This is a genomic window from Vibrio sp. 10N.247.311.47 (genome assembly GCF_041467535.1).
GTDB lineage: Bacteria > Pseudomonadota > Gammaproteobacteria > Enterobacterales > Vibrionaceae > Vibrio > Vibrio crassostreae_C.
The window spans coordinates 1-42,838 of the sequence record NZ_JBFSUR010000041.1 but is presented as its reverse complement, the minus strand read 5'-3'; the positions used below and the strand labels follow the sequence as shown (position 1 = coordinate 42,838).

General features: G+C 43.7%; 45 protein-coding genes and 2 pseudogenes. 24 read left to right on the top strand and 23 right to left on the bottom strand.

Annotated elements, in window-relative coordinates:
• Positions 1-573 precede the first annotated feature (573 nt).
• A complete protein-coding gene (locus AB6E51_RS21210) occupies positions 574-2,349 on the top strand; it encodes an ATP-binding protein (RefSeq protein ID WP_372140154.1) in 1,776 nt (591 codons plus the stop codon).
• Positions 2,350-2,634: 285 nt separating this feature from the next.
• A protein-coding gene (locus AB6E51_RS21205) for an IS3 family transposase (protein WP_372140152.1) occupies positions 2,635-3,812 on the top strand; the annotation gives its coding sequence in 2 pieces (ribosomal slippage) (positions 2,635-2,893 and positions 2,893-3,812; 1,179 coding nt in all).
• A 137-nt stretch (positions 3,813-3,949) separates the two neighbouring features.
• On the opposite strand, the gene AB6E51_RS21200 is transcribed toward AB6E51_RS21205, so the two are convergent.
• The gene (locus AB6E51_RS21200; RefSeq protein WP_048666177.1) at positions 3,950-4,219 is read right to left on the bottom strand and encodes a hypothetical protein; all 270 of its coding nucleotides are present in this window, start codon (positions 4,217-4,219) and stop codon (positions 3,950-3,952) included.
• Positions 4,220-4,403: 184 nt separating this feature from the next.
• Complete coding sequence (locus tag AB6E51_RS21195; RefSeq protein ID WP_048666176.1) at positions 4,404-4,958, bottom strand: recombinase family protein; 555 nt, start codon at positions 4,956-4,958, stop codon at positions 4,404-4,406.
• A gap of 215 nt (positions 4,959-5,173) precedes the next feature.
• Here AB6E51_RS21195 and AB6E51_RS21190 point away from each other — a divergent pair, with 215 nt between their 5' ends.
• The 3 genes from AB6E51_RS21190 to AB6E51_RS21180 all read left to right on the top strand — a co-directional run bounded on the left by AB6E51_RS21190 (position 5,174) and on the right by AB6E51_RS21180 (position 6,879).
• A complete protein-coding gene (locus AB6E51_RS21190) occupies positions 5,174-5,434 on the top strand; it encodes a type II toxin-antitoxin system Phd/YefM family antitoxin (protein WP_069592148.1) in 261 nt (86 codons plus the stop codon).
• Complete coding sequence (locus AB6E51_RS21185; RefSeq protein ID WP_076648928.1) at positions 5,434-5,736, top strand: type II toxin-antitoxin system RelE/ParE family toxin; 303 nt, start codon at positions 5,434-5,436, stop codon at positions 5,734-5,736. Before AB6E51_RS21190 ends, AB6E51_RS21185 begins: the two co-directional genes overlap by 1 nt.
• Positions 5,737-6,390: 654 nt before the next feature.
• Complete coding sequence (locus tag AB6E51_RS21180; RefSeq protein ID WP_102308711.1) at positions 6,391-6,879, top strand: Hsp20 family protein; 489 nt, start codon at positions 6,391-6,393, stop codon at positions 6,877-6,879.
• 229 nt (positions 6,880-7,108) lie between these two features.
• On the opposite strand, the pseudogene AB6E51_RS21175 reads toward AB6E51_RS21180, so the two are convergent.
• From AB6E51_RS21175 to AB6E51_RS21140, 8 genes and pseudogenes are all read right to left on the bottom strand, one after another.
• A pseudogene (locus AB6E51_RS21175) lies at positions 7,109-7,782 on the bottom strand (IS6 family transposase).
• 261 nt (positions 7,783-8,043) lie between these two features.
• On the bottom strand, positions 8,044-8,250 hold the full coding sequence (locus AB6E51_RS21170) for a hypothetical protein (protein ID WP_372140149.1): 207 nt from the start codon (positions 8,248-8,250) through the stop codon (positions 8,044-8,046).
• 167 nt (positions 8,251-8,417) lie between these two features.
• Entirely contained in the window at positions 8,418-8,630 is a 213-nt protein-coding gene (locus AB6E51_RS21165; protein ID WP_076678506.1) for a cold-shock protein, read from the bottom strand.
• Between the two features lie 532 nt (positions 8,631-9,162).
• On the bottom strand, positions 9,163-9,372 hold the full coding sequence (locus AB6E51_RS21160) for a hypothetical protein (RefSeq protein WP_372140147.1): 210 nt from the start codon (positions 9,370-9,372) through the stop codon (positions 9,163-9,165).
• 313 nt (positions 9,373-9,685) lie between these two features.
• Positions 9,686-9,898, bottom strand: a complete 213-nt coding sequence (locus AB6E51_RS21155; protein ID WP_076649063.1) for a cold-shock protein — start codon at positions 9,896-9,898, stop codon at positions 9,686-9,688.
• Positions 9,899-10,494: 596 nt separating this feature from the next.
• Entirely contained in the window at positions 10,495-11,172 is a 678-nt protein-coding gene (locus AB6E51_RS21150; RefSeq protein ID WP_305373759.1) for a hypothetical protein, read from the bottom strand.
• A gap of 234 nt (positions 11,173-11,406) precedes the next feature.
• Positions 11,407-11,907, bottom strand: coding sequence for a hypothetical protein (locus AB6E51_RS21145; protein ID WP_102308708.1), 501 nt, complete (start codon positions 11,905-11,907; stop codon positions 11,407-11,409).
• Positions 11,908-12,005: 98 nt separating this feature from the next.
• Entirely contained in the window at positions 12,006-13,754 is a 1,749-nt protein-coding gene (locus tag AB6E51_RS21140; RefSeq protein WP_372140145.1) for a hypothetical protein, read from the bottom strand.
• A gap of 736 nt (positions 13,755-14,490) precedes the next feature.
• Here AB6E51_RS21140 and AB6E51_RS21135 point away from each other — a divergent pair.
• The 4 genes from AB6E51_RS21135 to AB6E51_RS21120 all read left to right on the top strand — a co-directional run bounded on the left by AB6E51_RS21135 (position 14,491) and on the right by AB6E51_RS21120 (position 17,136).
• Positions 14,491-15,303: a hypothetical protein gene (locus AB6E51_RS21135; RefSeq protein WP_102397711.1), complete on the top strand. Its 813-nt coding sequence runs from the start codon at positions 14,491-14,493 to the stop codon at positions 15,301-15,303.
• 162 nt (positions 15,304-15,465) lie between these two features.
• Positions 15,466-15,921, top strand: a complete 456-nt coding sequence (locus tag AB6E51_RS21130; protein WP_372140143.1) for a hypothetical protein — start codon at positions 15,466-15,468, stop codon at positions 15,919-15,921.
• Complete coding sequence (locus tag AB6E51_RS21125) at positions 15,911-16,360, top strand: hypothetical protein (protein WP_372140141.1); 450 nt, start codon at positions 15,911-15,913, stop codon at positions 16,358-16,360. The genes AB6E51_RS21130 and AB6E51_RS21125 overlap by 11 nt, the downstream gene beginning before the upstream one ends.
• 407 nt (positions 16,361-16,767) lie before the next feature.
• Entirely contained in the window at positions 16,768-17,136 is a 369-nt protein-coding gene (locus AB6E51_RS21120) for a phage protein (protein ID WP_102363314.1), read from the top strand.
• 209 nt (positions 17,137-17,345) lie between these two features.
• Here AB6E51_RS21120 and AB6E51_RS21115 read toward each other — a convergent pair whose 3' ends face one another.
• From AB6E51_RS21115 to AB6E51_RS21090, 6 genes are all read right to left on the bottom strand, one after another.
• A complete protein-coding gene (locus AB6E51_RS21115) occupies positions 17,346-17,663 on the bottom strand; it encodes a hypothetical protein (protein ID WP_372140139.1) in 318 nt (105 codons plus the stop codon).
• A 21-nt stretch (positions 17,664-17,684) separates the two neighbouring features.
• Positions 17,685-18,008 carry a hypothetical protein gene (locus AB6E51_RS21110; protein ID WP_372140137.1) on the bottom strand — a complete coding sequence of 108 codons (324 nt, stop codon included), beginning with the start codon at positions 18,006-18,008 and terminating at the stop codon, positions 17,685-17,687.
• Between the two features lie 478 nt (positions 18,009-18,486).
• Positions 18,487-18,879: a lysozyme inhibitor LprI family protein gene (locus AB6E51_RS21105; protein ID WP_372140135.1), complete on the bottom strand. Its 393-nt coding sequence runs from the start codon at positions 18,877-18,879 to the stop codon at positions 18,487-18,489.
• 36 nt (positions 18,880-18,915) lie between these two features.
• Positions 18,916-19,074 carry a hypothetical protein gene (locus AB6E51_RS21100; protein WP_372140133.1) on the bottom strand — a complete coding sequence of 53 codons (159 nt, stop codon included), beginning with the start codon at positions 19,072-19,074 and terminating at the stop codon, positions 18,916-18,918.
• Positions 19,075-19,113: 39 nt separating this feature from the next.
• Positions 19,114-19,872: a hypothetical protein gene (locus AB6E51_RS21095; protein WP_372140131.1), complete on the bottom strand. Its 759-nt coding sequence runs from the start codon at positions 19,870-19,872 to the stop codon at positions 19,114-19,116.
• Between the two features lie 186 nt (positions 19,873-20,058).
• Positions 20,059-20,823, bottom strand: coding sequence for a hypothetical protein (locus AB6E51_RS21090; protein ID WP_372140129.1), 765 nt, complete (start codon positions 20,821-20,823; stop codon positions 20,059-20,061).
• A gap of 330 nt (positions 20,824-21,153) precedes the next feature.
• Between AB6E51_RS21090 and AB6E51_RS21085 the strand changes: the two are divergent.
• Positions 21,154-21,722, top strand: a pseudogene (locus tag AB6E51_RS21085) (IS1 family transposase).
• Between the two features lie 776 nt (positions 21,723-22,498).
• Here AB6E51_RS21085 and AB6E51_RS21080 read toward each other — a convergent pair.
• The 6 genes from AB6E51_RS21080 to AB6E51_RS21055 all read right to left on the bottom strand — a co-directional run bounded on the left by AB6E51_RS21080 (position 22,499) and on the right by AB6E51_RS21055 (position 29,867).
• Positions 22,499-22,801 carry a HigA family addiction module antitoxin gene (locus tag AB6E51_RS21080; protein ID WP_016768481.1) on the bottom strand — a complete coding sequence of 101 codons (303 nt, stop codon included), beginning with the start codon at positions 22,799-22,801 and terminating at the stop codon, positions 22,499-22,501.
• Entirely contained in the window at positions 22,801-23,079 is a 279-nt protein-coding gene (locus AB6E51_RS21075) for a type II toxin-antitoxin system RelE/ParE family toxin (protein WP_016790697.1), read from the bottom strand. The genes AB6E51_RS21080 and AB6E51_RS21075 overlap by 1 nt, the downstream gene beginning before the upstream one ends.
• A 454-nt stretch (positions 23,080-23,533) precedes the next feature.
• Positions 23,534-26,236 (bottom strand): DEAD/DEAH box helicase, encoded by a 2,703-nt coding sequence (locus tag AB6E51_RS21070; RefSeq protein WP_372140126.1) that lies wholly within the window; start codon positions 26,234-26,236, stop codon positions 23,534-23,536.
• Between the two features lie 15 nt (positions 26,237-26,251).
• Positions 26,252-27,781, bottom strand: a complete 1,530-nt coding sequence (locus AB6E51_RS21065) for a site-specific DNA-methyltransferase (RefSeq protein ID WP_372140124.1) — start codon at positions 27,779-27,781, stop codon at positions 26,252-26,254.
• Positions 27,782-27,790: 9 nt separating this feature from the next.
• Positions 27,791-28,027: a transcription factor gene (locus AB6E51_RS21060; RefSeq protein WP_108745471.1), complete on the bottom strand. Its 237-nt coding sequence runs from the start codon at positions 28,025-28,027 to the stop codon at positions 27,791-27,793.
• Positions 28,028-29,027: 1,000 nt separating this feature from the next.
• Positions 29,028-29,867: a hypothetical protein gene (locus AB6E51_RS21055; protein WP_372140122.1), complete on the bottom strand. Its 840-nt coding sequence runs from the start codon at positions 29,865-29,867 to the stop codon at positions 29,028-29,030.
• Between the two features lie 677 nt (positions 29,868-30,544).
• Between AB6E51_RS21055 and AB6E51_RS21050 the strand changes: the two genes are divergently transcribed.
• The 14 genes from AB6E51_RS21050 to traN all read left to right on the top strand — a co-directional run bounded on the left by AB6E51_RS21050 (position 30,545) and on the right by traN (position 42,624).
• Positions 30,545-30,748: a TraY domain-containing protein gene (locus AB6E51_RS21050; RefSeq protein ID WP_171763005.1), complete on the top strand. Its 204-nt coding sequence runs from the start codon at positions 30,545-30,547 to the stop codon at positions 30,746-30,748.
• 366 nt (positions 30,749-31,114) lie between these two features.
• Positions 31,115-31,312: a hypothetical protein gene (locus AB6E51_RS21045; RefSeq protein WP_016799707.1), complete on the top strand. Its 198-nt coding sequence runs from the start codon at positions 31,115-31,117 to the stop codon at positions 31,310-31,312.
• A 472-nt stretch (positions 31,313-31,784) separates the two neighbouring features.
• A complete protein-coding gene (gene traA / locus AB6E51_RS21040; RefSeq protein ID WP_016790706.1) occupies positions 31,785-32,078 on the top strand; it encodes a type IV conjugative transfer system pilin TraA in 294 nt (97 codons plus the stop codon).
• An 18-nt stretch (positions 32,079-32,096) separates the two neighbouring features.
• Positions 32,097-32,399 (top strand): type IV conjugative transfer system protein TraL, encoded by a 303-nt coding sequence (gene traL, locus AB6E51_RS21035; protein ID WP_016799709.1) that lies wholly within the window; start codon positions 32,097-32,099, stop codon positions 32,397-32,399.
• A gap of 8 nt (positions 32,400-32,407) precedes the next feature.
• A complete protein-coding gene (gene traE, locus AB6E51_RS21030) occupies positions 32,408-32,977 on the top strand; it encodes a type IV conjugative transfer system protein TraE (RefSeq protein ID WP_016786999.1) in 570 nt (189 codons plus the stop codon).
• Positions 32,974-33,717 (top strand): type-F conjugative transfer system secretin TraK, encoded by a 744-nt coding sequence (gene traK / locus AB6E51_RS21025; protein ID WP_016799711.1) that lies wholly within the window; start codon positions 32,974-32,976, stop codon positions 33,715-33,717. Before traE ends, traK begins: the two co-directional genes overlap by 4 nt.
• Positions 33,707-35,176, top strand: coding sequence for a TrbI/VirB10 family protein (locus tag AB6E51_RS21020; protein ID WP_016799712.1), 1,470 nt, complete (start codon positions 33,707-33,709; stop codon positions 35,174-35,176). The genes traK and AB6E51_RS21020 overlap by 11 nt, the downstream gene beginning before the upstream one ends.
• 9 nt (positions 35,177-35,185) lie before the next feature.
• A complete protein-coding gene (gene traV, locus AB6E51_RS21015) occupies positions 35,186-35,551 on the top strand; it encodes a type IV conjugative transfer system lipoprotein TraV (protein ID WP_016790712.1) in 366 nt (121 codons plus the stop codon).
• A gap of 2 nt (positions 35,552-35,553) precedes the next feature.
• The gene (traC, locus tag AB6E51_RS21010; RefSeq protein ID WP_016799713.1) at positions 35,554-38,136 is read left to right on the top strand and encodes a type IV secretion system protein TraC; all 2,583 of its coding nucleotides are present in this window, start codon (positions 35,554-35,556) and stop codon (positions 38,134-38,136) included.
• On the top strand, positions 38,126-38,461 hold the full coding sequence (locus AB6E51_RS21005) for a TrbI F-type domain-containing protein (RefSeq protein WP_016790714.1): 336 nt from the start codon (positions 38,126-38,128) through the stop codon (positions 38,459-38,461). The genes traC and AB6E51_RS21005 overlap by 11 nt, the downstream gene beginning before the upstream one ends.
• An 8-nt stretch (positions 38,462-38,469) precedes the next feature.
• Positions 38,470-39,135 (top strand): type-F conjugative transfer system protein TraW, encoded by a 666-nt coding sequence (gene traW, locus AB6E51_RS21000; RefSeq protein WP_372140118.1) that lies wholly within the window; start codon positions 38,470-38,472, stop codon positions 39,133-39,135.
• Positions 39,132-40,145, top strand: coding sequence for a conjugal transfer pilus assembly protein TraU (traU, locus tag AB6E51_RS20995; RefSeq protein ID WP_016787188.1), 1,014 nt, complete (start codon positions 39,132-39,134; stop codon positions 40,143-40,145). The genes traW and traU overlap by 4 nt, the downstream gene beginning before the upstream one ends.
• An 89-nt stretch (positions 40,146-40,234) precedes the next feature.
• Positions 40,235-40,930 carry a type-F conjugative transfer system pilin assembly protein TrbC gene (gene trbC / locus AB6E51_RS20990; protein ID WP_371706888.1) on the top strand — a complete coding sequence of 232 codons (696 nt, stop codon included), beginning with the start codon at positions 40,235-40,237 and terminating at the stop codon, positions 40,928-40,930.
• The gene (gene traN / locus AB6E51_RS20985; RefSeq protein WP_372140116.1) at positions 40,927-42,624 is read left to right on the top strand and encodes a type-F conjugative transfer system mating-pair stabilization protein TraN; all 1,698 of its coding nucleotides are present in this window, start codon (positions 40,927-40,929) and stop codon (positions 42,622-42,624) included. Before trbC ends, traN begins: the two co-directional genes overlap by 4 nt.
• Here traN and AB6E51_RS20980 read toward each other — a convergent pair.
• Positions 42,610-42,838, bottom strand: a 229-nt coding sequence (locus tag AB6E51_RS20980) for a hypothetical protein (RefSeq protein WP_372140114.1), incomplete at its 5' end; no start/stop codon positions are given. The two genes, traN and AB6E51_RS20980, sit on opposite strands and share 15 nt — an antisense overlap.

Sequence of the window (42,838 nt, the reverse complement as noted above, 5' to 3'; positions counted from 1 at the left end):
AAAGAAGTCCCCACTAAGCGGTAGGGATAACAACCAAGGTAACACACTCACCAGATTTTTGTTGATTATTATTCATACGCTTTCTAAGTCTATCACTTTCAGGCTTCACCTATACTAACGTGATTGATTAGATAGCTAGTACTCATTGTTCAACGTTGCCGTATCAAACTCGCAGATTTACGGTTTCAAGATACTTTTTCTAATATCAGTTAAGTGAATTAGAGTTTTGAACCTAACACGTTTTTGTCCAGAGACGTGTTATGCCGCCATGCTTTGGGACAGAAGCGCCTTACTCCAACAACTTTAAGCGTTTCATACCCATATCATTTTCTTTCCGTTGACTTTAGTCACAAAAATTGAATTGTTACTGAGGCTTTGCTCTTCTAAACTTTATGCATATGGAAAAAGAGAGGTGCCGGAAGGTGAATAAGACAAGCGTATTTGTATGGATAGCATTAATTGTTTGGCTATTTATGGTTGCTTGCTTTTTTGATTATATTGAAAAAGAAAGCTATATACCTGTTATCCATGAATTCCATCTGGAGGACTCAAGTGAATAATGAACACTCAACAATGTTCAACGTTCTGGAAACTTTAATTGCGATAGCATTGGGCATAACTCTCAGTTTATTCTTTTCATTTAAAACTCAAAACTCTCTTCTAGAGGCTATTGAAAGCTCGCACGTTGCCCATTCAGCAAGCCTTGTCCATATGAGAAGCTATGTTCATCTAACTCAGCCAGAAGACGTTGACTACAAGATAAATAAACTACTTTCTGAAGTACAAGAGCTAACTTACGAGTTAAACACTTTAAAGGAAGCTAGCAATGACGTTAACGTTAGATTTCCTCAAATGCTTTGGTTAGGCAATTCACTTCCTTCTGTAGTTGATGAGTACGTAAAAACTGCTGATAGACAATTGGCATTACTTGAGAAAATACTTAAAGCAAAACAACAAACTGTATCAGAATCTTTATTAAACGAATTAGAGAAACAAGTTTTTTCAGAAGAGATGGATGAAGCAGCGGAACATGTTCACGAACGTTTGATGGACAACATATTCTTAACCAGCGAAGCAACCGTTTATACCTTGATACTATTGATTATTTTAGTCTTCTCTGTCGTGTTCCTTTACCTTAACCACTACATTATAGAATTGAAAAAAACCAAGTTAGCGTTACAAGGGGCTGTAAATAAGGCGGAGGAAGCCAGCTTAGCTAAGTCTATGTTTTTAGCAACAATGAGTCATGAGATAAGAACCCCAATGAATGGTGTTATAGGAATGACGCAGTTACTCATCTCTGACAATAAAGATTCAACTATTCAGACACACTTAGACACGCTTTTAGAGTCAGGTGAACACCTAATGGCAGTCATAAACGAAATTCTTGATTTTTCAAATCTAGAACAAGGAAATCTAGTTTTTGTTGAGGAAGAGTTCGAACTAAACAAGCTATTGATACCAATAAAAAACTCTTTTTATCCGCTGTCTTCTGACAAAAACCTTCAGCTTATATTCGATACCAGTAGTTTGCCTGAAGATCTTGTTTTAGTCGGAGATAAAGCTCGTATACGTCAAATTATTTACAACTTGGCGGGGAATGCCATTAAGTTTACCTCTGATGGGCAGGTTAAAGTTATTTTAAAATATGACAATGAAAAAAGTGAGCTTTTTATTCAAGTCTCTGATACTGGAGTTGGTATACCATCACATCGTTTAAACGGTATTTTTAATGCGTTCGAACAAGCGGATGTTAGAACGATGCACGAATTTGGAGGTACAGGGTTAGGTTTATCCATAGTAAAAAAATTATGTTTATCAATGGGTGGGGATATTACAGTCACAAGTGAGTTAGGTTCAGGAAGTTGCTTTGTAGCAAAAGTGACAAGCCCAAAAGGAACCACCTTCCAAGATAAAAGAAAGATCTCAAACGAAGAAGACTTTTCCGGTAAGTCAGTCCTTATCGTTGAGGATAACCGGATTAATCAACTTGTTGCTAAACGCTTGTGTGAAAAGCTAGGGCTTACTACTTCTATTGTATCTAACGGTAAAGAAGCTGCTGAAAGAGTACGCCAATGTTCTTTTGACGTAATCTTGATGGATCATCAAATGCCACATATGGGAGGCATAGAAGCGACAGAATTAATACGAAATGAGTATGCTTTTCAAGGGGTTATTCTTGGTTGTACCGCTGATGTTACCAAAGAAACAGCGATAGCATTCGTTGATGCTGGTGCCAATGGTGTAATAACAAAGCCCTTACAATTAAACTCTTTGGGAGAGTCAATAGCACACAGCGTAACGCTGGTTTGTAATGTAAATCATGCCCATAATATTGCGTTGGAATAGAAGCTAGTTCATTTGATACCCAAGCTAGTGTTAATTCGTCTGGAATCGAGACCCGCTTTGGGACAAAAGCGACTCAAGCTTTTGTCCCAAAGCTGTTAGATATTGGCCCTACTTTCTCAGTGCTGCTAAAATGCGGTTTTATAAACTTGAAAGCCTGAGCCTTCATCATAACCGATGCGGTAATTTGCAGCTTTGCCGTTGGTTAGGTTAGCCTGTAGTGGTACGGTGAATTTGGTCACTTAGTTAGAGGTGATATCATCACCTCATAAGTTAACAGGTGACATTATGACAAAACGTACAAGACGACTATTTAGCGCAGAGTTTAAGTTAGAAGCGGCGCAGTTAGTCCTAGACCAAAACTATTCCGTGACTGAAGCAGCCCAAGCCATGAGTGTGGGTAAATCCACGATGGATAAATGGGTTCGCCAGTTAAAAGAAGAGCGCCAAGGGAAAGCACCGAAAGCTTCACCTATGACCCCTGAGCAAATAGAAATTCGGGAATTAAAAAAGAAGCTGGCTCGCCTTGAAGAGCATAATGAAATATTAAAAAAAGCCACGGCTCTGTTGATGTCGGACTCACTGAACAATTCTTGATAATCAAGAAACTCAAGCAGAGCTATAGCGTAAAAACATTATGCGAAGTCTTCAATGTTCATCGAAGTAGTTATCACTATTGGCTTAAACGCCCAACGGTAATTAATGCTGAAACAGTAAAATTGCGCAGCTTGGTCAGTGAGGCTCACGCTGCAAGTAATGGCTCTGCGGGAGCGAGAACCATTGCAGATATAGTCACAAATCAGGGCGTAAAGCTGAGTCGTTACCGAGCGAAAAAACTGATGAGAACGCTTGGTTTAGTGAGTTGCCAAGAGCCAAAACATCGTTACCGAAAAGCTTCACAAGAGCATATTGAAGTTCCAAATCACTTATGTCGCCAGTTTGCGGTTACCGCGCCAAATGAAGTTTGGGCTGGTGATGTTACGTATATTTGGACAGGTAATCGGTGGATGTATTTAGCGGTTGTTATCGATCTTTTTGCCCGTAAAGTGATTGGTTGGTCGATGTCGTTATCACCTGATTCTAGACTAACAGGCAAAGCTCTTTCAATGGCTTATGAGTCTCGTGGAAAGCCTAAAGGTGTCATGTTCCACAGCGATCAAGGTAGTCACTATACCAGTCGTAAATACCGCCAATTACTGTGGCGCTTTCAAATAAAGCAGAGTTTATCTCGTCGAGGAAACTGCTGGGATAATGCGCCGATGGAGCGCTTCTTTAGAAGTCTGAAAACGGAATGGGTGCCAACGGTGGGTTATCGTAGCTTTGCTGAGGCTCAACAAGAGATCACTCGCTACATCATTGGATATTACAGCCAACTCAGACCACATCAGTATAACGGTGGTCTAACTCCCAACGAATCAGAACGATTATATTGGGAAAACTCTAAAACCGTGGCCAATTTTAGTTGACCACTACAGCCTGTATCGGATGATTGATTTTGGCCAGCCAATTAGAGACTTTGCTATACCCTAGGTAATATATTAAGTGCTAATTTAGTAAAACCTATAAATCGTTTTTGTCCAAAAATGAGTTTCATAAGCATCGTTTAATCAAGCCAGGTGAGTGCCTTATCAAACCCATCTGGCGTTATATTGATGTACCAATCTAGATCCACTTTTTTGCGCATAACCAGTCCACACTCTTCAAGAGCTTTACATGAAACTCGGAAGTTGTTCGGGTGAATATCTCTCCCAAGCACTTGATTGACGGCCAGGTTGATGACGGTTGACTTACCTTCTTTTACTCCTTTGATGAACGCCTTGGCCAAACATCTTAAGACCTCTTTTTGAACCTGGCTCATTCTTGCTCTTTTCATTCTCTCTGCCTCTTAATCATTGCAACAATAATTAAATTAAAATTCTGAAAATTTATTTATTTCATCAAGGGATAGGTTCGTGCTGGCTGCTATATGCTTGCATGTAGAGTCAGTATGAAGCCGACAGAGCGAAGCAACGTCAGTCAGCTCTTTACTCATTTAAAGAACAGCTTTGTTCGCGATTCTAAAGAGAGATATTTTTTCCTAGAACCTTATAGACCGTAGTCCTACTGCACTCTAACTCTTTACTGATCGCATGCTTGTTCATTCCTTGGCCTGCAAGCTCTTGAATACGTGTATGAAGCGTCTTATTAGGAAATCGGCCAAGATGCCTCCCCTCAGAGCGAGCACGCTCTCTGCCTTCATTACAACGCTGTAATATTCGTTTTCTTTCCATTTCAGCAAACGCCGATATGGTCGTATAAATGACTCTACCTACATCGCTATTGATATCTAAATCCCCCAAATCATGAAACACCAAACCCGCTTTCTTTTGCGCTAGCTGATCGGCAATTTGCAAAGCATCAATGGTATTTCGAGCAATGCGGTCGACTTTGGTCACATGAATAACATCTCCCTCCCTTGCAAAATCCAGCAACAGGTTAAGCTGCTCTCTATCAGAGGATTTACCGCTCGCTTGCTCTTGGTAAATTTTGTCACAACCAATACGTTTAAGCTGTTCAAGTTGAACATCGAGCGTTTGGTCTTGGGTGCTAACACGAGCATAACCAATTTTCATAAAATGGCCTAAAAGTGAACTTAAAGATATTGATACTCAAGTGTACATGTTCACTTTAAATTATAAAGACTAACTGAACAATTATTAGATGATTGTGAGTAATGTCCATAAAGTTACACCTTAATGGACACCACACTAGATTAAACCCAATAGAAGAATCATACAAACTGGTCAAATCGTTCGATTCGTTTATAATGAGCGAAAAGGGGAATATTATGCAATCACTTACTGCGAATACAGCTAAAACCAAATTTGGTGACTTATTAATGAAAGTTCAACGTGAACCTATACAAATTAATAAGAATGGTTCACCCGTTGCGGTGATGATGTCGTGTGAAGAATATGAACAACTTGAAGCATTGAAATTGATGGTGGTGAAATCACGCTTCGAACAAGCAGAAGTCGATGCTCTATCAGATAACCTAGTCGACGGTGACGATTTCATGAATGCACTTAACCAAGATAAGTTTGATTAATGACGCACTATAAGCTTTCTTCTGCAGCTCAATCTGATCTGATTGAGATTCGTCGCTATACATTAGAGCGATGGGGGCAAGCACAGTGGACTACTTACTTTTCAGAACTAAAGCAATCAATGGAATTACTGGCGAACAACAAGTTGCTCGGCATAGAAGTTTCTGAGGTGGGCCAAAACTACTTCCGTTTCCCTTTAAAGCGCCATGTGATTTATTACATCCAGAAACAAGAGCACATAATTATTACAGCCGTTCTTAGTAAGCACATGTCTCCGGCTAAGCACTTTTCACAACTGTCTTAATATAATTAAAACCCTAATGGACATTCACTAAATAGAGATCCTTAATCATTGCAATAATGATTAAGGAGTAAAGCCTACTGAGTAAGAACGAGGCTAAATGATATTTGGAAAAAACGTGCTAGCGCCTTTGCTAGATTAGGAAGCCAACGATAACTACAGCTACGGCAAGGTTAGTTGTGAAGATATAAATCACACTAGCCAAAGGTTAGGCTATGGTGCGGATTAAGTACAATGACGTTAAATAAATCATCACATGGTTATTGATTTTTCAAACATAATCCGCACATAAGCATAGAGTCACATTCATAAATCACCTTCCATTTGATTTGATAGTAATCTCTTGTGACTCAAAAAGGCAGACTGAAAGTCTGCCTTTTTTTCATTTCTAACTAAACCAACCGCTCGCGCCCCCATGCCACCCGCGTAATTCATATCGTGGAATATTGCCCATCAGAAAGTAGAGAGAGTCTCGTCATTATAGATAGGATATAGCAATTTCATATAAAAAAACTAATTCAATGAGAAATTGCTATATAAAAACTATTGAGATAATTGTTCGTAAACACTATAAAAACCTTGAGAAGGTTGTCTTATCAAGAGGCCTTTTTATCACTCTTGTTTTTATTTTGTATTGCTTCTTATGGAGGATATATTATGAGCTCAATTGACCTATCTCCACTATACCGTAGTAGTGTTGGGTTTGACCGTCTAGCATCATTAATTGATCATGCCATGACCAGTGAAACTGCTATCAACGGTTACCCACCATATAACATTGAAGTTCTAAAAGAGAATCGCTATGCCATTACCCTGGCCGTAGCCGGATTTACTCAGGAAGAGCTTGATATTCAAGTAGAAAAGAGCGTGCTAAGTGTACGTGGGCAAAAGCGTGCTGATAAAGAAAATAAATATCTGTATCAGGGTATCGCCAATCGTACATTCGAACGTAAGTTCAACTTAGCTGATTATGTTGAAGTTACGAATGCAGATCTTTCTAACGGGTTGCTAACTATTACTCTGGTGAAAGAGGTACCTGAAGCTATGAAGCCTAAGTCCATCACTATCAATAAAAACTATGATGTATTAGAGCATAAGGCTGAAGATACAAGCACCAAAAATAATAAAGCTGCTAAAGGAGAATGATAGTGTGAAAGCACATTATCATTTTTGAAAGGAAAACGGCTCCCAATTGGGAGCCGTTCTTGTGTCTAAATCTGGGTTCACACTATGCCTGCTTATGTTCAATACTGCATATCTTATCAATAAAGTGCGACCTCTTGTGTTTAGAGGTTCTATCATTTAAGTATCGCAAAATGAGTAAGAATTATATTTTTCGAGAGTTAGAGGCGTGATAGCCCCCCTGAAGATACAATTATACTGCGAGTGCGTAAAATCGTTCAAAGACTGTCTGACCTTCAACATCTATCTGCTCTTGTTTCAACATCGTCCAAACTTCTCGTCCATACAAACTTGCCAAGGCTCCTTTCATAGACTTCCAACCTAGTGCTTGACGCGTTTTCTGCTTCACCCAAAGGTGACTCTGCTCAACGATATTATTCAGATATTTTATGTTATCAATTTCTACCAGTGGGAGCATAAAGTAACCGGTTAACCAGAGCTGAACATTCATAGAGTCAATGGCCGCATAGTTACTCTTACTTCCATCTATGACGACTTTTCTTGGTAAACCATTTTGTGCAATGGCCTTATTAAGAAAGGCTTTAGCAGCAGGCTCATTACGGTTCGGACTAAGATAATAATCGATCACCTTTCCAAATTTATCAATGGCTCGGTAGTAGTAGGCCCACTTACCTTTTACTTTTCATCCATTCGCCACGAGTCAGACATGGGCTTCTTTCTACGCCTCGCTCTGTGCTCTAATGCTGGAGTGAATTTGATTACCTAACGATTAATAGTGGCGTGCTCCACAACAACTCCGCGCTCTAATTGAATCTCTTCAATTTCACGATAACTGAGTTTATAGGCGAAATAATAACGTGCGGTTTCGAGAATAACTTCAGAGGGAAAGTGGCAGCCTTCAAACATTAAGAATCAGTATCATGAATAGAAATCAAGAAAATATTAACTTAAAGACTCAAAGTTTACGACAGAACCAAATATCTTAACCTGGCATCCAGTATTGATGATGCAAGTCAGTAGATACACAGTACATTCTGATTACGATACAGACGTTAAGATATGAGAATTAAATAGTAATTTAAAAGGGATACGGTTTGAATACTTTTAATTAATAATATAGGTTATATTTACTTTTAATACATTCATTGGAGTCTATTTGGTTATAATTTACACGCTGGCATCATTAAGCCAAATCCCGTTCTCTTTATATGCTAATAGTGTTCCAAGAATATTTCTAAGTTCAATTCTATTTGTACTAAATGGTGCACAAGAAGATGCTGATATTTTTGCGCCTTTTAAACCACGCATAAAGACAGTTTCTAATTTTAATGTGTTATTTTTCTCGTTGATATACTTAATATTAAATGTTGGCATAATTATCTTCTAGTTTATTTTATTTTATTTTATTTTATTTTATTAATCGTTTGTCCAAAAAATAAGATCGTGAAAAATATATCTTTTACAGAGGAAAAACATTGATTGGCTATTTTTAGGGGGTAAGAGTCTAGAGGTGGTGTCAAGCACCTCTATTTAAATATCAGTTAAGCAACAACAACATCTGCTGCTTGAAGGCCTTTCTGACCTTGCTCTACATTGAAAAAAACCTTTTGACCTTCAATTAGAGTCTTGAAGCCTTCTGAAACAATGGCGTTGAAGTGTACAAATACGTCATCACCACCATTATCTTGAGTCAAAAAGCCAAAGCCTTTAGTTTCGTTAAACCATTTTACAGAACCAGTTGTTTTATTAGACATAGATTGTCCCTTATATAATAAAATTAATCGCTGAAATTGCGACGCGCTGGGAGCTTGAATTATTTAATGTATCTATGAAGCTAAGGGAAACACTGAGGACAACAACAATAACGAAGGAATTCTGAGGGTTTTACTTTTACAACTGATGTTTCATTTAATAACTCTGAACAGCAGAGCGAGGACATTATTGTATTTTATTTATTATATGTAAAGGATTATTTTAGTGAATATTCATGTAAATATTTTAAGACGCAAAAATAATTAGTCAACTCGATGCTGAATAATTTTTGGACAAAGCTGGTCCAGTGAATTTTCAAGATTAAAAAATAATGGAGAACTATAGGTATAGAAACCTGTTTAGCTTTGTATGTGCGGATCAAAATATATTGCCGGTTCACAATGAAATCAGGGAGCGTTTAGGAAGTTATATATCAAACACACAATCAGCAAAGAGCTAGGACTCAGTCGGACAACAGTGTATCAATTATTAGTAAGATTAATTATGAGCTTATGCTTTCGATGAGGTTGTTAGTTAAGCCAAAACACTAAAATTACCAAGTACGCAATCATGTTGATCAGTAATACTGCCTGTTAAAGTCGCTTCGCAATATGAAAACTTCACATTCATATCATCCACGTTTCCGCTCACTAAAACGTGTCGCCTTAAAACATCACCATTAAGTTGGTGAATAGTCCTATCCCAAGAAAGGTTATCTCTAAATAGATTAAATGTGATCTTCATACTATTCCTATTTCTTATTTATCGTTGTTTTTTTCTTTTGTTGTTGAAACCAAAAAAGTTTACGGCCTGTTGTTCGAGACATGGTTGAACCTTATTTATTTTCGTTAGATATAACGAAGCTAGCAGTATGTTATAAACACTACCATTGGAGTATATTAATAATATTTATAATAAACGAAGTAAATAAGAAACGTAACGACAAATACAAAAAGTATTGGGATAATGTTGGATATTTTCGTGGGGTGTTATAAATAAGTACTTTAATATGAGGAAAGTAGCGCAAGCGGTATTTCCGCTCACGCTTATTTAAATCTTATGCAGCTACAACGTTTGCAGCTTGAAGACCTTTTTGGCCTTGCTCTACTTCGAAAGACACTGCTTGACCTTCGTTAAGAGTTTTGAAACCTTCAGAAGCGATTGCACGGAAGTGAACGAAGACGTCAGCACCGCCGTTGTTTTGAGTTAAAAAGCCAAAACCTTTCTCTTCGTTAAACCACTTTACTACGCCATTTGTTTTGTTAGACATATTGTGTCCCTTATATAAAATAAAAATTAATCGCGAAATGCGATGCGCTGAGAGCTGGAATTATTTAATGTATCTACGAAGCTAAGGGAAACACTGAGGAAAACAACAATAACGAAGGAATTCTGAGGGTTTTACTTTTACAACTGGATGTTTCATTTAATAACTCTGAACAACAGAGCAACGCCATTATTGCCCATTACCTCTCCTTTGTAAAGGTCTAATTTAAGATTAATCGAATAATATCTTTTTCAGCTGCCCTACATAATACGTTTTTTACTATTCGTCCTTCATCAATTCAGAAGGTGAGAGAACCACAATTGATGAAGGCTTTGTATCGTAATTCAGGGGAGAGACAAATTTGACCCGCTTTGTGTGTTTCTTCGTCAATACGACAAGTTTTAGGCATACCTAACCCTGTAAGCTTGTTTAACGCTTTGATCATGGCGTAAGCCTCGCCAACCTGAGCGTTGTTTCCAGAGCTTATTGGAGCTATAAAGCTTCGCGTAAGAAACTGTTGGACAATTGTGAGTTATAGCATTTTCCAAATTGGTAATATGCAAACTGTTGGTTCTGCCGAAAAATGCTTTGTGGTCATGTTAATAAGATATTTTTAAGTTTTTAGCTTCAAAGTAACCAAGCTTTTTTTGCGAATAAATCCAACACTTTATAGGAGAGGTCATACTTTTATTCACCTTGGGAACTCTATGATCTCGGTAACTTGAAGTGCAGAGTAATGTTTCATCGATATTTACATTCTCCATCCACAAACCATCTTTGTTTAAGGGGCGTATGACTTCTTTTACATTAGCTAGAACTGGTGAAAATCGAACAGCTTTATCGATAGGACACTTCCAATATTTTACAGGAGTAAAGTTTCGGTAATTAATGACTTCATGCGTTGCTCTGCCATCTTTACTTACTACGTTTACTTCAAGAAGCCCTTTTACATGAAAGTGATATCCAAGGTGCTGGCGAATAACTTTCACATAAGCTTTGTGTGGCAGGGCTTTTCCACTTTCGCCCCATGTGGTTGGCCCAACTTGCTTGTAATGAGGAACAAACCAATCATTTTGGCTTAAAGGAAGGTTTATATGCTCGGAGTTTGGTCGTCCACTATTCTCAGATATACTATGACGGTCTACGGATAAATAGCCATATTCACCTTCATAGTTTGGAATGTGTTTGTGCCTAACAAAATAATCACAGTTATACGTTTCATTTGCAAATGACGTAACAGGAATTAAAAGTAGAGCTATTAGTAGTGCTTTCCTCATTTTCCAGACCTTAAAAGTTGGCGTTCACCATCCTCAGACGCGTTACTGGAATGGGAGAAAGTAAGTCAAATGACATTTTGATTAGCTGATAGGCCAATCAGATATCACTTTAAATGGGGCATTTCTGAGTTACGCCTTCCTGCCAGCAAACTTTTGGACATAAACATGTTAGGTTTATTGCTCTATAAGGTTTCAGTCTACTTAGGAAAAGTATGTTGAGACCTTAAATGTTTGTCAGTAGTTTATTAGCCCCATTCTATCGGCATTTTGTATAAATATGGTCGCGTCGTCGTCAGACAATAGCTCCAACGGAGTGTACTCAACACCCATATCGATTAACTTACTTTTTTGTCCAACTAAATAAGCCGTACCACGATCAAATCTAGCTTCAAAAAGGCTCTGAATACGAGAGGTGGAAGCTGTTGAAAAGACGGTTCGAAATATTGACAAATCAAAAATTAAATCATCGAGTTCAACCCATGCATGACCATCCCACTGCTCAATTACGTCTGACTTTTTAGTCAATTTTGGTTTAATCGGGTTATGAGCAAATATCGTATAACCAGCAACCGATAAGCTCCCGGTTACAAGTCTAGTTTTAACAGGCAAATGATCATTCATCATTGCAGCTAACAATGCGCTCATATACAAGCAGCTACCATCTACAGGCTTAAAGTTTTGAGTTATGTTTTCAGCCATATAGAGAGCTTCTTGTACTAATCCGTTTCGTGTCATTTTAATTCCAAATAAAATAAGCAGTTAGGTCGCACTTTACGACAAATTTGTCCGACCGCATGCCTTGCCATACCAAAATCCTGAATATTTTCACTTTACTAATTTCCGAACAGTAACTTACCAATCCACCAAATTGATTGGCCAACGTTGGATATTAACTGCTCTCCCTGACGCAAAAATGAGTTGCTGTCGTCAATCCCCGCTAGCTTTAACGCATCCCCAATCTTCGAGCTGGTAGGATGAGCATCACCTACTCGCATATCGTAAGCCCCTGCGATTGGACCAAATATTTTACGAGCTTTTTCAGGCCCTACTTTTTGAGCCAGCACATCTTCTAGTAGCTTATTTGAACCCAATTTGTCCTTATTTGAATGTGTTGAAAGCTTACGAAGCTCGCGTACATCCAATCTATCTGAAAATACACGAACAAGTTCTTTTGCGAGCCGTAGAAGAGATGCCTGATCCTTGCTGGCAAAACGAGATATGTGCTTCAAAACTTCTGACCGGTTAATGTCATGTGTATAAAGCGGAACGCCGAAAGTGTCATGAAATCCGTTTTCAAGCATAGCCATTACCTCAAAGAAAAGCTCCTCCACGGCATGTGTAGATGCCGGTTGAGCCTTCACTTGCGATTCCAACAACTCACTTGATACCTTCCCATCTGGAACGACATTATGTGCCGCCCAGATATGCTGCTCCCATGCAGGAAGGCGAGCAATGTCATAAGCGTAGATGGTAATTAAGTCTGAAGAGTTTATCCCAAAGTGAATCGAATAACCGGAAGTTGATTTGATTCCGCCAGTTTCTGCGGTATACCACTCGAGCAAAAATCCACGCAGCTCAAGAAGCTCGTTAATAATACTGGTACGAAACCAAAGCCATCTTCCAATGTCTTCACTATTTAATTCGGCAGACGGCAAACGAGTACCATCAGTTTCCACTATGAACTGAGGTAGGTTGTTATCTGCGTCCCCTCTTACACGAGTGCTTGCCCCTTGGTGATCTATCCATTCGTCCCGCCAGAACTCCCCCTCCACACGAACACCTTTATAGCCACCTTTTTGTCCTTGGGAGCTTTCATAATCAGTATTTTCGTTGGTTTCCGGTCCCATCACGGGGGCATCATCTTCTTCATCAACGTCAGTTCGCCAAGTGCGAAACACTGCCCAGCTTCCACCAAAAACGTCGTTGATGTCGCGAATCAGTAGCTCATATCGACCGCCATCTCGCTCTTCTTGATGGCCTTCTATGCCTGCATAGTCGCTAGTTTCAAGAGAGGCTACATTTTCAACTCTTTGACGGTAGTAAGAGAGCCGTAACGCTAAGTTCCTAGCCGCCAAGTAATCAAGTAAGTATTCTCTCTTGATTTCTATGAGGCGCTGGTCACCTTTCTCGTCGAGAATCTCACGAGCGACAACCACAAAATTCTCTTCAGGCCTAACCCAATTATCCCCTTCTTTAATGAGACGAAGCGCTGCAACAAGATCCGGGTTCAATATCCATTGCCTTCCTCCGACAACTGGTAAAGGTAACTCCAGGACTAAGTGAACACCTATTGGTTCTTTGTCGTTATATTGATACTCATAAATAGTCGAGTAGAAGCCATCCTCGTAAGCATAAGGGGCAATCGTTCTGCTAAGCCCAATGTCCATCCAGCTTAATTTCTCAGCTATTTCACGGTTTTCTGGCGTGAACGCAACGGACCCACATCCAAAGAACTCGTTGCTATAACCTATGTTTTTAACGTTGCCGTTCTCGTTCTCTACAGAAGCCCGCAAAGGTACCCAAGTCGATTTAGAAAATGTACGACGGGTCTCCTTCTTTTGAAGAATCCAATCTTGATCCATTTGTAATTAGTCTCCCTAAACATAGCGGTTGTTATAGAGTGAATCGACACCGTATCAGTGGACACATGTCCACCCGCATTATTATTCAACTAGCACCATAGTGAATCATTAGGAAAATTTGGTCAAATATGATACTCAGGAATGTTATGAGTAATGACTCTAAGTGGAAATGGGGCAGAAGTGTTTTAGAGTAGTCGCACTAAGGCGCTCTTGTCCCAAAGCATGGCGGCATAACACGTCTCTGGACATAAATGAGCTACAGGCTTTGCTAAATTAGTAAAGTATGAATTATCTCAGGTATGGCTGACCTATCTTTCTGTGATTAAATTTTCATCTTACTAAAACTCGACAGCGTCATCTGACCACCGCTACCTTTCTTATTACTTTGAGCCTTTGTTGTCAAATCTGCCTCGTAAGTAACCTCTTTATTTACCACTGTGAAATACCCATTATTCTGTAGCTAACTTTCAAGCCCTTAGGCTCTGTTTTTGCCTACAGCATGTTATACAATTAGTTGCTTTAGCGAGTTTTGTGGCTGAAGTCCCTGTTTTACGTCTTAAAATCAGCTATTTAACGTAATAGGCATTTAGCGCACCAGCTTTTGGTGCCTGAGTGACATTTTATATTTGCGACGTGAGGTGTAACTTTAGGCTTTAAGTCTTTGGTAGCATGGGGATATATACGATCTGAGATTGTTTAATATAATGTTAGGTTTAATTTTAATTAAGGATCTCTGATGTTCGATAGTGCAAAATTAAAAGTTGAACGAGCTAGTGAACAAATTGATGAAATCTTGGCTATATCAGAAATATCGCCACCTTTCACATATGTACTCGAAACTGACACGATGACAGGGGAGAGGGCTACATTTTCAGAACTAAACCATATCTCATTAAAAAAGTTAGTCATACGTTGTGGTGAGGTTTTTCATAATTTACGCTCGGCACTCGACCACGCATATTGGGAAGCTGTAGTCCCATATATTGAAGATGAGAGTAAGCACGGAGCTATACAATTTCCTTTCGCTAAGGACAGCTCAAAACTAGAACAAGCTATTAAATCTAGATTGGCTCACCAAGTTAGCGAGGAGTTTTTTAATTTAATTCTTAGCTTTAAGCCATGTAATGGTTCAGATGGTAATGAACTGCTCAGCCTTTTACATGAAGTCAATATTTTGGATAAACATAAGTTTCCCACTCCTGTAGGCGACTTTACTCGAATTTCTAGCGTCGATATAAGAACCCAAGTTCCAGACTTCCCTGTTGGGTTAACTGACGTAACGTTTGGTGGGTGTCGTCGTGATGTAGCATGGCGAACAAACTCTATCGACCCAAGGATGTTAGGAGATATCGTTCCACCAACTACTTGCATATTTCACCGGCCGTTAAGTGTTCCAGTAGATATTGTGCTAAGAATGGCAACAATTGATTACTCTGAATCATTAATAACAACTCTTACGAAGATGCGAACAGAAGTACTCAATATTCTTACACTAATGAGCAAGGCAGAACTTTACCCAAGCACACTAAAACCTAACAAAGCCGGTTAAGTAGGTACATGACCGCTTGGGTTGAACATAACACCCGTAGTAGGGAAATGTGCGCAAAACCCCAACTACAGTCGCTAGGTGTCTGGTGGCATATTTAGGAATACGAACTGAGTTCGTTGAATACAATATGATGCACTACATGGTATATCAGAGGGGTTTCAAGTGAATGATGAAGCTATCGTGAATGATAGCCCTCATGTCAAAGGAGAAGAATTTGATACTCCTTTGATTATGGAAGGTGGAATTGAATATGAGCCTGAAAGGTATGTAGCTGAAAAACCGTATGATTTAACACGGTACGAGTTTAGCATTCTAAAGAAGCCATCAGGCTCTGAAATGTGGTTTAATTTGGCGGCAGGTGGAACTGCCGGTATCGTAATCTCAGTAATTGGCAAAACGGTAGCTTCTTTAATTGATAAAAAAGATCCTAGTTTGGCTACATGGGAGATTGTTGCAGTTGTAATAGGAATAGGCATTTCAATTTTGATTAAAAAGATGTTCAAATCTGATGATGAGGTTGAAAAAAATCAGTTATTAGAAGTGGTTGATACTCATTTCACTCAAAACAGAAAGCGTCGCCTGCACTTAACTCAGGGGGGAAACAGTAATGAAAGTTGAATCATTACCTAGTAATTACCGCGCCCCTGAAAAAATGAATGTCGGTTCAAACTCAGTTAACAATGTCACGGTATTAGTCGAATTTAATGGCTTTACGCCCATTTTAATAGGTGACGGCGATATCCCTCATGTTTGGATTTACGTCCCAATGAATCAACAAGGGACAGAGTGGTATCCACTTGTAAAAGATAACTTCTCTACAAATCCTTCGGTCATTGTTATCAAGCGTGACCATGGTGTAAAAGTGACAACACCTGACGGTATTGTCATTGATTGTGAAAAAGATAGTAATGGAACCATCGTTGTTCACAAATTGAATTTAAGGCCCTTTGGTATCAATGTGACAGCAAATAGCGAGTCTATGTCTATCATGAACACAACTTTTTCATCTAGTGGCTTTAACAACATGAGAGCTGTAGTAGGGATAGGTAACGCATAACAATAACGGTTAAGTAGGTTCGTGGCTCTCTGATTGAACATAATACCCGTTCTATGCACTACAACAAAAGGTCAGCTATTAGCTGACTTTTTGTTGAATCTCGCAAAATAGCAGAGATTAGGAAATGTATAGTTAATCACCATTAACGGACTGTGAATGAGCTTTAGCACTAACCCATAAAGGGGCATTTTCGAGCTAGAAAATGCCATGTGTTAAATTTCAGATTGTGACGCTTTTGGACATAAATGAGTTTCAGGGATTTTAATATTAGTGATTCATGAATAACTTTTTATAAGGCAAGTTTGCCAATTAATACGCCTTTGTACAGTGCGCACTTTGTCTGATTATGTTTAATGGTGCATATCTCGTTAATTCAGTGCAACCTCTTGTATTTAGAGGTTTTATCATTGAAGTATCGCGAAATGAGTAAGAATTACATTTTTCGAGAACTGGAATGCCAAATGACCAAGGAAGAGGTCGCCGAATTGTGTTTTAAATCTGTGAGAACAGTCACAGGTTGGGATGAGGGAAATCCAATTCCGCCCGAGTGTAAAAGGCTTATGAGAATGGCAAAAGGTCGGGAACTAAGCATTAGTGAAGATTGGGTACAGTTCAAAATGTTATACGACAGGATGGAGCTGCCGACTGGCCAAGTGGTGAGGCCACAACAAATACTAGCAGGGATTGCTCTTTTGGGGATTCAATCTGAACTAGAGATTAAAACCTCAACACACTTACTTGGCCTTGCAAGAGCGATAGCCAATATCAAGAGATAGGATTAGAAAAGTATGGTTCTTCACGAGACATTCTAAAATGCATGACCGCAAAATATGCGCATTAAAATGTATATTGATAAGGTAGTTGTGACTGCAAACATGATCCTTAATCAAGTTAATTAGTCCTCCTTTCGCATATCAAGGAGAAATAAGCCGAGCCCATTGCGAGTGGATTCGGCTTTTTATTTAAAGCATCTTAATAACGACGCCTAGTGTTCTACTATATCTCCAAAAGCAATGCATGATGTTATACCTAACAAAGCGTTTCGTTCAGTAACATAGTCAAATTGAGGAACATTCATTTCTAACTCAGTAGCAATCTTTTTTGAAGTTTTTCGACATTTGATAAGTACTGCTTTGGTATCAGGAACGAACTGATACTCTTGATACTGAACGGTCAGCGTTCCTTCTTCTACGCTATAGTTAACACCATTCTCGGTCTCATCCATTTGCATTCCGTCATACTGGTGAGAAGTGCAACCATTCAAAGTCAAAAATATGGCAGCAAGAAGTAATTGATTTTTCATAGTTACTCTTAATTGTATTGTTTATATGTTGTCAGATGTAATGCCTTTATAAGACCTAAATCTACAGTCACCCTCTGTCTCATATTCCAAACCTAAACGATCTTTTGGCTCACGCTTGATAGTCACGCCAACCATATCAGAAGCCTTACGAGGGCACTTTCCTTTGGCATTTTTATATATATTTGCAGCTTGTTCTAAGCCAATGACGTCAGTAATCTCTAATTGAACGTCCATCTTCTGTTTTTGTTCTACTCTCTGAGCATTTTTTACAGAGTTATAAATGAATGGACTAGCAACTATAGAAGCGCCAATGACTAAAGAACCAATTATTATAGACTTGTTCATTTTTACTTCGCTTATGTAGAACTCAGAAGTCCTAACTATGAAATTAAGGGATAAGATACTGATAGGTTATCATTTTTTTCGTTTCTAAATTAGTGATATTAATCAATACTCATATTAATCGCATGTTAAAAGAAAAGAAAGGTTCTATTAGCGCTGATAGATTGGTCGAATTTACCCCCGTGATACAACACGGGGATTCACGGCGAACTGCATTGAAGAATTGATAAATTTTAGTAAGGGAAAAGCCCATAAACAGGATGTGAATGAGTAAAAGGTCTAGCTTACAATGGGGCATTTATGAGTTAAGTCGCCCCGCCAGCAAGGATCTGGACATTTATTTGCCAGCGCCTTTGCTAAATTAGCAAGTCATGGACAACATAAGGTATGGCAAAGTTAGTGTGATTAGCTATAGCGATGAGTGATCACACTAACAAAAAGGTTGGTTTAGGTGCGTATTACTTGCACTTACGTTAAGTTATCAGTTTCCAAGTGCTATCAGCTCATCTAAGTCACTTTGCAAATGAGCGATGCGTTCATGTATCAAAGTTTCTAATTCTGATTGATATATTAGCGGGTAAATTGAACCACCTTGGTAGAAACTAGCAACTGCACGTGCTTGAGCTTCGCTATATGCCTCCCAGTCGATTTGGCTTTTCTCGTAGAATTGGATACGGTCGCTATCTATCTTAGATTTCAAAACACCAAACACAGCATTTAACTTGTCTACTGCTCTGGAGTAACTTTCAAGAGCTAGCTGATTCATTTCGATTTGAGTAAAATGTTCGCCTCTTACATTAGTAAGATGTGCAACTGAATCAGAATGAAGTACTTGCACATGATTTTGAACAGAATCGTTTTTTGCAGTAAGCAATTGAGCAAACGCATTTAAACTAGCTATATCAAGTTTTTATTCACTCATCTTTCTGTGGATATCCAGAACTTTCTGGTGTTTATCAAGCTGCTCTACCTCTGGTTTTGACTCGATCTTCCTTTTAATCAAATAAGCAGCACCTGAAATCAACACCCCGAGAGCAATAAAACCTATTTTTTCAATCAATTCTGTCATTTTAAATAATCCACTTTGTAGTTCTTAGCCTTATTGTGGTCAAAACTGCCATTCATTCTTGAGTTCGCTTAGTCTCACAACCTCTGCTTTAAAACGAATTGGGTAGTTTTCTTGGATCTCTTCAACCTGACGCTTCACCTCATGCTCACTGATTTCATTTGAATCAAGCACAAGATACAAATGAAAAACCAACTTTCTAGCATCAAAACCTTGCCATTGTTCATGTAATTGATGAGCCTGTTCAAGTACTTTTTTAACTCTTGATTTGACTCCAGACTTATTGGAAACCAGTTTTGTTTCGATAGCGTGAACATAAGTCCCATCGACAGCAACACCATCAAAGAAGATGTTTCTGCCCGAGGGAGTTCGAAATGTTACGTCGGGTTTAAATGACAATTTGAGTTTCTTAGATAGTGAGGTTAAGACCAGTTTTTCTGCAAAAATGGCTTTTGATATTCGGTCGCTGTCTGAGTTTAGTGTTACGTCAACACCATCTTCGATCAAATCTTCTTTAATTTTGCTTAATTGTTCTTGAGGTTCTGCGTAACCAAATAACTTAAGAAAATTATCTTCATTCTGATAATCAGAAGGTGCGTAGAGTACTTTATGATTTAAGTTCAGCGTCACAAAAAAAGCGCCTACCAATAATGTTGGAAACAACATTAGAAACCAAATATATACGCCCTGATGGGCTACATCCACAAATGGCAAGACTATTGTTCCGCTAATCTCTGCGATTGCAGCAAACATAGCAATAACTGTTAGAGGATTTTTAACATGTGTTATTTTTTCGACCACTGAACCTTCCTTTTACTTTTAAAGCGTTCAACACTCGGGATTTAGTGTTGGCTGCACAACACCTTAATCCTTACTTGTTATGTATCGTTCACACAAAAAAGCCCACGTATAAACGTGGGCTTTGGATCAACATAACTCTATTAAGCTTCTGCTAACTCAGAATCGAGTCGTGCAAAATCTGAAAAACTATTCTTCAGGTCTGTCCGCAAGGATTCTATTTCGGATTTCTTCAACGCTTGGGGCTTTCTTGAGATGTCCTGCTTCACCTTGTGTGAGTTTGTCCACACCAAAGCCAACTTCGCTTTTCCACCATTCATCAAGTTCGTCTCCGTGCTTTTTCTGTATAGCTTTGAGCATCGCTTCTTTGATGTTAAGTGAAGCAGCTCCTTCGTGTCCCGTCAAGGCAACTGCCAATATAACGTGACCACCCTTATTCTCTATGTAACCTCTAAGTGAAGCTAAAGTTCCACCCATCGATAAAGTGTCATCCAAGATAACATAATTACCGCCTTGCTGTACATCCCCATCGAAGAAAGGATATTGAGACAGACGATAAAATGCACCTTTATCTGTTCTTTGTGGCTTATTCGCTTGAACGATATCAGCGCAAAACTCAAGCTTTAGAGTTGCAGCTAAATAATAAGCTAAAGCCGCTGGAATCTTATTGGTGCCAAACTCTTCAATAGCATGAACAGGGAGTATCAAGGCACTACTTTCCTCAACAACAGCTCGTAGTTCTTCAATTTTTTCTAAAGGAACAATATCTTTAACTAGTTGCAATGCTGCGTCATTGCTACCATTTTTCTTTGCATCCTCATACCTTTCATGCTCCTTAGCCGAACCAAGAGGGCAAAAGATGAAAACTGGTGGGAAATTAGCCCATGCAACTCTGGTTTCTTCTTTTTTTAATCGTTCCCGGTATTCCGCAAGAGATACAACTTTACTAGGCATTGGCACTTCTACTAAATCAAATCTTTCAGCATTCTACTAGAATGCACATTTGATGCATATACTCGGATACATAACGCTTTCTTTACGATGACTGTTCGTATTTTATGAGAAAATAATGTCTTCTCTCTTTTTAATCTTCAACGACAAATCAATAAGATAACATCTATCATCAGGGTTAGAACAGTCTGTCGCGTATAATTTAGACAACTACCTTGAAAAACACCGGTTTCAGATAACTTTTAGTAGCCCCCCCCCCTCGTAGAACCTGTAGAGTATTCATTCTAAGTGTTTTTGGGGCAGATCTGAGTTAGCTGGCACTTTTTGAGAAAAGTGCCACGAGTAAAACTTCAGGTTAATTGTCGATTTTTCAGTCAGATCAATGCCGTTCGAAAGCATGGTAAAGGCGCTGCGGGCTATCAACTTTTTCGATGCCTCGATTGTCAGCGTACTTTTCAGCTCGACGATGCTTACGAAGCAAGTAAGCCTGGCGTTATCGCTAAAACATTGAGTTGATATGTGAGGTCGATGAACAATGGTCGTTTGTTAGTAATAAGAAAAATCAACGTTGGCTTTGGTATGCTTGGGAGCCTAGATATAAACGCATAATTGCCCACGCTTTTGGTAGAAGAGACACTGAGGCATTTAATAAACTACAACGTCTTCTATCGAAATTTACCATTCCTTTTTATTGTACAGATGACTACCGTGTTTATTCAGCGAACTAACCGAGAGAAAAACACATCATCGGTAAGCGGTATACGCAAAGGATAGAACGAACCAATCTCACCCTGAGAACTTGCTTAAAGCGACTCGTTCGAAAAACTATCGGTTTCTCCAGAGCAGAAGAAATGCACGATAAGGTCATAGGAACCTTTATCGAACGAGAGTTTTACTATTAATCAACAGATTGGAGTCATAACCCAAAAATCGATAACGCAGGAGTACATTCAAACCTTCCTGAATACTTTGAATTTTACAAAGAGCAACAATATCAATATTTAGTGTTAGGGATCGAAGCAATAGGGTTCATATCTAAGCCAAATCAAGAAGCTAACTTTACAGAGCATGGTTACAAGCTAACTTCGTTTGAGTCTGAAGCTGAAGCTGAACTATTTAAACCACTCTGAAAAAAGAAAAGCGCCTCCCTTAACAGCGGATAAAAATCAGCAAATAACGAATAACAAATTAGGTGTTCATTATTCCTCTTATGTAAAATCCGCGAGTTTGTTGTCAGAAACAGCACTCAGAACGCCTCAAACACTCATAGCAAAGGTTTCGGACACTTGAACAAGGCAATGCTTCCATACTTTCTGGTAAGTTTGTGACGCTTTTAAGTACGCTCCCCGCTTAAATGAACATCTTTTTAATTCAACCAAAAACTATACCGAATCAACGAGAAATCACACCTTAATGAACACTTATTAAAAGAGCCTCTTAACCATTGCAACAATGATTAATGGCTCTAGCAAAAAGGTTGGTTTGTGTTTGGGTGCGCACTAATTCAATTATTGCGAATGAATCAAGTATGGAAAATTCACTTAAGTTCAGTGTCCAGTCTGACTAGAGCGATCATTAGGGGGAGTAGTTAGGATTAAAAAAATGTTTATAACTCTACGAGCCTCTGCAATATCTTCTCTAGCGCAGCTCAGAGCCCAATGATCACTTGCTAATCTGACTAAGCCAAAGCTAGCTGGTCAAAATCTATAGTTTTAACAGCCTTGAGGTTAATAGTCTGCTTTGCTTTCCATAAATCATACTGGTGTTGCATCGCTAACCAACTCTCAGGAGTTCCGCCCAGTACAATCTGTAGCTTTAGTGCCATCTCAGGGCTGATAGAGCTTTGGCCTTTCACGATGCGGTTGAAAGTAGATGGACTTACACCCAAGTTCTTGGCTACGGCTCTAGAACTAAGGTTAAACGGTTCAAGGTACACATCGTGGATTAGTTCGCCCGGATGTGGAGGGTTGTGCATCATCATTAGTGATAGTCCCTATAGTCGAGTATAAAAGCGTTTCCATTTCTAAACTGAAACGTAACGCGCCAGTTGCCGTTAACATCAATAGCCCAAATATCATCTTTCTTTGGGTTTAGCTGATGTAGTCTCCAGCCAGGTTTATTGATATCAGCAATAACAATTGCGGTATTGATTACAGCTAACTGTAACCTTAGCTTTTTGATATGTTTGGCTTGGATACCCGCAGCAGTCCCTTTAACAAAGAACTTTTCCAGACCTGTATGCTTAAATGATTTTATCATGTAGATATCATAGCGTGTTGCGCCTCGCGCTACAACCTTGATAGATACATTTTAGCTCTTTAGCTAGTTTTGCTATACCCGTGCTTGTTAGCAGCTATATGCTTACATGTAGAGTCAGTATCATTAATTTAGAGAAAACTGATTATTTTGAGTATTAGGATCAACAAAACAGGTGAAATCAAAGCGAGTTACAACTTTTTAACATTTAGTAAAATTCAGAAATTAACTTTCAGAATGCTTTAGGGGGTATTTCAGCGAAAGATCCAATGCGCCATAGCCCTCTAAAATGCGAACATATGACAAAGTCGCTTGGTGCTAACCAAGCGACTAACCAAGTCGAAAATGATAAATGGACAAAAATCAGTTTCATCGCTTATTTTGCATTTGCATATTTAGTCACAAAAATTGAGGAGTCCAAGTAAAGGACTCCTCAAATAACTACAGATATCTCAGTTTACTTTGAAATTAACGCTTGAATCTGCTGGCGAACATCGCGGCCTTGCCCGTCTTGTTCAACGGCCATAATGAACAGACATTTCCCATTGCTCAGTTCTGCCCATTTATCACCGATAGCACGTTTTTCCGCTGAGTCGTCATTAGTTACATAAGCTTCACCTTTGTACTCAACAACTAGCATTCGACCATCGCTAAGCTCACATATAAAGTCTGGGTAAAACTTGTTATGAGCCAGTGGCAGCCAGAATGAAGCTTGATCTCGGCGTACCAGGTTACGAATCCAGTGTTTTACCTCCGGCAGGCCATCTATGGCTTTAGCACACTCGTATTCCTCACCTGTAGCTTTCAGATCCTCAATAAGGTTCTGCGGAAAGTAATGTTTCTGGAATTTGTAGCGACCAGAGTAGTATGGTGGACGAGACGGGTAATGGCTCGGCTCGAAGTGGTACATGAATTCATCAGATACGCACGCTGTACTTTCAGCACCGAACAAACAAGCTTGATATCCAACTCGCTGAGCTTGTTTGCGGTACAAGCGGATGAGATCTCGAATAGCACGGGCCAATGGGAACTTATTGCGAACCAAAGCTGTAAGGGTCAAGTTAGGCTTTTGAAGCAAAGTTTTGACTAGGCGACCTAAGAAGCCAACAAGCTGATGTTGCAGCACATCTGGTTGTCGCAACTCCCTGTCCAGCCAGCGGACGAGATCTTGCTCAGTAACATCAATAAAGCCTTGGTTAAAAGCGATGACTTCCTTTTGATCGGCAACCTTGTAAGTGAGAGACTTACCATCCATGTCAATCGCAAAACTATTGCTGGTCTCGTTCATTACAAAGTTGGTTAACTCTGCTGGGTAGTCGAGCAGATTCCAGCTATGTGCGTGCAGGAAAACTTCTGATTCAACTAGCTCCAGCTCGCCCTGTTCCATCATGCACAGATAAGGAAGAGAACCAAATTTTTCACCACGTTCAGATGGTGCCTTCGTAGCTTCAATAGCCTGATTATGCACTCGAATATCACGTTCGAAGGCTTTACGATTTTTACCCGCTTTTACGTGCTTCGTTAGCGCTTTTTGTATGCTTGGTGATACTTCGCCAGTCACTTTGACCACTGCGGTGTCGGTTTGCTCATCCCGAGTCATCGTGATCTGTTTTTTCTCTAACTCGGAAAGCTCTGTTAGGTCTGGTAGATCCTCAACCTCTACAACAATAGAGGGAGGTGGTGTCGGTTTTGCTTTATTTTGCTCCGGCTCACCACCAAATAGCTCCCCTTGACCACCCGTCGGAGCCTGCTCTCGTAAAAATGCAGCGATCTCCATTTCTTCAAAGCCCATAGCGATGAGCTTATCGGTCAGCTCTTGAGCTGCTTTTGCGAACTTCGACGTAGCAAGATGTGCATAAGCACGGTTCAAATCTTCAATGGTTCGACGGCTGGCATACGGCATACGCAGTACACGACCAAGTAGCTGTTCAGCATCTTTACTAGAAGATACTTGCTTCACCGAGCAAAATACGTAGGCAAAGGAGCAATCCCAACCTTCTTTAAGGGCTTCGATAGTAATGATGTATTCAATCGGGCAATTTTGATCGAACAGATTGATCCCATCTAACTCTCGTTGGCTACCTGTTGCTACAGCAATCTTATCTTCATCAATACCTAGCTGATTCATCAGGTGGTCTTTTAGTACCTCGACCGTAACATCACCTTTCTTATTTTCAGCTTGGAACAAAGCGATAGGGCGGATGTAATCCTCATCTTTTTGTGCGTCGGCTTGGAGCTTGTTACGAGTGATCACTGCATCCTGAACAGCATCTTGCCAGTTTTGATGCTCTGTCAAAACAATCGGCAATTTAATCATCTCTTCGGCTTTCAATTCGGCTGCCGAGACATGGAATAGGACGTTACTTCCGTTTGCGTTAGTGGTGTTTGGTGTAGCGGTAAACTCAATGACAGCAGCAGGGCGCACTCGTCGTAAAGTATCAAAGGTTAAGCTGGTACGAGCATTATGAGCTTCATCGACGATCACCACTGGCCGATACAATGCTAATAGGTTGGCAAAAGAGAATTTGATATTGCCGATCTCACGACTACTTAATCCGTTCTCTTGTACCTCAGCCTCAGAAACCGTCTCTAAGAGCGGTAAAGAAGGATGGTTTGCAGAAATCTTGGCAAAGTGAGGCTCAAAGTTTTCGTGATAAGCGTACACCTTGCGGCCAGAGGTGTCGGTAACTCTCAGGTTAGCTAGGGTCGATACCACCACAATGGCCTTGTTGCCTAAATCTTGTGGCCTAATTTGAGTCACTTCATCAATATCGAGCACCAGTACTTGGCGATTAAAAGCGGCATCAAGTTTTTCACGATAAGGATGGCCCGGTGTTTTCAGTGCTTCTACCGTTTGCTCGCGAATAGTGATGCTTGGGACTAGCCACAGTGCAATCGGGGCTTCGGTCTCTAGGTAATGACGTGCGGCGACATCAACAGCGTGCGAACCAAGAACGGTTTTACCACCACCCGTTGGGATACGCATACAAAAATACGGTACTTGCTCGAAACCGTAATCACGATAGGCATGGAGGGGGAGTTCTTGCTCTTCCAATGCTAACTTATACGCATCTTCTACACTGTCACTGCTTAGGCAGTGAGAAAGGAAAGATTGCATCACATCAACGGCACGTTGTTGATAACCTTTTAACTTAAACATTTTGTGGATTCCTTATCAAAGAGTGCCGACGTCATATGGGATCTGCTTGAACGTGATGTTCGCTTGCTTCAAGCGAGCCTCGCCTAAACGACTGGATTCACCGTAGATCACGATGCGCTCGTGCTTGTCGATGTCTGGTAAGTTGTTGAGTACCTTGCTTGTTAGTACATTGCCACCTGCCGGACGACGATCACCTAGTATGCCGTTGTAGAGCAAGTAGTATGCGGTATCGTTATGAACACCCAGCAATGGGGTATCCGTTTTATTACCGAGTGGTGTTTTTGTCTCCAAATACCAGATATGTGATGCCAATGTTGGGAACTTAATATCGCTATTCAGGCAACCATATTCGTCGAATACGGCTTCACCTAGCTTGTAGAAGCGGAAACCTCCACCTCCGGTCCAGCTTAGAGCTTGTGATACTCCTCCTTCTTCACCATCGGTAACCTTTTTTAATCGCGGTACGATATGAGATCGAGCATGATCCCCAATTTCAACCATTAACCAACGTCTATTCATTTTATGTGCAACAGCCCCGGTAGTGCCTGAACCAGCAAATGAGTCCAATATTAAGTCATTTGTGTTTGTTGCAATGTGAATAATTCTATGGAGTAGCTCTTCTGGTTTTGGTGTGTCGAATGTGACATTATCAAGGACTGTATTAACGTGCTTCTTAGCTGTATCTGTAGTTCCTACCTCATCAGCTTTCCATAATGTTTCCGGTGTAACCCCCTTGTCTTCTGACTCTGACAGAAATTTCTTAATTCGGGGAGCATTATTGCCATCTTTTCCAAACCAGATTCGATTATCATCAATTTCCTGGTTCATTTTGGCTTTTGAATAACGCCAACAGTTCCCTTTAGGCGGCTCAACCTCTTTCCCGCCAGGAGTGGTGAGAGTATAGAATTGACTTGCTGTGCCATGACCTGCCTGTGCTAGTGCAGAAATTGACTGCCAGTCACCTCTCGGGTCATTATCTGGGTTTTTGTAACGTTTTCTTATCTCATCCGTCATTGGAAGGGGATTACGGACAGCCTCGAATTTTGGCTTATTTTTGGCATAGACTAGAATGTGATCGTGATTAAACGAAAAAACTCGGCGATTTTCTCTCGTCTTTCGTTTCTCCCATACCATCGATGCAATAAAGTTATTTCTTCCGAAAACCTCATCGCTTATGACTTTGCAATAGTGCATCTCTGAGTCGTCTAGCGTTATCCAGATAGAACCATCCTCAGATAACAATTCTCTTAGCAATTCAAGTCTCGGGTATATCATTGATAACCATTGACTGTGTTCAAGGTTATCATCGTAGTGCTCAAAAGCACTTCTAGTATTATAAGGAGGATCGATAAATATACATTTCACTTTCCCTGCATAATGAGGAATCAAAGCTTTAAGCGCTTCAAGGTTATCACCTTGAATTAGTAAATTTTCATTTTCGGCATCACCATAGGAGAATTCTGCTACTTCTTCCAGCAGCCTGTAGGTGCATTTTTTAGCCGTCGTTACAGCTTCGTCTTTGTTAAGCCAATTCAAAATAGGCATCTTAGATCCTCAAATCTTGTCTACGTCTAAGCCAGCTTGTTTCAATCGGCTTGTAAGGTTTCTCATTTTGCTAAATTCGGTGCCATAGCTGGGCTTGAGGCCAACCTCTTCACAAAACTCTTTCGCTGTGATGTCTTGAAGCTCATCAGCGTATTTAATCGACTGCAAGTGCAACTCTGCCATAAAGCCGTTCCGTGGAGCTGAGGCAAGTGCTTTTTTAATTTCTTCTTTAATCATTTTGTTCATAATGTACTCAATATGATTCATAGTGCCCGCTGGAGATTTTAGCAAAATTAGCTAAAAAAGCTAATTAACCTTCAAAGGATGGGCACTTATGAATTGTTATGCTGAATTGTAAGAAAGGAACAAGCCGAGTGAAGCTAATAATGGGGCATTTATCAGCTAGAGTAATCCTTATAATGATTGTGATCACCAATGTTTTTGTAAGCTCTATTCACAGATCAACCTTTAATATCTTCGCAGAAAATCAAGATAGTTACCCTGTCATTTTCAGTCCCATGAGTCGCTGTGCGACGAATACCAGAACGCGCTCACGAAGTGAGTAAGATAAGGACTTATCCTCCAGATTAAGTTTAATGAATAGATCATACCAACGGCACGAAAATGGCCTTTCGCCTTGCTAGAATGCGCGAGCGAAGCGAGTAAGATGTACGTTGTTGGTTGATTTGACTCGTGGTTATTTTGGTGGTTCCACTAAATCTTATGTATATGCTCAGTAGTTTCCTGTCGAATGACAAAAGAAAGATCCAGCGCAGCCAGCGATGGCGTTGTTCTTTTTTAATTCATCCTGGTTTAATGCTGGCTGTTGGTACCATGGAGCGAAGCGACTGTTGTTGTAGGATCGATCAAGCTAGACTTGGGTATTAGACTGACGCGCTATCGCTTGTCGGCTTCACACTGGCTCTACATACAAGTATGTAGCAGCCAGAGTGAACCTTAACTTCTTATCTAATGTTTACTTAAATATTTATTTATATACGAAGTTTAACTACGGAGTACACATAACCGCAGTCCATTTTTTAATGCCATCTTTGTGCTCTTTCCTTATACTCTTTTATTGCACCCCCTTTTAGATTTAACATGAAAAGACGATTCAAAACGATCGGTAGGGGACGAGCATAAAGGTTAGACTTTGGTAAACACGGGAAGGGTTGGTGAATCTTTAACCAAAAATGCGCTACAGACGTGCAAAACCCTCCGCCGTTAAGCGGATACCTCTCTATAGCTAGTGTGGAGAAGGGGAGTGGTGGGGCGTTGCTATGAACAGGTTGGCCACGTTCTTAGCAAAATCATTACAGCGCGTCGCGTTGTAGATCTCCTGAATGCCAGAAGCAATGGTACGGAAGTTTAGCCAGTCAAAACGCAAGCCTTTCTTTTCCATGCGTTTGCGTGAGGCGATAATCAACTCGCAAATATTAGGATAGCGCACCACTTTAATGTCTCTAAAGAAAGCTTCGGTGAATTGCTTGTAAGCCGCTGCGCTGCGCACTGTACCTTCGGCATCATCGACGCACACATTAATGCGCTCACTGTACAAGTAAGTCGCACGTTGCAAGTATCGAATCACCTTAGCGAACGACTTCGGTGAGATATACTCGCCCCAACGTAACGCGTAGTCTTCCTGGAGTTGGTCATAGCTGATGGTTTTCAAACCGGCTTCGGTCGGCACACCGATACGGCCACCAATCAAATCCGTGTTAGGTAAGATACAAGCTAAGACTTTGGCAATCAGCGTTCGGCACTGGATGTTATTGATAGCCGCGCCTCCCCAAGCGAATAGCGCAGGAAACCGTTGTGGATTATTGATAAACTCTTGGCACGCTTTTAAGATAAAAGCGTACTCGTGGGGAAGATTGACCACGTCACCACTACGAAGCAAACGTCGAGCCTTAAAGCCGATAGCGTAATCGTCCTGGTCAAGCTCAGTCTCAGATTGAGCAGGCTTAGGATTGAGCACTTCATGGTGCATCTTAATGAGTTCACGCTTACGCGCTTTACGCATCAAACGGTACGCTTTGTCGTATTGGGATTTGGCTAACGCTGGTGCAAGGTTATCTACAAACATGAGACTCGCCCTCTAAGCCATAACCGAGCCAGATCAGAATGTGAGGATCTGATGTCAATGCGGTTATTACTGAGGTCTGGAGTCTGAGGGTTGCTTGCCATAGGCAAGACACAATGGTCTGATTCATGTTTTGATTCCGCTAGATTTTTGGGTTGTTTGGATTGAGAGTCCAAACAATGAGCTTTCAATTTACACAAGATCGTCAGAAAGATCAAATGCTTAAATTTCAGGCACAAAAAAGCCGTTCACTAGCGGGCGAACGGCTGCTTTGCGAATGCTATATAGTTAGGATCTCACCCCTAACACACTCTCAATTCTTAAAAAATACACTACATAGAAAACTATGTAGTAGCGTGCTATGTAATGCACTTTTCACTCTAAGAATCTGCACTAATTATAGCGCACTTACTTTATGGGGCTCAAGCCTTAAATCACACTTTCACAAAATCGTTTTACATAATGAATATTATACGTAGTTATATCAATAACTTACATGACTTCATTATAATCTGTGATATCTAATCACATATTATACTTTATTTATATAAACTTCATAGTTTTTATATTTATCTAACCGCTTAATTCTTAACCATACCCTCACCATTAAATTAATTATTTTCTTATTTTTCAAAACTTTAAAGTGGTTCGCATTATATTCATTATGTTAAATAGCAGCAATGAGCGACGCCGTTTTGAGCCAAAAATCATCCAGCCCTAAAGGTACACACGTCAACGTGAAACTCTCAGGCAAACATAACCAAATTCTGGAGAGCTCAACGGCTCACAATCGCCGTACAAAACGCGCGGAAGCCCAAGCTCGCCTAGAGCACCACCTTGATGTGTTCGGTGTGAACTGGGAAGTACCCAAAGATAAACCATAATTTTTTCCAAAAAAAAGATCCCCGAATGGGATCAATGACATCAAAACGATTGTCGATTTGCTCTTTAACAACTTGCGCCATGAACGACTTAACACGGAACTTGTTTTGTGTGGGTCACTCCGAGCAAACCAGTGACGGAGGACAGTAATTCACTGAAACAGACCTTATTGACCGCTACGGCGACCGGATGCATGACCTATAGATAATGGAAGTGCATAAGCTGGTATGGCTGAACTGTGTGAATGACCCGAAATGTGAATAAGCCCCGCCTACTGTCTCGGCGGTCAGGTAGAGACAATCTCCAAAGCCTATTTCTACAGTGGGCTTTGGAGAAAACGAAAATAAACCACGCAGAGGAGCGAACCCATGAAATCAAAAATGACCGTCATTCAAGAGCTTAAGTTTTGGGTTGGTGTCATCGAGCAAGCCGCTATTCCTGCCAACGGGGAGCGTTTAACACAAGACGAGCAAGGCGCGTTATCCCAAACGTATAGAGTTCTCGCGCAAACCGCGCTCTACGCAGCGGACAAGCATAACAACACAGGAGAAAATTCAATTAACTGAGCAACCACCGGGCGCTAGGCTTGGCCATTCACTCGCTTTTGGCTGCGATAACGAGGCGAAGCCTCTTGTTGAGACAAAGGGAGTACCGCGTCAGCGGATAGGGTAAACGTTTTTCAATGCTCACTGAGCAGGCATAGATTTTGCCCCTAAAAACGGCATAGAAAACCGTCTGTTCACAGTCAAACTGTGAGTGATGCCAACACTTAACTCACTGGGGAGTCAGTTTTATAAGCGTCTCGCCCAAAACACTCTGTGTCCTATCTACCGTCAGTGATCATTGAAAAGCCAAACCGCATTAAAAATACCACGCCTTCTTGTCTATCCGGCAAGGAGATAATAAGGGGGGAAACCCTCCTTTATCTATTCTCTTTTGCGCTTAACCGCGTGAGTAAACTCTTCCGGTCTTTCGGCTGGTCGCTTTTTGGCGCCGCCTCGCGGTGTCCTAGTACCTTAAAAACAAGGAAACTTTCCTATGCAAGTCAAAAAAACACCTCTTAAACCCCTGCCATGGCTGGCATGCGTGGCCATCCTGTCGGCTGCCCTGGTCCAGCCTGCTCTTGCCGCTGACTTATTTGCCACGGGTAAAGACATGGTGAAAGAAACCGCGGGCGATGATTCGGGTATTGAAACCGCGATGCTCGGCTTTTCCGCGCTCAGCGCAGCGGTGGTCGGCATTACATCGCGCAACTGGTTTGGCGCCGTCGGCGGCTTTGCAGGCGGAATGATGTTCTGGGAGGTGGTGAAGCCACTGGTTGGCTTAGCGTAATCATAAGGCGGCGATGACATGGAAAATAAAGCGCAGTATTACGCGATCCCTAAATACCTCAATTCAGGCAAACGCCTGTGCGGCCTTCCAAGAGAAGAGCTCCTTCCTGCTGTATGCATCTTTGCGCTTGGCTTTTTTGCCAAACACTACGCGATTGGCTTTGTCCTCGCGGCGGTTTGGTTTATGGGATTGAGGTACATAAAAACGCAATACGGTGAACACATCGTCGCCTACGCCCTTTATTGGTGGGGCAGCGCTTCGATTAATCAAATGCTGTTCAAACATACCCCACCGGCGATTAAACGCTATTGGTTGTCTTAAGGAGTCGTATGGAAATTTCGAACAAAAAAGACCTGTTGGCGATGAGTAAGATGCTCAACGTGTTTTTGGCGGTGGGCTTTTTCACCGCCAGCTTCGCCTGTGTGGTGCTCGCGGCGGCGTTGACCTATCTCTCACTCAAAGAGAGCCGAACGCTGGTTCCGCCGACGCTCTCACAAGCGTTTTCGGTGTCCAATGGCGACGTGGATGAATCGTATTTGATGTTGATGGGCAGTTACTTCTTGCACCTGAAATACGACATCACCCCCGCCAGCGTCTCCCGTCAATACGGGTTACTGCTCGATTATGTGCCCGCTAAATCCTGGTCGGCCGTCCAACCGACCTTGCTGTCGGACGCGCAACAAATCACGACCAGCAACATCTCCAGTCGATTTGTGGCGGATAAAGATGGCGCCTTAGTGGCGTTGGGAACGATGCAGTTTAAACAGACCGGCACGCTCTACAAGTCTGTGGGTGACCGCGACTTAGCGCCTGAGAAAGTCACGTATGTCGTGCAAATGGCGTACCCCCATGGGGTGCTGGAGCTGATTGGCATTAAAAGAGAAGGAGAACCCTCGTGAAACGCCTGCTGACCTTAGTGCCGTTACTGGCGGCCTTATCAAGCCCGTTATCGCAGGCCGACAACGTGGCGAAACGAGAAATTGATTTTAACGATGGGGACACCATCCCCGTCACCCTGTCTTCCCTTAACATCAACCGTTTGATGGTCAAGGACGATAAAATCGTCAACATCACCTGCCCCAGTGGCTTTTGTACCACGACCGCTAATCAAAAGGATAAGACAGGCTCGGTGTCGCTGAAAATCAACATTCAATTGCCGTTCAATGTTCACGTCACGACCAGTAAGGGGCGAGTCTTCTCCCTGTTTGTTAGCCCGAAAGCGACGCCGTCGGTAGTGACAGAGTTTTTACCCTCGGACAGAGAGCGCCAACAACCCTCAGTGTTTGACCGTGCGTTTGATTACCCCTCAGCGCTGGCCGAATTCACCAAGCAAATGATGCATTGGCAATTCGATGGGACGCCAATTTCCGGTTTCACGGTGCATCCGGTCGACCCTGAAACGTTACCGCCTGACGAGGGCGCTTTACCCCTTATTCCGCAAGTGGTGTTTGTCGGGCAAGACTACTCGGGGATCATTTACGAGGTCCAAAACCGCTCTAATGAGACCGTCACGTTGACCACGGCGCAGTTTTACAGTTACGCGGCGCGCAGTGCGGCGCTCGACCGTTTAACGCTTGGCCCCAATGAACGCACTCAGCTTTACCTGATCACGGGTGGAGGGGTGAGCGATGTTCGATAAATTCAGAGAGCGCTTTTTTAGCGATAAAGAGGGCGATTTTGACCATGGCGGAGACATCAACGCCGAGACCACCAAGCGCAATCAACACATTACGTCCGTGATTGTCTTGTTTCTCGTGTTGGCCGTCCTTGGGGTGTACCAGTACACCCGTCCTAAAACGGTCAAAGTGGCGCCCACGACAGCGGTGGAGTTTGGGGCCATCGTGGATAAAGGCTTCACAGAAAAAGACAACCAGTCGGCCCTCACTCAGCAACAGATGTTGATTGCCACGCTCACCAAAGAGATGCGCGATCTGAAAGGGAAGATGCAAGGGTTTAAGAAAGAGACCGAGCAGCGTATCCGCAGCGCCAAGTTGGATACGGCGTCGTTGGTGGAAGACAAGGTGCGACGTGAAATGCAAAGCACGGTGGACGAGCTGAAAGCGAAGATGGAGGCGATGCAAAGCCCGGCTTCACCGCCTGTGGATGGGTTCAATGATGGCGGTGAGGCTGCGTATCCCCTGGTGGGTGGCGATGAGACGTTTGGACAAGCGAGGCTCCCTCCTCGGCCTTTGCCTTCCTCAGACAACAACCCCAACCTCGACACGCTGGCTTACCCCCCACGCCAGCAGCGCTCCTTTGCTCAGCATCAGTTTGATAGCACCGATTTTTCGTGGCAGGAAGAGGCTGAAGCGCCCCGCCGAACCACGGACAATTATGTCCCGACGGGCACGTTTGTCACGGCGGTCGTGACGGGCGGCGCGGACGCGAATGCGGGCGTTTTAGGGCAAGGCGATACCACCCCCATGGTCTTTCAGACCTTGAACAACGGCATCTTACCCAATGGTAAGCCCTCCAAACTCAAAGATTGCACCATCACAGGGGCGACCTACGGGGAAATCTCGTCGTCACGGGGCATTGTTCGGACTCACCGCATGAGTTGTATCTTCGACAATAAAGACATTTTGGACGTGGCGGTCAAAGGCACGGTGTTCAATTTTGGTCGTAACGGCATTCGCGGTACCACCATTTTAAAAAATGGCAAAGTAGTACAGATGGCCGGTATCTCTGGCATTTTGACGGGGCTTGGGGAAGCCGGTAAAGGTTTGTCGGAAACCACGTCTACCTCGGCGCTTGGCTCAACGAGCAGCGTCTCTGGCCAAGACATTGGCCTCAACTTGTTGGGGAATGCCACCGCGTCGGTGGGCGCGAAGTTGGCCGATTACTACATCGGACTGGCAGAGATGTATCACCCCATTGTTGAAATCAATCCAGGCTCGGTGGTCAACATCGTCTTTCTGGAGGGGTTCCCGCTCGATCCGCTGGAAGCGGCCGAGTATGAACAGGCCCAAGCCCAAGAGCAGTCCTCTCAATCGAATCAACTCATGGAAGTGATCAGCAACGTGACTCAGAATCCATTAGCGAACCAAATCAGCGCGCAAGGCATCCAAGTGCCGTCGTCGCCGTTTGGTCAAAAATAAGGAAACGTCATGCACAAACTCATTGTGTTTTTACCCTTGTTGCTCGGTGGCTGCGCGGCAGGCCTGGGCGAAGATTTCAGTTGTACGCAGGTGGGCGGCACATCCGGTTGCACCACCATGGATGAGATACGGCGCCAACCGATGGGGACCTCCCCAGTGTCTGCGGCGCAGGCGGCCCCTGACAATGTGTTCTTAACGTTGCCACGGCGCGATCGTCAAGGGGTGCCTAAGCGCACTCAAGATACGGTGAGAAAGATCACCATTTTCCCATTCACGGACACGCTCGGGCATTACGTCGACACCACGGATATTTACGTGATACTCGATGAAAGTCGTTGGTCTGGGCGTCCCGCTAATGCCATCTGGAAGGATTAAGCATGCTCAGTCAACTGTTGAAACGTAAACCTTCGTTGGGGCTTGGTGGTTTAGTCGCCGACGCCAATCAGCATCAAAACCACTTCCATCATGAATTGCCGTACCGCGACTTTGATGCGCAGACTCAACTCTTTCATAACCGAAAATCGTATGGCTTTGCGCTTAAGCTGACGGTGCTTGGTGGGGCCAACGACGAATTGGTGATATCGCTCAACAAGATGGTGATGGATTTCCCTCAAGGCGATAAGTGGGATTATCAATTGTCGATGTTTGGTCACAATCGAGTCGCGCATTACTTAGAAGCCAATGGGGACATCATGGCCAAGCGAGGCGGTATTTGCCAGCGCTTAGCCGAAGAAGAAGTGCGCTACGCGGGGTTTTCTGCGGCGAAAGGGTTTTTCCATCGTCAGCGACATAAGTTTGATTTACGCGATTACGACGCGTATTTCTTCGTGTCAACGAAAGAGAAAAAGACCGACAAGTTGGATGATGTGCGCGCGGCGATGGAAACGGCGCTGTTGCAACTCGGTGTTGAGACCGCGCGGGTCGACCCCAAAGGGCTCATTACCTTTGCGGGTGATCTCTTGAACTTTGATGCCAAGCAAGACCGTCCGATTGAGCGTGACTACAACCCGTTCGACCCGATCAACCGCCAAGTGCTGTCGCCGGATACCGAAATGATCATCAAACGGGATCACATTGCCACGCGTCACACCAATCCTTTCGGTCAAGAGACGCGCGGGCGCACCGTGTGCATGGGACTCTCTCGAGCCCCCACCGACTTTCGGTTGTACGCGATGCCCGAAGCGTTTGCGTCGATTCGTAATGTCTCGCGCATGTTGACGTGCCCACATGTGTTGTCGTTGAGTTTTCGTCACAACGTCACGGGGAATTTTGAGCACGAGAACAACAAGAAAATTAATGATTTGACCAAAACACTGAAATCCCCGATGGCCATGTTTTCACCCACCGCGGGTGAAGAGTTGGAAGAGCGCACGGCCTTGCAAAAGGGGTTGGCCGACAAAGCGACCTCGGTGTGCTCGATGGTGTTGAACTTGACCTTGTTTACCCATAAAGCGCAGCAGCGCCACGACGTGCAATCGGCCAAAGAAGCGTTTTCGGCCACGGGACTCGACATCAAAGAGCAAATCATGATGCAAAGTCAAAGCGTGCTCAGTGCGCTGCCGTTTTTAATGAGCGAAGGCGTGTGGGAGGATTGTGGCCGAGCGGGTCGCGTCCGAACGTTAAAAAGTGCCAACGTGGTCAATTTCTTTCCGATGGTGCTCGATTTTAAACGCCTGGTCAGTGGCATGTTGCTGCCGACGATGCGCGGGCAAATCTCGTTTTTTGACCCCTTTCATTGTGGCAGTGACAACAAAAACATCGCCTTGACCGGCGGCTCGGGGGCGGGGAAAAGCTTTTTTACCCAGGGCTTGGTGCGCAGCGTCTACGCCAAAGGGGGGAAGTGTTGGATCCTCGACAAAGGGGACAGTTACAAAAAGCTCACCTTGATGCTCGGGGGCACCTACCTCAATCACACCAATATTTTCCTTAATCCGTTTACCCATCTAGAACAAGTCAAAAACAGCGCGCATCACGAGCCGGTCGACGGAGAGAACGTCGACCCGATGAAAGAAGCGCTCAGCAACATCACCGCCTTGTTCGCGACCATCGCGTCGCCTCATGCTGAATTGGAAGGCTATCAGATGGCGGTGCTGGGTGACGCCATTTTACGGGCGTGGGAGGACAATGGCACCATAACGATTGTGGATGACGTCCAAGCGCAGTTGTTTACGTTGGCCGATGAACATGGCCACGATCGCCGTATTCGAGACATCGCCGTACAACTGAATAAATATTGCGCAAAGGGCATTTATGGCGACACGTTCAATAAACCTTCAATGCTCGACCCCACGGTGGATATCACCACCCTAGAGCTTGAAGGGTTCCCTGAAGATGTGCTGCGTCCGGTGGTGTTTGCGCTGATTGTGTCCATCAACCAGCAAATGTACCTCTCAGGCTCTCGCTCAACCCCCAAAATGTGCATCATCGAAGAGGCGTGGAGCTTGATGTCAGGCACCAACGCCCAGACGCGCAGTTTCATTAACACCGGCTATCGAACCGCGCGTAAATTTGGGGGATCATTTTGTACGGTGACCCAAGGTATTGGGGACTTTTTTGTGAACGAAGAAGCGCGCGCCTCTTACGATAATTCCGACATTCACATTACGCTGCGCCAAGGCGAAGGCTTTGAAAAGTTTTTGCAAGACAACCCCAAGGCGTTCAACGAAATGGAGCAAGGGATCATCAAAAGTTTCCCACGGGCTGGGGACGCTGGGTACAGCTGCGTGCGCATCAAAGCCGGTGGCCACACCACCTATCACCGCGTGTTTTCCGATCCGTTTACGCGAGCGTGCTACAGCACCGAAGCGACCGAATTTGAATACTGCGAAAACTTAGTGAAACAAGGCATGCCGAGTATCGAAGCGATAGAAGCGACCGCGCAACATTTCTACGGTCAAGAAATCGCCGACTATCAGCAAGCGCTTCAACAAAAAGCACAAGGGGTTTCCTATGACGTTTGATTTACATGGCCTATTTACCGTGGCGTGCGTGAGTATTGCCTCCTCGGTGGTGACCACCTTAGCGTTGGAGTCGCCGCCTCCCTTAGTCAGCATGGACGTAAAAAGCACCCTCGACCAATACCATAAAGAATTGCTGAAATCCCCCCTTTCTCTGCCGGAGCAAACGGATAAATTGGCGCACTTTGCCCGTGTCATGAACGAAGAAGTGGCGCGTTATGCCACTGAGCAAGGGCAAGTGGTGTTGGTCAGCGCCGCGGTCGTCGGTGGCACACCGGACATCACCTCGCACATCCAACGTGCCATTGTTGAGCGCTATGAGCCGTAGGAGTCAGTATGCGACACCTGATGATGGTCTTCGCCCTGCTGCTTTCGTTAGGGGCGGTGGCGAAGGACTTAGGTCGAATGGGACCGACGTTCCCGATTGGGGAAATCGACATGCTGACGTGGATAGAGGCGCGGCTTAAACACTTTGAGAAAACGGGCAAACTTGAGCAAATGCAAACCGAGTTTGCTGAGCAAGTGAAACAAAGCGTGGAAACGCCGCCGCCGCTTTCCTTATCGACCACGACCACCCCCAAAACGTTTTTGGTGGATCCCAGCATCACGGTGCCCAAGGATTTAACCGATGTCCAGGGGCGAGTCTTTGCCAAAGCGGGGACGCGAGTGAATCCCTTTGATACCCGCACTTGGCCAACGGGCGCAAAATTACCGCAGTTTGAGTATTCAAACGTGCTGGTTTTTTTTGATGCGCGCGATGCCAAGCAAGTCGAGTTCGTGGCCAACCTAGAGCATGCCAAGCCCCTTCGCTACATTTTAACCGGTGGCAGCCCCAATCAGGCGGCCAAACGATTCAATACCCGCATGTACTTCGACCAACAAGGGACGCTCAGCGACCGGCTTCACATCCAAGCGGTGCCCAGTCTTGTCGAGCAGTCGGGGCACGCATGGCGCGTTCAAGAGTTTGATGTGCAACACATTGTTGTGGGAGAGTCACCATGAAAATCCGCACTTTATTCGGGTTACTTGCTCTGTGTGGGTCACTGTTGGTCAGTTCGACCGCGAAGGCCGGAGGGCCCGCGTGCGTCAGCCGATTTATCAACCCCATCACCGACGTGTGTTGGAGCTGCCTATTTCCGATGACGCTGGGCTCTGTACCCCTCATTCCATCCATTTACCCTGACACCAACAACCCCACAATGCCGATCTCGTTTTGCCCAAAACCGCCGCCGATTTTCATGCAAATTGGGTTAAACATTGGTTATTGGGAGCCGTACGCGCTGACCGATGTGACGCGGGTGCCTTATTGCATGGTCAATATGGGGATGCAACTGGCCGGCGCCAATCAGCAAAAACTCGGCGGTCGAACCACCGCGCGCGATTCCGGTTCGAGTGATGGCGGGTTTTATCACGCGCACTGGTACAAATACCCCCTCATCTACTGGCTGCAATTGATGCAATCGGCGGCGTGCATGGCCACCGATAACTTTGATGTGGCCTACCTGACCGAGGTCGACCCTCTGTGGGATGACGACGAGCTGGCGTTTATCTTAAACCCCGAAGCGATTTTGTTTGGTAACCCCATTGCGCAGTTAGCGTGCGTACCGGAGTCCATTGCCACCACGACCAATGTGGTGCTCCCGTTTGATTTTTTGTTTTGGTGTTTGGGCTCTCAAGGCAGCGCTTACCCGTTAACGGGCAACACCAACTATCGAGACACCCCGATACAAGCGGGCACCCTCATTATGGAGCGGCTCAATTACAAGTTGCACCGGCAAGGGATGGTGTGGGAGACGCGTGGCGAAGATGGGGCGGTCTGTTACCAGTACCCGACGCCAATCTTACCCAAGTCTCGATACCGCTATCAAATGAGCGCGCCGATCACGGATGCCGCATGGTGTCACCCTTACACCACGACGACCACCATTTGGGAAATGGGCCACGATAACCCCACTACGGGCGATAACTTCGGTTACGTTCAGTGGCGTAAGCGCAATTGCGTGTTTCTTTAACCTGAGCTCGCTTTTGGCTGGGTAGGCTTACCTGCCCCGTCAAAAGGAGTACCACGCTTGCGTGGAGCTTTTATTTATTTGAGGTTTTTATGTCCCCCTTGCACTCCCTAGTCGCCACGGCTGCCTTGTGCGCGGCGACGCTGTGTCACGCGTACACTCAAGAAGAGCTTCAAGCGTTCACCGAGCTTGAAAAAACAATGGTGCAAACAGCCATGCCGTCAGAGCTCGAACGTCATCTTCAATCCCAGCAACGCGCCAGCGATGAGATAGCATCTGATGCGAAAGCCATGGCACGTTTTTGGCAAGACAAGCTCAAACCCCAACACCTTAAGCGCGTCATTGATATTCCCGAGCCAACGCAAAACCCCAAAGCTGCCCCAACGGGGGTCATGGTGTTTGTGTCTTTGACCATGCCAGAGGCGTCCTTGCGCGCGCTTTTAAAACAAAGTGAGCAATGGCAAGTGCCTTTGGTGATACGCGGTGTGTTGCCAAGCGGTTTTCCGGCGACCGCAAGGCGCATTCAATCGCTACTGAAAACCCATCAACCAGACCAACCCATTCAAAGTGGTTTTGCCATTAACCCTGAGTGGTTTCGGACCTTTTCGGTGACTGAAGTGCCAACGTTTGTGGCGGTAAAACCCGGCAAGTGCTTACCCAAGCAGCCGTGCAATGAAACGGACTATGACCTCATTAAAGGCAACCTCTCGATCCCCGATGCGCTGAATCAATTGGCCCGTGGTGACAATCCCGAGGTGGTGAATGCCGTCTTAAGGAGGCAGCCGTGAAACACGTTCTATTGATCGCGAGCCTGGCCATCGTTAGCGGCGCATTCGCAAGCCAAGGCGACCATTATTACGACAATGTGGATTGGGTGAAAAGCGCGCAGAAAAATATCCCTTCAACGGCGAAGGGGAAGCTCGATGTGGGGGATTACTGCGCGGGGCAAGGGTGTGACAATGATCTGCGTAACCCAGAGCAGGCTCAGCTGAACGACGGCAATATGGACGCGAACGCGCGCACTCATTATCAGTCCAATGATAAGGCGCAAGCCGTGCAAACCCGTTTTGATAAAGGCCGACCGGATGTGAAAAGCGACCCCGCGTATGAATTTGCGCTCATGGTCCAGGATAATGCTTATGAGATATCTCATGGCTTATCCAATCAATACGTGGATTGTGACAACGCGACGCAATGCGTCATCGATGACATTCCCAAAGTGTGTCGTCAACCGACCAATAACACCGTGCCTTGCACTAAAATGCCGACGTTCACCGCGGTCACGTCTCCTGTGATTTACAGTTGCTCAAGAGGAACTCTTCAAGGGAGGTTATGCGTGATACCAACTGAAGATTGCCGTTATGAGAGTTTTTATGGACGAATCAAGTATGGCTTCCAAGTAGGTACGCAAGGCTCTGCCTTCATTTTCTGGGAGGGTACCCGTTACCACCTTCGCACTTCAACTTGGGCTAATTACGGAGGCCATTATTTAAAGCCAGGACAAGGAAGACAGGCTTGTAAACTTGTTAACACCACTGTTGCTGCGACACTGAGTTGTAGCTCTGACTTCACGCTTTCAGGCGGAAACTGCATCAAAAATACCGTGCGTTGGACCACTCATTGCAACCTATTAAGTGAGTGTCAAGTCGTGTCCCAAACCTGTGTAGAGGGGCGAGGCACACGCCGTATTAACGGCGTGCCCACCACGCTCGATTGCTGGAAGTACCAAGTTAACCACCAATGCACGCGGGACAATACGTGTAATGCGCTGCCGACCGATTGCACCACCACCGCGACGCATTGCAGTGCCAAACAAAAAGGCGTGTGCATCGAGGAAGAGCTCAAAAAATCCTGCCCACAGAAGCGCTGCAGCGCCACCAACTTAACCTGTGGCGAAGAAAGTTTTTGTCTCGACGGTGATTGCTATGCGGGCACGCCTAAGCCCTCCAGTGATTTTAATGAATCGGCGGCGGCTTTAGCGGCGCTGGCCAAAGCGGCAGAAGGGCTCGGTGATCCGCCTCTCATCTTTACTGGGCAAGGTCAGAAGTGCACTAAAAAAATGCTCGGAATTTCGGACTGCTGTAAAGATGGCGGTTGGGGCACCGATGTGGGGCTCGCTCAGTGCAGCGAAGAAGAAAAAGCCCTGGGTAAAGCGAAAGATGACAAGTTGACCATTTATCTCGGCAGTTACTGCGCAGAAAAAGTGCTCGGGCAATGCTTACGCAAGAAGAGAACCTATTGCGTGTTCGACAGCTTATTGGCGCGCATTATTCAAGAGCAAGGAACGCGCGACCAACTGGGATTGAGCTTGGGCACCGCTAAGGTGCCCATCTGCGGGGCGATCACCCCAGAGCAGATGCAGCAAATTAACTTTGAAGATATCGATTTCTCGGATTTCTTTGGTGAGATGAACAGCAACACCCACTTGCCGTCTAGCCAAGAAATTCAACATCGGTTATCCAGTGCTTTAGGAGATCCATAACGTGATGCCCTCTTTTTCGACCCCTTTGGTGAGGGTCGCCCTGATGTTGGGAGTGATGGGCGCGTTCAGCGCCCAAGCCTCGTCCAACCCGCAAGGTTGGAAGTGGTATAACGAGCCCCATGCGGCCCCAACCTTAACCCCGCCGCCCCCAAAACCCCTTGAGCCCAATACCACCACGAGGATCATGAGCGCTACCGAACAGATGGACTGGTTT

Coding starts and splice junctions, on each gene's coding strand:
- AB6E51_RS21210 (WP_372140154.1), top strand. CDS start 574: ATGTTCAACGTTCTGGAAACTTTAATTGCGATAGCATTGGGCATAACT.
- AB6E51_RS21200 (WP_048666177.1), bottom strand. CDS start 4,219: ATGAAAAGAGCAAGAATGAGCCAGGTTCAAAAAGAGGTCTTAAGATGT.
- AB6E51_RS21195 (WP_048666176.1), bottom strand. CDS start 4,958: ATGAAAATTGGTTATGCTCGTGTTAGCACCCAAGACCAAACGCTCGAT.
- AB6E51_RS21190 (WP_069592148.1), top strand. CDS start 5,174: ATGCAATCACTTACTGCGAATACAGCTAAAACCAAATTTGGTGACTTA.
- AB6E51_RS21185 (WP_076648928.1), top strand. CDS start 5,434: ATGACGCACTATAAGCTTTCTTCTGCAGCTCAATCTGATCTGATTGAG.
- AB6E51_RS21180 (WP_102308711.1), top strand. CDS start 6,391: ATGAGCTCAATTGACCTATCTCCACTATACCGTAGTAGTGTTGGGTTT.
- AB6E51_RS21170 (WP_372140149.1), bottom strand. CDS start 8,250: ATGCCAACATTTAATATTAAGTATATCAACGAGAAAAATAACACATTA.
- AB6E51_RS21165 (WP_076678506.1), bottom strand. CDS start 8,630: ATGTCTAATAAAACAACTGGTTCTGTAAAATGGTTTAACGAAACTAAA.
- AB6E51_RS21160 (WP_372140147.1), bottom strand. CDS start 9,372: ATGAAGATCACATTTAATCTATTTAGAGATAACCTTTCTTGGGATAGG.
- AB6E51_RS21155 (WP_076649063.1), bottom strand. CDS start 9,898: ATGTCTAACAAAACAAATGGCGTAGTAAAGTGGTTTAACGAAGAGAAA.
- AB6E51_RS21150 (WP_305373759.1), bottom strand. CDS start 11,172: ATGAGGAAAGCACTACTAATAGCTCTACTTTTAATTCCTGTTACGTCA.
- AB6E51_RS21145 (WP_102308708.1), bottom strand. CDS start 11,907: ATGACACGAAACGGATTAGTACAAGAAGCTCTCTATATGGCTGAAAAC.
- AB6E51_RS21140 (WP_372140145.1), bottom strand. CDS start 13,754: ATGGATCAAGATTGGATTCTTCAAAAGAAGGAGACCCGTCGTACATTT.
- AB6E51_RS21135 (WP_102397711.1), top strand. CDS start 14,491: ATGTTCGATAGTGCAAAATTAAAAGTTGAACGAGCTAGTGAACAAATT.
- AB6E51_RS21125 (WP_372140141.1), top strand. CDS start 15,911: ATGAAAGTTGAATCATTACCTAGTAATTACCGCGCCCCTGAAAAAATG.
- AB6E51_RS21115 (WP_372140139.1), bottom strand. CDS start 17,663: ATGAAAAATCAATTACTTCTTGCTGCCATATTTTTGACTTTGAATGGT.
- AB6E51_RS21110 (WP_372140137.1), bottom strand. CDS start 18,008: ATGAACAAGTCTATAATAATTGGTTCTTTAGTCATTGGCGCTTCTATA.
- AB6E51_RS21100 (WP_372140133.1), bottom strand. CDS start 19,074: ATGACAGAATTGATTGAAAAAATAGGTTTTATTGCTCTCGGGGTGTTG.
- AB6E51_RS21090 (WP_372140129.1), bottom strand. CDS start 20,823: ATGCCTAGTAAAGTTGTATCTCTTGCGGAATACCGGGAACGATTAAAA.
- AB6E51_RS21080 (WP_016768481.1), bottom strand. CDS start 22,801: ATGATGATGCACAACCCTCCACATCCGGGCGAACTAATCCACGATGTG.
- AB6E51_RS21075 (WP_016790697.1), bottom strand. CDS start 23,079: ATGATAAAATCATTTAAGCATACAGGTCTGGAAAAGTTCTTTGTTAAA.
- AB6E51_RS21070 (WP_372140126.1), bottom strand. CDS start 26,236: ATGTTTAAGTTAAAAGGTTATCAACAACGTGCCGTTGATGTGATGCAA.
- AB6E51_RS21065 (WP_372140124.1), bottom strand. CDS start 27,781: ATGCCTATTTTGAATTGGCTTAACAAAGACGAAGCTGTAACGACGGCT.
- AB6E51_RS21060 (WP_108745471.1), bottom strand. CDS start 28,027: ATGAACAAAATGATTAAAGAAGAAATTAAAAAAGCACTTGCCTCAGCT.
- AB6E51_RS21055 (WP_372140122.1), bottom strand. CDS start 29,867: ATGTTTGTAGATAACCTTGCACCAGCGTTAGCCAAATCCCAATACGAC.
- AB6E51_RS21050 (WP_171763005.1), top strand. CDS start 30,545: ATGAGCGACGCCGTTTTGAGCCAAAAATCATCCAGCCCTAAAGGTACA.
- AB6E51_RS21045 (WP_016799707.1), top strand. CDS start 31,115: ATGAAATCAAAAATGACCGTCATTCAAGAGCTTAAGTTTTGGGTTGGT.
- traA (WP_016790706.1), top strand. CDS start 31,785: ATGCAAGTCAAAAAAACACCTCTTAAACCCCTGCCATGGCTGGCATGC.
- traL (WP_016799709.1), top strand. CDS start 32,097: ATGGAAAATAAAGCGCAGTATTACGCGATCCCTAAATACCTCAATTCA.
- traE (WP_016786999.1), top strand. CDS start 32,408: ATGGAAATTTCGAACAAAAAAGACCTGTTGGCGATGAGTAAGATGCTC.
- AB6E51_RS21020 (WP_016799712.1), top strand. CDS start 33,707: ATGTTCGATAAATTCAGAGAGCGCTTTTTTAGCGATAAAGAGGGCGAT.
- traV (WP_016790712.1), top strand. CDS start 35,186: ATGCACAAACTCATTGTGTTTTTACCCTTGTTGCTCGGTGGCTGCGCG.
- traC (WP_016799713.1), top strand. CDS start 35,554: ATGCTCAGTCAACTGTTGAAACGTAAACCTTCGTTGGGGCTTGGTGGT.
- AB6E51_RS21005 (WP_016790714.1), top strand. CDS start 38,126: ATGACGTTTGATTTACATGGCCTATTTACCGTGGCGTGCGTGAGTATT.
- traW (WP_372140118.1), top strand. CDS start 38,470: ATGCGACACCTGATGATGGTCTTCGCCCTGCTGCTTTCGTTAGGGGCG.
- traU (WP_016787188.1), top strand. CDS start 39,132: ATGAAAATCCGCACTTTATTCGGGTTACTTGCTCTGTGTGGGTCACTG.
- trbC (WP_371706888.1), top strand. CDS start 40,235: ATGTCCCCCTTGCACTCCCTAGTCGCCACGGCTGCCTTGTGCGCGGCG.